The following is a 57,671-nucleotide window of genomic DNA, read 5'->3' as shown; positions in this document are numbered from 1 at the left end:
GGCGCGACGGTCACGGCGGGCGCATCCGCTGTCACAATCAACGGTGCGACGACCGCATCATTGCCTGCGCTCGGCGCGCTCGGCCCGGGTGAGTCCGTCGCAACACCGCTGACGATCGCCAACACCGGTTCGACACCGCTGACGCTCGCCGTCACCGGAACGACCATCGGGGCGGATGCCGGTTCCCTCACCCTCGCCCCCGCTCTCACGGCCACTCTCACGCAGGTGCCCGACGCACCACACTGCGTGACCGGCCTCACCGGCGGCACGACCGGCGCACTCAACGGGTTCACTACCACGGCATCTCCCGTCTCACTCGCAAAGGGCGCGAACGCCGTGCTGTGTCTGCAGTTGACGCTCGCGACTGCCGCCCCGAGCGCGACGCAAGGAAAGTCCGCCACCTTCACCATGGCCTTGACCGGAACGCAGGTGCAGCCGTGATCAAGCACAAGCTCGCGATCACGCTTGGGCTCGCCGTCGCGCTCACCCTCTGCGGGGCCGGCGCAAGCTACGCGTTCTGGAGCGTACCAGTCAGCGCCGGCGGCAGTGTCGCCGCTAAGACGATCAGCATCACCGAGACGATGCCGGCGAGTTTCGGCGGCACACTGAGTAGCAGTACTCCGATCGCCGGGGCGATCACGATCACCAACAACGGCACCGTCACGGGCACCTACGCCAGCTCGGTCACGATCTCAGGCTTGAGCTCAGGCACACTCGCTGCCGCGGTGAACGTCGTCGCCTGGACAACCACGAACCCAAGCGCCGCGAACTGCATCACACCGACCGGCACGACCGTCTCGGGAACCTGGGCGAGCTTCCCTGCACTGACCGGATCGCTCGCGCCGGGTGCGGCGGTGTCATACTGCGTCAAGTCATCGTTGGGCTCGACCAGCGGCCTCGCAACAAGTACGGTCATGCCGACGATCACGGCGACACTCACGGCCGGCACCAACTGGAACGCATCCGCAGCGGTCAACGCAACACAGTCGTACACCGCACCACCGCCATCCGCTACGTGGTACCAATTGAAGAACGTCGCAACGCAGCGCTGCGCGTACGTGAGCTCGACGACGGCGGCCACGACCATCGTCTCGGCCACCTGCAGCGCGCCGGTTGCACTCGACGGTCAAGCGTTCAAGCTCAGTCAGTCCGGCGCCACCAGCATCGTGACGTATGTCGCCCAGACTCTCGGCATCGCCAATTCGAGCGCCGGGAACAACAAACCGGCCGTCACGGCGTTGACAACCAGCGGCAGCAATCAGACGTGGACCGTCAACCAGACCGGCGCCGACTACGTGTTCACCAACGCCGGAAACAGCCGATGCCTGGCTGACGATTCAAGCTCAGCCGGCTCAGCCCTGACCCTTGACAATTGCGCAACCACCGCAACTCAGCAATTCACCCTGGAGCCGATCCAATGACGATCTCACTGCACAGTGCTAGCACCGACACCACCCAACCCGGCGCCCGCGGTTCAACGGCCGAAGAGCCCGCCGAAGAGCAGTCCGAGGCGAAGCGCCGCGGCGTTCTGCACTTCATCGGAGTCGGCCTGAGCGCCGGGGCGTTGACGCTCGTGCTCGCGTTCGCTGCGATCCTGATCGTCGTTCCGTGGGTTGCCGGCGCCACCCCGATGACGATCCTCACCAGTTCGATGGAACCGACACTGCCGCCGGGCACGCTGATCGTTGTGAAGCCTGAGCCGATCTCCGACATCCGCATCGGCGACGTCATGACCTATCAGTTCGAGTCCGGCAAGCCCGCCGTCGTGTCGCATCGAGTGATCAGCGAGTCGGTGCGCGCGGATGGTGCTCGCACCTTCATCACGAAGGGCGACAACAACGCGGTTGCGGACCCCAACCCCGTCGTGGCCGGTCAGGTGCGCGGTGTCGTGTGGTACAGCATCCCCTGGATCGGTTACGCCAGCACCGCCATCAACGGTTCCAACCGGTCCTGGATCGTGCCAGCCATCGCCGTCGTGCTGATCGGCTACGCCGGGTACATGATCCTCGGCGGTGTGCTGGAAGCGCGCAAGAAGCGGCGCGCGGCTGCGGCCTCGCTGGGCGAGTAGCCCCATCCCGCTGGTCGAGTAGCCCATCCCGCCGGTCGAGTAGCCCTTCCCGCCGGTCGAGTAGCCCTTCCCGCCGGTCGAGTAGCGAGCGAGGAACGAGCCCGCGTATCGAGACCAAGGAGCCTCTCACGTGACACAGTCGGGTCTCGATACGCGTATTCGCTGCGCTCATGCGCTACTCGACCACCGGTAGCTACTCGACCACCAGCAGTAAAAGGGGGAAGGCCCCGACCGAAGTCGGGGCCTTCCTGGGGGCGAAACGCGATCAACAGACCGAGGCGATCAGTTGTACGTTCCGGGGGTGTAGTCATCCGAACTGAAGCTGTCGAAATCAACGAAGCTCAGGTCGTTCTCGTTGAAGACGGCGTCGTCGGTGAAGATGCGGTTCGGGTAACGCTCCGCCTTCGCCTCCTCGGTCGCCTCGACGGTGACGTTGCGGTAGCGACCGAGGCCTGTACCGGCCGGGATCAGCTTTCCAATGATGACGTTCTCTTTCAGACCGATCAGCGGGTCGCTCTTGCCTTCCATGGCGGCCTGCGTGAGAACACGCGTGGTCTCCTGGAACGACGCGGCGCTCAGCCACGACTCGGTTGCCAGCGAGGCCTTGGTGATACCCATGACCTCCTGACGAGCGGATGCCGTCTTCTTGCCCTCGGTCAACGCGGCCCGGTTGAGCTCGTTGTACCGCTGACGGTCGACCAGTTCACCCGGCAGCAGGTCGGTGTCGCCGTGCTCGACGACGGTGACCTTGCGCAGCATCTGACGCACGATGACCTCGATGTGCTTGTCGTGGATCGGCACACCCTGTGACCGGTACACGCCCTGCACACCGCCGACGAGGTGCTCCTGCACGGCACGCACACCGCGAACGCGCAGGACCTCTTTCGGGTCCACCGCCCCCACGATGAACTGCTGGCCGAGTTCCACGTGGTCGCCGTCTTCGACGAGAAGCGTCGAGCGCTTCAACACCGGGTAGGCGTGCTCCTCGTCACCTGAGTCGGGTGTCAGGATCACCTTGCGGCTGCGGTCGGTGTCTTCGATCCGGATGCGTCCGGCCGCTTCCGCAATCGGGGAGGCACCCTTCGGGGTGCGCGCCTCGAACAACTCCGTCACACGGGGCAGACCCTGTGTGATGTCGTCAGCGGATGCCGACCCACCGGTGTGGAAGGTACGCATCGTCAGCTGCGTTCCCGGCTCACCGATCGACTGCGCGGCGATGATGCCGACGGCCTCGCCGATGTCCACGAGCTTGCCGGTGGCAAGCGAACGGCCGTAGCAGACCGCGCACACGCCGACCACAGACTCACAGGTCAGAACAGAACGCACCTTGATCTTCTCGACACCGGCCAGAACCAGCTTGTCGATCAGCACGTCGCCGACGTCTGAGCCGGCTTCCGCGATGACGGTGCCGGAGGCATCCACCGCGTCAGCGGCCAGCGAGCGAGCGAACACGGAGTTCTCCACGTTCGGGTCGCGCACGAGCTTGCCGGTGGAATCCGGTGCGGCGATCGGCAGTTCGAGACCGCGCGTTGTGCCACAGTCGTCTTCACGGATGATGACGTCCTGCGACACGTCGACGAGGCGCCGGGTGAGGTACCCGGAGTCCGCGGTGCGCAGAGCGGTGTCGGCCAGACCCTTGCGGGCACCGTGCGTTGCGATGAAGTACTCCGCGACGGACAGGCCCTCGCGGTAGCTCGACACGATCGGGCGCGGGATGATCTCACCCTTCGGGTTGTTCACCAGCCCACGCATACCGGCGATGTTGCGCACCTGCAGCCAGTTACCACGGGCTCCAGAAGAGACCATGCGGTAAATCGTGTTGTCCTTCGGGAAGTTGTCCTGCATCGCTTGCGCGACCTCGGCAGTGGCATCCGTCCAGATCTTGACGAGCTCCTGGCGACGCTCGGTCTCGGTGGTGAGACCCTTGTCGAACTCGCCCTGAACCTTCGCAGCCAACTTCTCGTAACGCGCGATAATCGCGGGCTTCGACGGCGGCGTCAGGATGTCTGAGAGCGCGACGGTCACACCCGAACGAGTCGCCCAGTAGAAACCGGCGTCCTTGATGTTGTCCAGCGCAGCAGCAACCTCGACCTTCGGGTAGCGCTCGGCCAGGTCGTTGACGATCCCGGAGAGCGTGCCCTTGTCGGCGACCGCCACGATGAACGGGTAGTCCGCCGGCAGCGCCTCGTTGAACAGTGCGCGACCCAGGCTGGTGGGAACCAGCACCGTGCCCGCGGCCTTGCCGCGGCCGTCCGACACGTCGGTCAGCTCGACACCCTCGGGCTGCGTGCCCTCGGTGAAGACCTGATCAGTGAGGCGGATGCGCGCCATCGCGTTCAAATCAAGCGTGCCCTGGTCTTTGGCCAAGATCGCCTCGGACACCGAGGTGAACGCGCGGCCTTCGCCGATCGCGCCCTCCTTGATGGTCGTCAGGTGGTGCAGGCCGATGATCATGTCCTGCGTGGGCAGGGTCACCGGGCGGCCGTCTGAGGGCTTCAGGATGTTGTTCGACGCGAGCATCAGGATGCGCGCCTCGGCCTGAGCCTCGACGGACAGCGGAAGGTGCACGGCCATCTGGTCGCCGTCGAAGTCCGCGTTGAACGCGGCACAGACGAGCGGGTGCAGCTGGATGGCCTTGCCCTCGACCAGTTGCGGCTCGAACGCCTGGATGCCCAGACGGTGCAGCGTGGGTGCGCGGTTCAGCAGGACGGGGCGCTCACGGATGATCTCCTCGAGCACGTCCCACACCTGCGGACGGCTGCGCTCGACCATGCGCTTTGCGGCCTTGATGTTCTGAGCGTGGCTCAGGTCGATCAGCCGCTTGATCACGAACGGCTTGAACAACTCCAGGGCCATCTGCTTGGGCAGACCGCACTGGTGCAGCTTCAGCTGCGGGCCGACGATGATGACCGAACGACCCGAGTAGTCAACGCGCTTGCCGAGCAGGTTCTGGCGGAACCGACCCTGCTTGCCCTTGAGCATGTCGCTCAGGGACTTCAGCGCGCGGTTACCTGTACCTGTGACCGGGCGACCGCGGCGACCGTTGTCGAACAGTGCGTCGACGGCCTCCTGCAGCATCCGCTTCTCGTTGTTGACGATGATCTCGGGGGCTCCGAGATCGAGCAGACGACGCAGACGGTTGTTGCGGTTGATCACACGACGGTAGAGGTCGTTCAGGTCGCTTGTTGCGAAGCGGCCACCGTCGAGCTGCACCATCGGGCGCAACTCCGGCGGGATCACCGGAACGACATCCAGCACCATGGCCGCGGGCGAGTTGCCCGTGATCAGGAACGAGTTGACGACACGCAGACGCTTGATGGCGCGGATCTTCTTCTGACCCTTGCCGTTGGCGATCTGGTCGTGCAGCAGCTCGGCCTCAGCGTTCAGGTCGAACGCCTCGAGACGCTTCTGGATCGCCTCGGCGCCCATGTGGGCCTCGAAGTACAGGCCGTAGCGGTCGATCAGCTCATTGAAGTCGGCGTCTTCAGGCTTGAGGTCGCCGACCTTGAGGGTGCGGAAACCGTCCCAGACGCGCTCGAGCCGAGCGATGTCTTCGTCGTAGCTCTTGCGAGTCTGCGTCATCTCCTTCTCGGCGCCGTCCTTGGTGCGACGCTTCTGGTCGGACTTCGCGCCCTCCTCTTCCAGGGCGGCCAGGTCGGTCTCGAGCTTGACCAGACGGTCGGCGATGCGCGCGTCCCGCTGGTCGGAGAGGGTCTTGATCTCGAGCCGCAGCTCGTTCTCAAGCCCCGGCATGTCGGCGTGGCGGCCTTCTTCGTCAACGTCGATCACCATGTAGGCGGCGAAGTAAATGACCTTCTCGAGGTCTTTCGGCGCCATGTCGAGCAGGTAGCCGAGGCGGCTCGGCACACCCTTGAAGTACCAGATGTGCGTGACGGGCGCAGCCAGCTCGATGTGCCCCATGCGCTCACGGCGCACAGAAGACTTCGTCACCTCGACACCACAGCGCTCGCACACGATGCCCTTGAAGCGCACACGCTTGTACTTGCCGCACGAGCACTCCCAGTCGCGGGAGGGTCCGAAGATCTGCTCCCCGAAGAGGCCGTCCTTTTCAGGCTTCAGCGTGCGGTAGTTGATGGTCTCCGGCTTCTTGACCTCACCGTGGGACCAGCGACGGATGTCGTCGGCCGTTGCCAGGCCGATACGCAACTCGTCAAATGTTGTTACGTCGAGCAATTTTTCTCCTATTTAGAAGGTTCGTCAGAGTGAGCATTCGCGGTGCTTCGACAAGCTCAGCAACCGGGGTCACGCTTAGATCTCGTCGATTGTCGACGACTCGAAGCGGGAGGAAATGTTGATGCCGAGCTCTTCCGCGGCACGGAAGGCTTCGTCATCCGTGTCTCGCAGGCTGACCGCGGTGCCGTCTGCCGAGAGCACTTCGACGTTCAGGCAGAGCGACTGCATTTCCTTGATGAGAACCTTGAAGGATTCCGGGATGCCCGGCTCTTGGATGTTCTCACCCTTGACGATGGCCTCATACACCTTGACGCGGCCGAGGATGTCATCCGACTTGATGGTCAGGAGCTCCTGCAGCGCATACGCGGCACCGTAGGCCTCGAGGGCCCACACCTCCATCTCACCGAAACGCTGACCGCCGAACTGCGCCTTACCACCGAGCGGCTGCTGGGTGATCATCGAGTACGGGCCGGTCGAGCGTGCGTGGATCTTGTCGTCGACCAGGTGGTGCAGCTTGAGGATGTACATGTAGCCGACCGAGATGGGCTCCGGGTACGGCTCACCGCTGCGGCCGTCGAAGAGCTGCGTTTTTCCGGATGCGCCGATCAGGCGCTCTCCATCACGCGTCAGGTTCGTCGAGTCGAGCAGACCCGCGATCTCCTGCTCTGCAGCACCGTCGAACACCGGGGTCGCGACCTTCGTGCCCGGGGCGGCGCTGTGCGCGTCCGCCGGGAGGGTCTTGGCCCAGGCAGGCTTACCCTCGACTTCCCAACCCTGCTTGGCAGCCCAGCCCAAGTGGATCTCCAGCACCTGGCCGAAGTTCATGCGGCCGGGAACGCCGAGCGGGTTCAGGATCACGTCGACCGGGGTGCCGTCGCTCAGGAACGGCATGTCCTCCACGGGAAGGATGCGCGAAATAACACCCTTGTTGCCGTGACGGCCGGCGAGCTTGTCGCCCGCGGTGATCTTGCGCTTCTGAGCGATGTAGACGACGACACGCTGGTTGACGCCCGAGCCGAGCTCGTCGTCGCCGTCCTGCGCGTCGAACACCTTGACACCGATGATCGTGCCCTCTTCACCGTGCGGCACCTTGAGGGAGGTGTCGCGAACCTCGCGGCTCTTCTCGTTGAAGATGGCGCGCAGCAGGCGCTCCTCCGCGCTCAACTCGGTCTCGCCCTTCGGGGTGACCTTGCCGACCAGGATGTCGCCGGGGTTGACCTCTGCACCGATCCGGATGATGCCGCGCTCGTCGAGGTCGGCCAACAGGTCGGGGCTGACGTTCGGCAGGTCGCGGGTGATCTCTTCCTTGCCCAGCTTCGTGTCGCGAGCGTCAACCTCGTACTCTTCGATGTGAATCGAGGAGAGCGTGTCGTCCTTCACCAGGTTCTGGCTGAGGATGATCGCGTCTTCGTAGTTGTAGCCTTCCCACGGCATGAATGCGACGAGCAGGTTCTTGCCGAGCGCGAGTTCGCCGTTCTCGGTGGCGGGGCCATCCGCGATGACTTCGCCGACCTCGATGCGGTCGCCCTCGTTCACGATTACGCGGTGGTTGTAGCTGGTGCCCTGGTTGGAGCGGTCGAACTTGCGCAGGTAGTGGGTCTGCGTGCCGCCTTCGTCGAGAAGGATGGTGACAGCATCCGCTGAGACCTCGGAGACCACACCCGGCTTGTCGTTGATCAGAACGTCGCCGGCGTCGATGGCTGCGTAGCCCTCCATGCCGGTGCCGACCAGCGGGGACTCACTGCGCACCAGCGGCACGGCCTGACGCTGCATGTTCGCACCCATCAGGGCACGGTTCGCGTCGTCGTGCTCGAGGAACGGGATAAGAGAGGTCGCGACCGACACCATCTGGCGCGGGGAGACATCCATGTAGCCGATTTGGTCGGCGGGGATCAAGTCGACCTCGCCGCCCTTCTCACGGGCCAGCACGCGCTCCTCGGCGAAGCGACTGTCCTTCGTCAGCGGGGCGTTGGCCTGCGCGACGATGAAGTCGTCCTCTTCGGATGCGGTGAGGTAGTCGATCGTGTCGGTGACGATTCCATCAACAACGCGACGGTACGGTGTCTCGATGAAACCGAACGAGTTGATCCGCGCGAACGATGCGAGCGAACCGATCAGACCGATGTTCGGGCCTTCCGGAGTCTCGATCGGGCACATGCGGCCGTAGTGGCTGGGGTGCACGTCGCGCACCTCGACGCCGGCGCGCTCACGGCTGAGACCGCCTGGGCCCAGGGCGCTCAGGCGACGCTTGTGCGTCAGACCGGCGAGCGGGTTGTTCTGGTCCATGAACTGGGAGAGCTGGCTGGTGCCGAAGAACTCCTTGATCGCGGCGACGACGGGGCGCACGTTGATCAGGGTCTGCGGGGTGATCGCCTCGATGTCCTGCGTGGTCATGCGCTCGCGAACGACGCGCTCCATGCGGGAGAGGCCGGTGCGCACCTGGTTCTGGATCAGTTCGCCGACCGCACGAATGCGGCGGTTGCCGAAGTGGTCGATGTCGTCGACGTCCAGGCGCAGGTCGATCTTCTTGCCGTCGCGCAGGCCCTCGATCGTGGTGCGGTTGTCGTGGAGGGCAGCCAGGTACTTGATCGTCTTGATCACGTCGGCTGTGGAGAGAACGGAGTCGCTGAGCGGCGCATCCATACCGAGCTTGCGGTTGATCTTGTAACGACCGACCTTCGCGAGGTCGTAACGCTTCGGGTTGAAGTAGAAGTTGTCGAGCAGCGCACGCGCGGCCTCGGCGGCAACCTGCTCGCCCGGGCGCAGCTTGCGGTAGATGTCCTTCAGCGCCTCTTCCTTGGTGAGGATGGTGTCCTTCTCCAGGGTGAGGGCGATCGACTCGAAACCGGCGAACTCCTCGAGGATCTCTTCGCTCGACAGGCCGAGCGCCTTCAGGAAGACGGTGACGGACTGCTTACGCTTACGGTCGATGCGCACACCGACCTGGTCGCGCTTGTCGATTTCGAACTCAAGCCAGGCGCCGCGGCTCGGGATGATGCGGGCGGAGTAGATGTCCTTGTCTGAGGTCTTCTCCGGGGTGCGCTCGAAGTACACGCCGGGGCTGCGAACCAGCTGCGACACGACGACACGCTCGGTGCCGTTGATCACGAACGTGCCCTTTTCGGTCATCAGCGGGAAGTCGCCCATGAAGACCGTCTGAGTCTTGATCTCACCGGTGAGGTGGTTCATGAACTCGGCCTCGACGTAGAGCGGTGCGGAGTAGGTCTTACCCTTTTCCTTGCACTCGTCGATCGTGTACTTGCGCTCCTCGAGGAACGGGTTCGTGAACGAAAGTTGCATCGTCTCACCGAGGTCCTCGATGGGCGAGATCTCTTCGAAGATCTCCTCGAGGCCGGTGTGACTTGGCAGATCTTGACGGCCCTGTGCCTCGGCTTCTGTGACACGGGCTTCCCATGCCTCGTTGCCGACGAGCCAGTCGAAGCTCTCGGTCTGCAGTGCGAGCAGATCGGGAACTGTCAGGGTGTCTGTGATCTTTGCGAACGAGAGACGAGAGTGGTTTCGTCCGTTCTTAGGGTTGGATTTGGTGGATGCGTTGCGCGCAGCAGCCAAGGAAATGACCTCCGTGGGCCCATGAGGGGCCGCTCAGTTAGAGTCGGTTGAGTGGTTGGACGAGACTCCCGCTAAAGTGGTGCCGATATCTGACTGATGTTCTACGGATTGCCGGCCGGTTGCCCGGCAAGCTGCCGCTGAACACAGCCCAGGCACGCAAAGCCGACCGCAATATGAGGGCATGAGTGTGTGGGGAGCGCAAAGATCCACTATATGACTTAAAGGCGCGCCGTGTCCACTTAATTCTTGACCTATTTCGAAATCCGCGGTATAACCCCAGCTTTTACCCCTCCGCCCCCCGCCGGTCGAGTAGCGAGCACCAGCGAGCACCCCGGTGGTCGAGTAGCGAGCGCCAGCGAGCGTATCGAGACCCCCGCCGCCCCGCCGCGCTCTGTTATCGCGCAGAATTCAGGCTGCACCCGGGGTCAAACGCGCGACACGCGCGGAAAATCCTCATCCAACCTGAATCCTGAATCACGGCGCGCGCCGCCGCCACCCCGGGGGCGCCCACACGCCAGCCGCGAGACGCCCCGGCCAGCCGCCGTCGGCTTCCGTTGCAAACATCCGCCGCAGGCATCCGCCAACCCACTCTTGCGCAGAATTCAGGCTGCACCCGGGGTCAAACGCGCGACACGCCCAGAAAACGACCGTCCAACCTGAATCCTGAACCGCGGCGCGCGCTGCCGCCACCCCGGGGGCGCCCACACGCCGGCCGCGAGACGCCCCGCCCAGCTGCCGCGGGCATCCGCCAACCCACTCGCGCCGAAATCAGGCTGCACCTGGGGTGGAGCACGCCACACGCAGCAGTGATGTCTCAGGACATCGGTGACGAAACTGTGTCAGTACGGGAGTGACAGTCGGGGTGCGGTCAGTAGTCGACCGCGGTTTTCAGGATGGTGGCGACTCGCTTTTTGTCGGCGTCATCCAGCTTGGTCAAGGCGAAGCCGACCGGCCAGAGGTTGCCGTCGTCCAATTTCGCCGGCTGCTGGAACTCGAGGGTCGCATAGCGGATCTTGAACTTCGAGCCCGGCTTGAAGGCGACAACCACTTTGCCGTCGGCGTCGGCGTATGCAGGCATCCCGTACCAGGTTTTCGCAGCCAGCGACGTGTTCTCCAAGACCAGCTGGTGGAACGCCTCTGCGAGTTCCTTGTCGGTCCCGGTCATGCCGGCGATCGCAGCATCGCACGCCGCGGCGGCATCCGCTCCTTCTTGTGCAGCCTTCTTCTCGGCGATGGCCGCCCGCATCGCAGCCTTTTCTTCTTTACTGAACGTGACAGCCATGGGTGTCCTCCCGTGTTTGATCTGCGACCAGTTTGATCTGCGACCAATAATAGGTTGGCGACTCAGCCCCGGCTTCTCGAATCGTGCTCGGTTGCAGAGTCGGCGGTCACCAGCGGTGCGCAGCCGGGTTTGATTCGCAGCCGAGTGTCAAGCCGAAGGCACCGGATACAAGTGGCGGCCGCGAGCGATAAGTCTGAGGATAACGGGCTCGATGCGCTCCCATTCGTGCACGATCTGCCGGTAGTTGAGGCGAAGCACCACATAGTCTCGGTCGATCAGAGCGATGTCGCGGTCATAGTCTCGCGCCGAAGCCACGTCGCCGTCATGGAATTCATGGCTGTCGCACTCGATCACGAGGCGGTCGCCGACCAGCAGGTCGACTCGGCCGACACTGCGAATTTGCACCTGCGTCCGCACCCGGATTCCCAGCCGCCGCAGCCGAAGTCGCACGAGCGACTCGGTTCCGGATTGACTCGTGCCGTCGCACAGATCGAGCACACGTGAATATCGCGCTGGCAACGACACCGTTGCGGCGCGCAGTTGCCGCATCGCCACCTTCTTGAGATTCAGCGCCGAGTCCAGCATGACGACCGCGCCTTCTTCGCATTGACAGTCGATGGCATGCAACAGCGTGGTAACGATCGGCGCAACTGTGACCGGCTTTGCCGGCGACGTCCAGCGCCAGTGGAGACAGATCTCACGTACGGCTGTGTCCTCGCACTCGATGCCACGAGTTGTCGCAGCGCGGGCCGCTTTCGCGCTCATCAGTGACCAGCGCACTGCAGTAGCGGGCGGCGGCGGCCGTGAATCGGTCGAGGGGCGGCGGGCATCGGTCGAGGAGCGCCGCGAATCGGCAAACGGCGCCGGCGAGTCGGCAGACCACGTCCGCGAATCGGCAGACCACGTCGGCGAGTCGGCAGACCACGTCGGCGAGTCGGCAGACCACGTCGGCGAGTCGACCGACGGCGCCGGCGAGTCTCGCGTTGCACCCGCCGCGCTTGGAGTGCGCAGGCGCGATGCGTTGCCCGGAACCGCGACATGCAGTCGGTCGTCGTCGAGCACCCAAAGCCCGAGCTGCCGCCCGGCCGATACGCCGGTCAGTGCGCCGCCGACCGCGATCGCGTCCACAATGTCGGACGAGGCATCCGGGAGCGCGTACCAGCCCTGACGTACCCTAACGACGCGGCCAGCCCGGACGGCGGCCGTCAGGCCTCGCGGCGTGCCACCGCCGGCCAAGATTGCAGCCCGCGTGGCAACCCCGCCGAGCCGTGAAAGGACTGCATCGACCGTTTGCATGCACCCAGCGTGCCGCGGATGCGGAACGCGGCCAGGCGGCATCCGCAAATCTGTGGACAACTCCGGTCGGCGGTTACCTGTGGAGAACTTCGACGGCGGCCCCGCCAAGTCATGCTCGCGCCAACGACGAGGCCGCGTATCGGGACCTGCCGCACGGGCCCTTGCCGCACCTTGCCCGCGCCAGTGCCGGGCAGTTCATCTTGCTCCCGCTCCCGCTTCGTCGTTGGCGCGAGAATCGACGATGCGCCCGACGCCGCCAGACGATCGGATGCCACCCCCCAGCGCCGGGTTCGCCGTGATTCCGGAGAACCCGTCTGACCCTCTGCAGTTCAGTGCGAGCACGAGTTCGGAGATCGGCACGTCGACGCGTTGCCGCTGTTCGGATCCCGAAGCATCGCGCGGATCCGTGCGACGCACTCCCGAACAGCGACCCGCACACCGCCCTCGCTCTGGATGTTCATCGTCGAGACCAACGCGATCGGATGCGACGTCTCCCTCCCCAGGGGCCCGGCCGGGCCTGCGCTGACCACGGTAGACAGTTCGTCTCGAACGCTCGGTGCGTTCGCCGCCGCCTCGGTACTCGATCCGGATGCGCCGCCCTCGGCGACCGTTCAAACCCGGCTGATCGTGCGCGACTCGACAGGTCCCGTCGTCTCAAGCACAGGCAATACGGGTTGAGGAGCACCCCGAGCACAGCGAGCAGCGCGTCTCGAAACCGGAGTCTTCAGCGCTGCACGGTCGTGGTTTCGAGCGTGGCAGCCGCGTAGCGGCGCCGTCGTGCCGCGAAAACATGTTGTGGCTGGTTTGGGTAGCGCGGATGATGGGTGGTGCCGCGGTCGACGCCGTTGTGTCTTAGCGCTTGCAGCCTGATTTCGAGCGTGGTGTGGAGGGCGTCCACGGGAACCGTGGATTGGCGCTTACAGCCCGACTAGGAGACTCCATATTCATCTTCAGCCCTCTCCGCGGCACGCGGTGCTGCCAGCCGGTGGCGCCGGCAGTGGAAGGACTGATCATGGAAGTGGTGCACGAGAGATGCGCCGGGATGGATATCTCCAAGAACGACGCGAAAGTGTGTGTGCGCACCCCGAGTAAACGCGCGGGTTACTACCATAACGAGGTGACCACCTATGGGGCCACCACCAACGAGGTCCTTCGGTTACGGGCCGACCTGGTCGCCGCGCAAGTCACGTTAGTGGTGATGGAGGCGACCAGCGACTACTGGAAACCGTTCTTCTTCCCGTTGCAGGAGGAACTGAACGTGCAGCTGGTCAACGCGAAACAGGCCAAGAACATCCCGGGTCGTAAGAGTGATGTCTCCGACGCCCGCTGGTTGGCCGAGTTGGCCGCGCACGGCTTGTTACGGGCCTCATTCGTGCCCGAGGAGCCACTGCGTCAGCTGCGAGACCTGACCCGCACCCGCAAACACTATGCGGAAGAGCAGAACCGGGAGTACTCACGGCTGGAGAAGTCACTGGAGGACGCCGGCATCAAACTCAGCAATGTCGTCTCCAGGCTGACCCTGGTGTCGGTGCGCAGCATCCTGGACGCACTGGTGGCCGGCCAACGCGACCCGCACGTGCTGGCCGACCTGGTACAGCCGACCTTGCGGAAGAAGAACCTGCAACTGATCGAGGCCCTCACCGGCCGGTTCACCGATCATCACGCGTTCATGGTCACCGTCCACCCGGCCACCATCGACTACCTCGGCCAGGCCATCACCGACCTGGAGGACCGCATCGAGGAGCTCATGGAACCCTTCCGGCCCGCCCGCGACGCCATCATGGGCATCCCCGGGGTCTCCACCACCGTCGCCGACGGTGTCATCGCCGAGATCGGCACCGATATGAACGTATTCGCCACCCCCGGGCAACTCGCTTCCTGGGCCGGAGTGGCTCCGGGACAGAACGAGTCCGCGGGACGGGTCAAATCCACCAGGACCACCCATGGGAACCACTACTTGCGCGCCTACCTTGGCATCGCGGTGCTGTCGATCGCGAAATCCAAACACACTTACCTCGGCCCCAAATATCGGCGCCTAGCCTCCCGCCGCGGCAAACTCAAAGCCGTCGTCGCGATCGAACACACCCTCCTGGACATCATCTGGAACATGCTCCACGACGGCGTCGCCTACACCGAACGCGGTGCCGACTACTACGAGAAACTCAACCCACAACGCACCATCGACCGAGCCCTGAAACAACTCACCAAACTTGGACTCACCGTGACAATCACACCCACAGCAGTTGCATAAGCCAACGTCATTTTCCTAGGTGCGAGGGTCAGTAGTGGTTTGGGGTTGGGAGTTGGCGGCGGTTTCCGGCCGCTGGCTGTCGTGGCGGGCAGGCGTGCCATGTGTGATCGGTGGGGTCTTCTGGTGTTGCAGAGACCGTGGAGCGACGGCGGCAGCTTGACTGGTCCTGGTGGGGCGGCCCGATCCTGACGGGTTAGGTTCCCAGTCCGTTCATTGACCGTGCGGTTGTGGCGCTGAAAAGTTTGAGTAGGTTGTGGCAGCCGGCGATCAGGTCCCACTCGTGTTTGGCTTGATCAAGCCCGCGCAGGAGCACGTGTTTGCCTTGCCTGGTGTGTATCTGTCCGAACACCGGTTCCACGATCGCTTTGCGCCTGGCATAAATATCGTGGCCGTGTTTGGATCGCAGCCTTTGCACCATTCGTAGTTTTGCGGTCGCCGCGGCCGCCTGTTGCTGACCCGTCCCCATGATCGCTTCCTCTGCAGCGTTGAGTCGGCGGGTTGCGATGAAGAACTCTGTCTTGCCCGCACTGGCTTCCTCGATGCCCTCCGCGAATTCGAGGTTCTTCACCGAGCAGAAGCCGGCATCGACCAGAACCTGACCGGGCAGTACCCCCAGAGTCGCTTCGGCTTTCTGAATCATCGGGGCCAACTGTTCGAAATCATTCGGGGTGTTCGTCATATCGTTGCTGACGATCACTTGATGGTCCTTATCCACCAGGCAGAAACCGTTATAGCAGTAGTGGAAGGACCCGTCCGCGGTCTTCATGATCCTCGAGTCCGGGTCGGTGAAGTTGCGTTGCGTCTTCGGTCCCACCACAGCTTTGGCTGCCGCGTCCTGACCCTTCTCCTTGACCGCACCGTCCTCATCGCCGTGCTCGCGTGCTTTCTGTTCGGCATCTTTACGGGCTTTGGCCGCCGCGTCGGCCTCGAGCGCAGCCCGCGCCTGGGCAAGCTTGCCCAAACGCGTTTCACGCCGGGCAAGCTCGGCCGGTAACTCGTCACCGCGTTTGTCCTTGCCGAACCGGGTGTCTTCCGCAGTGTCGATCGCCTCGGCCTCCGCGAGGAGATCGGAGACCTCCTCGGCCAGGACCTTCTGCCTTTGGGTCAGACGGGCGTAACTCATCGCCTTGCGGCGGGACGCGTTGGCCCGCACCTTCGTGCCGTCCAACGCGACCTGCCCCAGCGAGACCATCCCCGCCGCCCGACACAACTCCAACGCTTGCAAGAACACGTTGCCCAAGGCCGACAGGTGACGTTTGCGGAACCGGGCAATCGAACGAAAATCGGGTGCTTGCTGCGCGGTCAACCAACGAAAAGCGACCACATCCACACACGCACGCTCGAGTTCCCGCGAGGAACGCACGCCCACGCAATACCCGTAGAGCAGCACACGAACCATCAGGCGCGGGTCATACGGCGGCTGGCCCTTCGCCTTGGCATACGACGCATAAAACTTCGACAAGTCCAGCTGACTGTCCACGACGTCAGCAATGAACCGGGAAAGATGAACCTCCGGCAGCCACTCGTCCAACGACGGCGGCACCATCATCACCAGATCCGGATCGAACGGTTTGAACCGTTTATGGATCCCGGCGCCAGCCTGGATCACCGACAGATCAGGCATCACCCGTTCAATCAGCGACTCATCGAAAAGACCATCAGGAGTATCCGATCCCATACCAAATTATCCCACACTGGGACCCAAAATCCCTGATCAAACATCCAAACCACACCAACACCACTACTGACCCACGCACCTAGGAGACGCGGCCTCCTCCGTCGGCTGCTCCGGGGCCACCGAATCCCTCGCGTCACGCACCGAGCACGAGTGCGATCGTCTGCGCCCGGTCGCGCACGGCAAGCTTCGCGAAGATCGCGTTGATGTGCGTCTTCACGGTCGGCACGCTCACGAACAGCTCGCGCGCGATCTCCGGATTGCTCAAGCCGCTGCCGATCAACGCGAGCACCTCAGCCTCGCGCGCCGTCAACGTCGGAAACCTGCTTCGCAGTGCGGATGCGGTATCTGCCCTGCGCTGATCGTGTAGGTCGCCCTGCGACCGTATCGGGATCCCCGGCTGGCCGGTGTGGGCGTGGTCTCGATACGCGTCCTCGCTGCGCTCGGGCGCTACTCGACCGGCGGATGCGTCGTCACTGGGCTCAGGTTGCACGCGCCCCGCGGATGCGATCAGCCGGGCACCGACCTCCGCGGCGAGCGTCGTCTGTCCGCGCGCGACCGCCCGGATCGCTGCGGCGACCTCGGCCCGGCCGGCGTCCTTCGTGAGGTATCCGCGAGCGCCGGCCCGCAACGCGCCCATGATCGACGCGTCGTCGGCGAACGTCGTCAGCACGAGCACGGCCACGCCGGGGTGTTCCAGCACGATCCGCGCGGTTGCCGCCGCGCCGTCGAGCACGGGCATCCGCAAGTCCATGAGCACAACATCCGGGGTCTGCTCGCCGACGAGCGTGCAGGCCTCCTCGCCGTCCGCGGCCTCGCCGACGACGAGCATGTCCGGCAGCAGACCGAGCACCGTGACCAAGCCATCGCGGATGATCGCCTGATCATCCGCAACCAGCACCCGGATGCGTGCGCCAGCGTCTCCGGCATCGCCGACAGCCCCGCCCGCCCCCGCGTCGCGCACGCCGATGTCGTCAGCACCGATGTCGTCCCTGCCGATGTCGTCAGCACCGATGTCGTCCGTCACAGAAGGTCCGCCTCGGCCGAAATCACGAAACTATCTTCGCGCACTTGCGCGTCGATGCGACCTCCGGGCAATGCGTCGAACCGCTCGCGCATGCCGCGCAGGCCGTTGCCGCCACCACTCGCTGCCAGCTCGGCTGCCGCCGCAGCCTGATCGCCCGCACCGACCAATTCGTTGCTGACGGTCAGAGTCAGCTGGCGGGTGTGCCAGGCCAGCTCCATTGTGACAAGCGCGCCGGGCGCGTGCTTGCGCGCGTTGCTCAGCGACTCCTGGGCTGTTCGGCGGAAAGCGACCGCCGTTGCGGCCGCGACGGCGTGGACCTCACCGGTCTCCGTGTACCGGATCGGCCCACCGAGGCGCTGGTGAGCTGCCACGAGGTCGGCAATCGCGGTCGAGATGTCGGCGGTCGAGATATCGGCGCCCGCGCCCGCTGCGTCCACACCGGCCACACCGACATCCGCGCCCGCTGCGTCCAAGCCCGCGCCCGCTGTGTCCAAGCCTGCGCCCGCTGCGTCTACACCCGCCCCGACTGCGCCCACGCCGGCCCCGCCGGCCCGACCACTTGCACTCGTCGCATCCGGGTCGCGTAACGCGTCGATGGCGCGGCGGGCTTCACCGAGCCCCGACGCAGCCAGTGCCCGAGCGTCGCGCACCCGCGCGGCCGCCTCGTCGACGCGGCCGGATTCGAGAAGCGCATCCGTCGCATCCAGTTGGATTACCAGACCGCCGAGGCTGTGTGCCAACACGTCGTGGATCTCCCGGGCCAGCTCCTGTCGCGACGTCAGCACGTCGGCCCTCGTCTGCTCTTCGCGCATCAACACGGTGCGCTCAAGCAGCTCGTGCTGCTGCTGGATGGCGATGCGCGTCTGTCGCCGAGAGAACCCCGCCAGCAGCGCGACGGCAACGCCGGCCTCCATCGCCAGGATGCCCACCACGGAAACGTGCACGGTCAGCGCACCAAGGGCGATCAGGCCCGCAGCGACGAGTGCTATCACCGGGCCGATCCACGGCGGGTTCTGCACGGAGGCCATGGACGTCATGACGCACACGACCACCGGCGCGATCATCAGGCCGTTGGTCGGTGCAACGGAGATCGCACCGGTCGCCACCGCGACCAGCGTGATCGTCAGGCGCAGACCCCGCAGGTCCGGTGGCGTCAGCAACAACACCAGCCAGCCGAGCAGGGCAATCACGCTGAGCGGCACGGCAAGGCCGTTGTCGTAGCCGATCCAGACCTCGTAGCCGAAGTAGACGGAGACGATGACGAACCCAGCCAGGCCGATCCACCTGCCGAGCATGCCGTCGCCGAAGAAGCTCACGGCCCCATCATGCCGCGGATCAGCCCCATTCAGGCCACCACCGCCGACACCCGGGCCGCCCTGTATGAGATCACGGCGATCCGGGCAGCACGGTTGGCGGCGACGGCGATCAGGATCATGCCCGTCGAGGCGACAAAAGCCGATCCGGCGTACCCGGCGAGGGTGTCGATCCCGATGCGTACGGCGACGAAGACGACCCACAAGCCGAGGCCGAGCCATCCGGTGCGGGTCTCGAGCGTGACCACGCCGATCGGCCGACGATTGCGGCTGCGACCACTGTCGCGGGCCAGCTGCTGCTGCCGGTATGCCTCGATGGCCGACGAACTCATCGGACGGATCGTGGCGATCACACCCATCAGCGCGCCAATGCCGAACGAGATCACAATGTCGATCAGAATGAACGCGATGTCGGTCGGGGTGAGCAGGTGAACCTTCGTCGTGCTCGAGATCGTGACCAGCCCGATCAGCGCGAGAATCGCCGGCATCCGCCACATGCGCGCAGGGTCGATCGCGCGCCAGGTCAACTGGCGAAACGCGATGTATCCGATCAAGATGACGATCAACAGGCCGTTCACGACCAGTTGGATGCTCATGGTATTCCTCCGCAGGGATGCTTCGCCGTGATTCCGGCGTGATTCCAATCGTCGTTCGACAGCCAACGCCAACCCACCGCCCGCGGGTGGAGATCGTCGGCAAGGCGGGTGGAGATTCGCAGCGGATGCACACCCAGCCGGTGCTGAGGCCGCGGCTAGGCTGGGCGGGTGGCTGAGCATCCGTCTGTCGTGTTGAAGCACAGCGGATTCCGCGCTGTCATCGAACCGGACCGGTTTGTGCCCGGCGCCTATCAACTGATCGTCGACGGCACCCCGCAATCGCACGTCAATCTGAGTGACCCGAGCAATCTGTTCTTCGAATACATCCAGCGGATGGGCCACGTCATCGACCTGATCGGCGAGCCCGGCGAGCCGATCACTGCCGTGCACCTGGGCGCAGGTGCGCTGACCCTGCCGCGATACATCGCCGCGACCCGGCCCGGCTCACGCCAGCAAGTCGTCGAGCTCGAGAGCGAACTGGTTGACCTGGTGCGCGCCGAACTGCCCTTCCCCCGCGGTGCTCAGATCCGGGTGCGGCACGGGGATGCCCGCGAGGTGCTCGGCAAGTTTCCGCCGGGCTTGCGCGGCACGGTCGACCTGCTCGTGATCGACATTTTCAGCGGCGCGCGCACGCCTGCCCACGTGACCAGTCTTGAGTTCTACCGGGATGCTGTCGCCCTGCTGAATGCGCACGGCATCGTTCTCGTCAACGTTGCGGATGGCCCACCCCTCGCGTTCGCGCGCGGCCAGGCGGCTACGCTCGGCGCAGTCGTGGCGAATGTCGCCGCACTGGCGGAGGCGCAGGTACTGAAGGGTCGCCGTTTCGGAAACGTCGTGCTCGTCGGCTCGAACGCTGCGTTGCCGACCGATTGGCTGCCGCGCCTGATGGCGCGTGGGCCGCACCCGGCCAAGTCGGTCTCCGGCGCTGAGCTTCGGGCGTTTACTGCGGATGCTCCCCTCGTGACGGATGCGACGGCGCTCCCTTCTCCCCCGCCTGCCCGTTCGATCTTCCAGGTGAGGCCCGGCGCCTGAGCGGCACCGCTGGTCGAGTAGCCCGCCCGCACCACCGCTGGTCGAGTAGCCCGCGAGCGCCAGCGAGCAGGCGTATCGAGACCAAAGGCCACCCACAGCACACAGCCAGGTCTCGATACACGTATTCGCTGCGCTCATGCGCTACTCGACCACCCACCAGTACCCCGCTGGTCGAGTAGGCCGCCCGCGGCCGTATCGAGACCCGCACCCAGGTCTCGATACACGTATTCGCTGCGCTCATGCGTTACTCGACCACCAGTACCCCGCTGGTCGAGTAGCCCGCGAGCGCCAGCGAGCAGGCGTATCGAGACCAAAGGTCATCCGCAGCACACAGCCAGGTCTCGATACACGTATTCGCTGCGCTCATGCGTTACTCGACCACCGAGTACCGGCACCACGCTGGTCGAGTAGGCCGCCCGCGGCCGTATCGAGACCCACAGCCAGGTCTCGATACACGTATTCGCTGCGCTCATGCGTTACTCAACCACCGAGTGCCGGCACCCCGGCAACTCAGCGTGCGTGGCGGAACTCGACCCGCTGTCCGGGCCGAAGTTGCGCGAAGGTGTCGAGGGAGGCATCCGCAACGACAGCGATCACGGGGTACCCGCCGGTCACCGGGTGATCGGCAAGCAGCACGGTCGGCTGCCCGGAAGGCGGCACCTGGATCGCTCCGGGCACCATGGGCTCGCTGGGCAGCTCACGTGTGACCGCGCGTTCGAGCAGCCGAGCGCCGCCCGCGCCCCCACCACTCGCGCCCGCGCCGCCCGATGCTGCATCCAGCCGCAGGCCGACGCGGTTGCTGTCGCCTGCAACCATCCATTCGGTGTCATAGAAGCGTTCGAGCGATTCGGCGGTGAACCAGTCTGCTCGCGGCCCCGGGTGCAGGCCGATCAGCACGGTGTCGTCTGATGGCTGCGAAACGGTCATGGTGTCGACGACCGGAATCGGTGTCGCCGGATCCGCACCGATCGGCACGACATCGCCCGCCCGCAGTGGCGCCGGACCCAACCCGGTCAGAATGTCCCGCGACCGCGACCCGAGCTCGGCCGCCACCGCAACACCACCGCGCACGGCCAGATAGAACCGCATTCCGCGCATCGCCACGCCGATCCGCAGAACAGAACCAGCGGATGCCCGCACCGCCACATCCGCTTCGACCGGCACGCCGTCAAGTGTGAGGGGTCCGCCGGCGCCTGTGATCGCGAACCACAAACCGCGATCGAGCACCGCGGCGAATCCGCCTGCTGTCACCTCGAGTGCCGCCGCGCCCTCGGAGTTTCCGACCAGCCGATTGCCGAGCCGTAGCGCGCCGCGATCAAGCGCGCCCGAGCGCGCCGCGCCGATCGCTGCGTAGCCGGGCCGGCCCAGATCTTCGACCAACGTCATTGGCCCGGGCTCGAGGATTCGCAGCGTTCGCTGGGCGGACGCCGCTTCCCCGCTCGCAGCGCTCACGACCGCCGCCGGAACGTCACGGTCGTTCCCGGGCTCAGGAGCGCGGCGGGGTCGCGATTCGGATCCCAAAGCGGGGCATCAGTCGTGCCGATCAGCTGCCACCCGCCGGGTCCGCTACGCGGATACACGCCGCTGAATTCGCCGGCGAGCCCCACCGACCCCGCAGGAACAACGGCGCGTGCCTCGTCGCGTCTGGGCACGATGAGCCGATCGTGGTCGGTGACGAGATAGCCGAATCCGAGTGCGAATCCACCGAACGCGACCCGCCAAGGCGTGCCCGTGTGCAGGTCGACGACCTCGTCGACCGTCAGCCCCAGGATGCTCGCGACTTCCGGCAGATCTTCGCCGTCATAGTCGACGTCGATCGTCACTGCGCGCGCTGTGCCGTGCCTGTGTGCGCCCGTTTGTGCGGCGTGCGCCACTTGAAGTGGCGCACCGTGCACAGGGTGGCGCAGGCGATCGAACGCGGCGGCGACCCACGCGCGCGCGGATTGCAACGGCATCCGGTGCGGGTCCACGACCACGGCGAGCGACCGAGCTGCGGGCACGACGTCGAGTACGCCGTCAGGCCGGGTCGCTTCCAGCTCTTCGTGCAGCGCGAGCACCTGATCCAGTTCGTCGACCTCGGCGAGCACCGCCCGGTCTCCGTAGGAAAGTAGTCGCAGACTCATACAAACGCCTCGATTCGGATGCCCGCCTCCTCCAGCCCCGCACGCACCGCGCGGGCCATTGCAACTGCACCGGCCGTGTCGCCGTGCACGCAGAGGGACTCGACCGCGATCGGGATGGTCGCGCCGTCGTCGGCGACGACCGTCCCATCTGTCACCATGGCCACGGCTCGGCGGGCGACCTCGGCCACACCGCCTTGAGCAGCGCCGCCAAGCACAGCGCCGGGTTGCGAGCGCGGAACCAGTGAGCCATCCGCCCGATAACCCCGATCGACGAACGCTTCGCTGACGAACGGCATTCCGCGTGCGTGTGCGGCGGCCTCGATCGCGGAGCCGGCGAGCCCAAGCACGGAAAGCCCGCCACCGAAGTCGCGCACTGCGTCGGCGACGGCGGAGGCTTGCACGGCATCCGTCACGATGCGGTTGTAGAGGGCGCCGTGCGGCTTGACATAGCCGACCGACACGCCGGCGGATGCCGCAATGCCCGCCAACGCAGCCAGCTGATAGAGCACGTCGCCGTAGAGTTCGCCGGGCGGAACGTCCATCGCTCGCCGGCCAAAACCGGCCAGGTCGCGATATGCGACGTGGGCTCCGACGGCGACGCCGTTCTCGGCCGCTGTGCGACAACAGGCGAGCATCGTCAACGGGTCGCCGGCATGAAAGCCGCAGGCAATGCTGGCGCTCGACACGACGGCCAGCATTGCGGTGTCGTCGCCGAGGCTCCAGGCGCCGAACGACTCACCCGTATCGCTGTTGAGATCGATCGAACGCCCCATACCTCATTGTCTCGCTGGTGTCTCAAGTATCGCTGAATGACGCCCCGTCGGTCGAGTAGCGAGGAAAAGATGGTGGTCGAGTAGCGAGGAAAAGATGGTGGTCGAGTAGCGAGGAACGAGCGTATCGAGACCCGTATCGGGACCCCTGCTGGTCGAGTAGCGAGGAACGGGCGTATCGAGACCCTGTCACGAGGTCTCGATACACTCGCTGGCGCTCGCTACTCGACCAACGACACTCGCTGGCACTCGCTACTCGACCAACGGCACTCGCTGGCGAAAACGGGCGCGAGCCGGGCAAACTAAAGGCATGGACGCGACGAAGCCAGCGACGCGACGGATCGTAGCGGGCGCGGCATCCGCTCTCTTGGGGTTGGGCCTGATGGCCTGCACAAGCCCGTCGACCGCACCGCGGACGAACAGCGCGAGCGCGCCATCGTCGGCGTCCGCACCAACGTTTGCACCGCCAGGGACGCTGCTGCCAGCCGTGCAGCCGGTGGGAACGCCGAGCACACTCGCGTCCGGATTCAGTGCACCGTGGTCGATGGTGCGCTTGGCCAGCGGATCAACTCTGATCAGTGAGCGCGATTCGGGCAGGATCCGTGAACTGCTGCCGGACGGCGGCAGCACCCGCACTGTGGGTGTCGTGCCGGGCGTCGCCCACTCCGGCGAGGGCGGCTTGCTCGGCCTGGCCGTTGAGGGCGAGTCGGCCCCGAGGTTCTTGTACGCGTACCTCACCACGAACAAAGACAATCGAGTGATTCGGATGCCGTTGTCGGGCGTGCCGGGCAGCTACGCAATCGGGGCACCGCAGCCGGTTATCACCGGCATCCCGAAGGCGACTCTCCACAACGGCGGGCGCATCGCGTTCGGACCAGACGGATTGCTCTACATCACGACGGGTGACGCAACCGTGCACTCCAATGCCCAAAATCTCAAGTCGTTGGGGGGCAAGATCCTGCGCGTCCTGCCGAACGGCGACGTTCCGCGGGACAACCCATTCGCGGGTTCGCCCGTATTCTCATTTGGGCACCGCAATCCGCAGGGGCTCGCCTGGGATTCGCGCGGAACGCTCTGGGCGAGCGAATTCGGGCAGAACACCTGGGATGAGTTGAACATCATCAGGCCGGGAGGCAATTACGGCTGGCCGAATGTCGAGGGTATCAGCCACGATCCTGCGTACATCGACCCCGTTTACCAGTGGCCGACGGCCGACGCGAGCCCCAGCGGTCTCGCAATCGTGGGCGACACGATCTTCATGGCCGGGCTCGGCGGTCAGCGACTCTGGGTTGTGTACCCGCCGACGGGTAGTACACCGGTGCGCGCGGTGGCGCACTACGCCGGCGAGTTCGGGCGCATCCGCGACGTCCTCACGGTCGGCAGCGACACGCTCTGGCTCCTGACCAACAACACGGATGGCCGCGGCACACCGCGCGCCGGCGACGACCGCATTCTGACTGTCCCGCTCGCACCGCTCTGATGCTCAACGGCGCACTGTCCGCTACCGACGCGCGACGCGGGGCGGATTCCGGTGACGTGCGCGAGCCGAGGCGGCGGGCGGCATCCGCATGCTTACGCTGAAGGCGATGACTGTGATCCTCGGGACTGACCCCACAACGCTGCGCGACCGCGTCGACCTGCTCGAGGTCGGCCACCGACTCGACGAGCTCGGCGAGATGCGCAATCTGGATGCGCTGTGCGAGCGAGCTTGGCTGCTCACCCTGGGCGGGCGGCTCGATGAGGCGCTGGATGCTGCCAACCAGGCATTCCGACTCGCGCGGTTCACCGGGGATCGTAAGGACATCATCCGCCCGCGCATTCTGCGCGCACAGGTGTTGCAGTACTCGGCGAAGTATGCAGAAGCGACGGCCGAGCTGAATGCGTGCGTCACCGAGACGCACACGCAGGATTGGCGGGCACTCGAGGCGGTTGCATTACATCGTCGTGGCCTCGTGTCGTTCGACCAGTCGCTGTACGCGGAAGCGCTCGCGGACTTTCGCGCCGCAGTGAAGCTGCGCGAGATCCTCGGTGTGTCTGCCGATCACATGGAGAACATGCTCATCGCCGTCGCCGTCGCCGAGTCGTTCCTCGACGAGCAGAGCGCAGGCGGCGATTCGGCGACGGACGAGCCGGGCACGGTCTGATTTCGCCTGAACAGGAACTTCTGCAGAACGGGAGGCTTCGCCCGAACAGGGGCTTCTCCTGAACGGGAGGCTTCGCCCGAGCGGGGGCTTCTCCTGAACAGGGGCTTCTCCTGAGCGGGGGCCTCTCCTGAATAGAGGCTTCTCCTGAACAGGTCGCCCAGAACGGCGGATGCCCACAGCCCGGCCTCGCCACCGACCTCACGTCGGCGGCTCGCGCTATTCTCACCTCATGGCAGATCTGAATTCGGTGCGGCGGTGGGCGGATGCCCTAATTGCCTTGCACCTGGACCCCTCAACGTGGTCATTCGGGTTCGACAACGCCAAGACCCGAGCGGGGCAGTGCAATTACACGACCAAGAGAATTACGGTCTCGCGTTACCTCGCGGCGCGGTATGAGGACGACGAGATCCATCAGATCCTATTGCACGAGGTCGCCCATGCATTGGCCGGATCCAGGTCCGGGCACGGGCCGCGCTGGCGTGCAATCGCAGCGGACCTCGGTTACGAGGGCAAACGCCTGCACGGCGGCACGATCGCAGACGAACTCGCGCCATGGATCGGCCGTTGCCCGAACGGCCACCTGCACTACCGCTATCGCAAGCCCGCACGCGCCCTGTCCTGCGGCGCCTGCTCGAGACGCTTCTCCCCCGCGAACCTCATCGTCTGGCAGCACCGCGAAATCAGCCCGGCGACCCGCGCCCGGGCTGCCGCCCGCACGACCGCTCCGGCGGTCGAATAGCGAGCGCCAGTCCCTGTATCGACACGCTGGTCGAGTAGCGAGCGCCAGTCCCTGTATCGACACGCTGGTCGAGTAAGGAGCGCCAGCGACTGTATCGAGACCCCGCAAGCCGACCTACGGCGGTCTCCTACGGGGGTCTCGATACGCCCACTCGCTGCGCTCGCAGGCTACTCGACCAACAACCACCGGCGGTCGAGTAGCGAGCGCCAGCGAGCGTATCGAGACCTCGCAAGCCGACCTATCGCGGTCTCGATACGCCCGACGAGGATCAGTGGAGGCAGAACTCGTTGCCCTCAGGGTCTTGCATTGTGTAAGTGACCGGGCCGCGGTCATCCGTCACCCAGCACAGCCGCGCACCGAGCGCTTCGAGTTCGGCGACGCGCGCAAGCTTGCGATCATCCGGCGTGCGAATGTCCAGATGCACGCGGTTCTTCGCTGTCTTCGGCTCGGGCACCTTCTGGAAGTACAGCCGCGGGCCCTCACCCTTCGGGTCGACCGCCGCTGCCACGTCGACGAACACCGTGCGACCGTTGCGGATCGCCCGACCCGACTCCGGCATCCGCCCGGACGCGACCAACTCATCGATGAACGCGCCATTGTCTTCAACGTCATAACTGAGCACCTGCGCCCAGAACTCGGCGAGCGCGTTGGGATCCGCTGCGTCGAATGTGACCTGAATACCGAGCATCGTCGAACTCCGTTCCTCCCGGTCGACAGCAGCTTGGCCGTCACAGGGTGTCATCAAGGTGCGGGCGCGTCACGCCGCCCTGACACAGCGGCGAGGACGCCGAGACGTCACGTCACCTTGAGGCAGTAACCGACTATAGTGGTTACATGGTCACGCAGTCAATAGTTCCCCGGGCAACCGGCCAGTGGTTCGATTCGGCAGACGGGCAGCACTGGTGGTTCGACTCCGGCTCGCTCGCGCTCGACTTCGCATACACCGGTGCGATGGAGCCGCGCGATGCGACCACAGCAGGGCAATCGCCGCGGGAATCCCTGCACGCAGCTGCCGATTTGGACGCCTGGCTGGCGGACCGCTTCCCCGGCCTCAACGCGACGTGTTCCGAACGGGAGCTCACGGATGCGAAGGTGTTGCGACGCGCAATCGCGCGTCTGGCGGTCTCGGCGAGTGCCGGCGTCGCATCCGCACCGGGGGAGGTCGACATCATCAACCTGTTCGCTGCGACGCCGGATATTCCGCCGGCACTGGAAGGCGGTTCCCGTCAGGCCGGACGCGGGCGTGCCCGCGCCACCCAGGCGTTGTCGTCGATCGCGCGCGACGCCGTGCACGTGTTCGGCCCGGATGTCGGTGGTCGCATCCGCGAATGCTCAGCGGATGATTGCAGCATCGTCTACCTGGACACCTCACGCGGCGGCAGCCGCCGCTGGTGCTCAATGCAACGCTGCGGCAACCGCGCGAAGGTGCGCGCTCACCGCGCGCGGGAAGCGGATCGTCACTCGACGATCTGAACCTCTTTCCAGAACGCAACGTAGCTCGAGAAGTCTTTGCCGACCCGGTCGAACGCGGTCGGGTACGGCGTCGGGTAGCTCCAGGCGCGATCCTGCAGCACGGTGCCGCCGGATGGAATGCTGAAGTACTGGCACTCGCCCTTCCACGGGCAGGTGTACGGCGTTGTGCTCTTCTGCAACAACCCCTCTTGCACGCTGTCCGGCGGGAAATACCAGTTGCCCTCGATCGAGATCAATTCGTCTCTCGGCGCCTCGGCGATGACGACATCGTTCAGTACAGCTTTCATTGACACAACCTCCGTGAAGGTGAACGCTACGCACGTCAGTGGCATTCCACGGCGCGCCACTAGCCTCAAGCGGCGACGAATGCGCCGTCGCGAAGCACGGGGACGGTGTCCGAAACGTCCAGTTGCGCGGCGAGTTCGACATCCGCTCGTTGTCCGTCTTCGATCAACTGCTGCCCACTGACGGATGCGGTGAGCAGGTGGCCGGTCGCCCTGGCAAGACCGGTGTACGCGGCGCAGGCGGCCGCGGCCTCCGGTGAGCAGTAGTCAATGCCGACGCTGGCGAGCGCGTCAACGACAGCGCCTGCCGTGAGCAGGTCTTCGACCGAGAAGCGTGTCGTGCCGTCGGCCCGCACCTCACCGGCAGCGACGATGGCAACGCGCAGACGCGTGCCGCGCTCGGCTTGGAGGTCGAGGATCCATCGTGCGACGGCCGTTCGGTTGCGCAGAGTCGCCGCCAGCACCGGCACACCGAATGCCGCGGCGGCCGCGCACACTTTGGATCCGTTCAGCGACGGCATAAGCACCCGCGTGAGCGGTGCGATCGCGGCGACGGACTCCGTCGTGATACTTGACGGGGAGAGCGAGACGCCGGCTTCGCCGCGCGGTTTGCCAAGGGCTGCACCGGCGGCATCCGCGGCATCCGCTGCGCTGCCCTGGCCGGAGTACGGCAACACGGCGAGCCCGAGCCCGACAGCCAATTCGATCGTCGTCGTGAACGAGATGGCATCGACCACCACGATGACGCCGGCGTCAGGCGCGATGGAATTCATTCCTTCAACGGCCCAGTCGAACCGCACTTCGTATCTGCTCTGCGTGGGGGTTTCGACGGGGCGAGGGGCGACCATGCTGCAATGCTAGCGTCCGCGATCAGCTCTCCGGCGGCCTCATCTGCTCGCGGATCACAACGAAGTCATGCTTGCTCAGCTCGATGATGCCGTTGCGCAGCTGATAACCCCACTGCCGGTTGCGATTCGTGAACTCCAGACTGGGCAGCAGCGCACGGATCGGCACGGCCAACGCGTTCGTGCTGTATTCGACGCGGCGCAGCAACGGACGCTGGACTGGAACGGGCGCGGCGAACGGCGCTAACAGATGGCTGACCGGCCGCGCGGGCGCGGCATCCGCGGGTTGGTCGGGCGCAGCATCCGCGGGCGAGTCGGGCGCAGCATCCGCCGGCGAGTCGGGCGCAGCATCCGCAGTCCAGGCCCGCGCAGCATCCGTAATCCAGCCGATCGCCGTGAACTGCCTGAGCACCTCACCGTCCGGCGTGGCACGCGGGGAGTAGCGCACGATCCCGTCGCTTTCATTCGCTTGAGCGAGGATGGCGCGCGCATCGTAGTACGCCTGCACGATGCCGGCTTCGACCTCGCGCAGCGTCCGATCTCGAGGGGCAACGCTCAGCCAGTAACGGATCGCCATGCGCTCTTTCTACCGCATACCACCGCTGTCGGGTACGACTCCGGTCTTGAGACCTTCAGGTAAGTGGTGCGCAGGTTGCTCTTTCGACCCGTGGCACACAGCACTTGGCGCACCAGAAAATGCCGGCTCTGCAGCTTCCCTCGGTTTCGGAACAGGAAAGTAACGGATGCTCACGCCCGCACGAGCGTCAACCGTTGCGTCGGCCGCGTCATCGCCACATACAGAGCGGATGCGCCGCGCGGCGACTCCGCCACAATCGCATCCGGGTCGGTCAACACGACCGCATCGAACTCGAGGCCTTTCGCCTCACGTGCTGTCAATACCGCGATCGCACGGCCGAGCCCGGCGGCGCCTCGGCCGACGCCACCGTCGAACACGTCGTCCAGCGCATCGAACGCGGCATCGACCAGCGCAACCGGGGCAATCACGGCAAGGGTCCCGGTGTCGTTCACGGCGAGATCCGCGCGAACAGCCTCGACCGTCGCGCCGACGAGCACCGCCGCCCCATCCGCCCCATCCTCCTCAGCACCAGCACCAGCACCAGCCCGCACACCCGTCTCGACCACCCGGATCGGCCAGTCCCCCTCGCGCACGGCGCGCGTCGGCGTCACCGGCAGCCCGTGCGCGCGAGCAAACGCTTCGGCCTCGCGCGTGATCTGCGCCGGTGTGCGATAGTTCACCGTCAGCTCCTCGAGCCGCCAATTCTCGCCGAAGAGCGGTTGCAGCGCTCCCGCCCAACTCGTCGCACCCGCCGCCGAACTGGCCTGCGCGATGTCGCCGACGATGGTGAACGACCGCATCGGATCCCGCCGAACGAGCAACCGCCACTGCATCGGCGACAGCTCTTGCGCCTCATCGACGACGATGTGCCCGTATGTCCAACTGCGATCGGTCGCCGCACGCTCCGCCGTCGACGCGCGCCCCGTGCTCTCAGCGAAGTTGTCCGCGAGTTGCGCGGCCGAGACAAGCCCCTTCACCTCCATATTGCGGATCGCGTTCTTCGCGTTCTCGATGTCCCGCTTGCGTTGCTGCTTGCGGAGCTGCGCCGCGGCATCCGGGCCGTCGGGGGCATCGCCGAGCAATTCGGCGGCCTCGTCTAGCAGCGGCACATCGCTGATGGTGAACGCAGCATCGCGTGGGCGGGCGAGCAGCGAACGCTGACCGGGCGTCCAGCGCGGGGTCAGCGAAGCGAGCCATTCGGGCCGCGCGTAGAGGTCGCGAATCAGCTTCTCCGCACTCAGCGGTAGCCATGCAGTGTTCAACAGCACACGCACATCCGGGGCGGTGCGCAGGTCTTCGCGCAGGTCGGCGCGGTCCGCGTCGTCGATCGTCGATCCGGATGCGCGCAGCTGATCCGCCAGCTGCGTCGTCAGGTCGTCGAGCGCTTGCCGCACGAACGTCACGCGCGCCGTGTTGTGGGGTTTGCCGCTGCGTTGCGCACGCTGGATAGCGCGGGCGATCAACTGCGGATGCACCCGCAGCCTGTCCGCGTTCACGTTCACGGTCTGCACCTCCGCTGGCACCCGCTGACGCGAACGCACCGCCTGCGCGATCAGCCGTGCCATCGCTGGCGCTCCCTTGACCTTTGCAATCTCCGGGGCGTCGTCGTCCATTGCATCGACGCCGGGGAAGAGCCCGCCGAGCGTCTGCATCACCACGCCGGTCTCACCGAGCGACGGCAGTACGGCCTCGATGTAGCGCAGGAATGCGCTCGAAGGCCCGACCACCAGCACCCCGGACTTGCTCAGCCGCTCCCGATTCGCATACAGAAGGTACGCGGCGCGGTGCAACGCCACGGCCGTCTTGCCGGTGCCCGGCCCGCCTTGCACGACCAGCGCCCTGCGGATGTCCGCTCGGATAATGCGGTCCTGCTCGGCTTGAATCGTCGCCACGATGTCGTGCATGTGCCCTGTGCGTTGCGTCGTCAGTGCAGCCAGGAGGGCACCCTCGCCCTGAATCACGATGTCCGCTTCGCCGGCTGACGCCGCGACCTCGCCTGCTTCGGCTCGGCTTGCGGCGGACTCACCTTCGCCAGCCTCGCCTGTGTCAATGCCGGATGCGCCAGCCCCGGATGCGTCAGCTCCGGATGCGCCGACCCGTCCGGTCAGCAACGTCGGGTCGAAGACCTCGTCGTCGATTCGGACGACGTCCCGATCGTGCATGGTGAGGTGTCGCCGGGCGCGCACGCCCATCGGCGTGCCGGCGGTCGCCTGATAGAAGGCGCTGGCCTGCGGTGCGCGCCAGTCGACGAGCACGGTGTGTTGATCGTCGTCGCGAAGTCCGATCCGGCCGACATAGCGCACTGCGTCGCCCGGGCCTGCCGAGGCTGGCGGGTCGCCCGCTGGGGCGGCTCCGTTCGCGTTCTCGAGCAATAGCCGGCCGAAGACGAGCCGGGCATCCACGTCGCGCAGTTGGGTGAGGCGATCCTCGTGGAGGCGGGCGAACGCATCCCGTTCGCTGCGGGCTTGGTGGTTGCCGCCGACGTCTTGCATGCGTACTTGATCCAGGCGCTGCTCGGTGTCGAGGGTCAACGCATCCAGACGGGCATAGAGGTCCCCGACGACGCGTCGTTCGCGCTCGAGTTCGGCCTCCGCCCGGTTGATCCCAGTCACGCAGCCCCTCGGTTATCATCGGCATTGCCGCGTCAGCTACGCACCCGCGTGGGAATCGCCCGTGCCGAATTGCGGACAACCCAGTCTAGTCGCGTCGCCTGACGACGGCTCGCCGGCTACTCGACCGGCAAACCCGGTGGTCGAGTAGCGCACGAGCGTAGCGAGTACGCGTATCGAGACCCCCAACGCCGGCGCACGGGTCTCGATACGCCTGCTCGCCCTTCGGCTGCGCTCAGGGACCGAAGCTCGCGGGCTACTCGACCAGCAAACCCGTTGGTCGAGTGCGCATGAGCGCAGCGAATACGCGTATCGAGACCAAACCCTGCACGCCGGCGGACGGGTCTCGATACGCCTGCTCACTGCGCTCGCCGGCTACTCGACCAGCGGGAAGGGCCGCCCGCCGCGCACCGGACCGGTGCCGCGCGTCGCTACGACCAGGCGGTGTGAGGGCGCGCCTGCAGCTCGCCGTCGATCGCCACATCGACTCGTTCCGTGAAGAAGGCCACGCACCCGGCCACACCCGCTGCGTCGACCAGGGGATCCTCGTATGACCAGGCGAGGTCGGGCACGGCGACGCCGCCTACAACGGGTGAGTAATACGTCGCCGTCCCCTTATATGCGCACCGCGTGACGGTTTGCGACGCAGTGAGCTCCACTTGGATGTCCTCGCGAGGAAAGTAGTAGCGCGGTGGCAGTCCGGTCTCATACAGGATGCGCACATTCGTGCTCGCCGCAATCGGGTGGCCGTGCAGCGACACGTGCACCTGCCGCGACGTGTGCCGGATGTCGATGCGCGAGAACGGGTCGTGCGGGTGGCTGACGATTTCGTCGTCGTCTTCGAGCCAGGTGTCGAAGCCGTTGAAATCGAGGATCACGTAGTTCGCTAGATCAGAGTCGTCCGGCTGGAACCCGGAGGCGACGGCATCCGTTCCCGCAATGCTGATGACAACGCATCTGCCCGCAGTATCACGCACGGCGAAAGGCACTCGCGGATCCCAGACAGGCCGCCGTTTGACCTCCGGGGCGACCGCTGCCGTCACGGTCACCGCAACCCCCGGAGCCAGTGCGACGGCAGGGCTGACCGCGACAATCGGTGTCGCTTCGTCAACGCTGCCACAAACGTCGGTGACGGGCACTGCATACGATGGGACGACGCGGCGCGGCTCCCAGACCAACACGGCACGCTGGCTGTCGAGGGCGGTTACTCCGCCGAGTTGTGCCCGCACGCGTTTGCCGACGGGTTCGAGTCTCAATTCGTTCAGGTGCGCTTTCAACGCGCTACTCAGCATGAAGCCCATGAGTGTCCTTCGTTGCACCCATACGATAAACCCGCCCAAACACCCAGACAAGGGGCGCCCGCAGATTGCAGCAACGCACAACCTCGCGGCATGCGCCCGACGACGCGCCCGCCGACTCGCCCGCCGACTCGCCCGCCCGGCGGGCACCTGCCAAAGAGCCCGTCAGCCCCAGAAGCCGGCGTGCACTTCGGATGCCTCGGGCAGGTCGGCCGGGCCATCCACCGCGATCGCGCGCCCGCCATGCGCGAACACTTCACGGCACGGCAGCGCAAGGGTCGGCACGCCGGACTGCGTGCTGACCATGCCGCGCAGGGCGGCTTCGGAGAGCGCGTAGACCACCCGCGCGATTCCGGACCAGTAGATCGCACCGGCACACATCGCACAGGGCTCGGTGCTGGTGTACAGGGTGCTCGCGGCAAGGGTCGCGGCATCCAGTCGCCGGCCGGCAAGCCGCACGAGGTTCGTTTCAGCGTGCCCGATCGGGTCCGAACCCGAGTTGACCGTGTTCATGGCCTCGATCACGACGCCGTCGGCGGTGAGAAGCAGCGCACCGAACGGGTGATCGCCGCGATCGCGGGCGGTGCGCGCCAACGCGATGCAGCGCCTGAGGTGTGTAAGGTCAGGCGGGCTGAGCTCCGCCGATGCCGGCTCGGGTGCCACTTCGGGCGTCGGCTCAGCTGCCGCTTCGGATGCCGCTTCCGTCATGTTCCTCGCCCTCCTGCGTGCTGCCCTGCCTCGACGTCGAAGTGCGCCCACTGCCAAGCACGATACGCGAGTAGCGTTCAGCAGTGAAGGCCTTCCCTCGACGGCCCGTGCGAAGGAGCCCATCATGCCCTCATCCGTTGTTCTGATCACCGGCACTTCGTCCGGCATCGGTCTGGCCACCGCCGTGGCGGCCGGGGCCGCCGGGCATCGCGTCATCGCCACGATGCGCAATCTCCAGAACGACGAGCACAAAGCGGACGCTCTCCGTACCGCAGCCAGCGCGGCCGGCGTGAGTATCGACATCCGCTCGCTCGACGTGACGGACGCTGCAGCAATACAGGGCTGCGTTGACGGAATCATCGCTGACTACGGTCGACTCGACGCCGTCATCAACAACGCCGGAGCCGGGCACGTCGGCACGATCGAACTGGAATCCGTCGACGCGGTGCGCGCCGTTATGGAAACGAACTTCTTCAGCGTCGTCACCCTGACAAAGGCTGCTTTCACGCATCTGCGCGCGTCTAGGGGATGCCTGATCACGGTCTCAAGCGTCGGCGGCGCTGTCGGTCAGCCGTTCAACGAGGCGTATTGCTCCTCCAAATTCGCCGTCGAAGGGTTCATGGAGTCGCTGACACCGGTCGCCGCAACCGTCGGCGTGCGGGTCAACGTCGTCGAGCCGGGGCCGGTCAGTACAGAGTTCGTCGCCAACGTCGGCGCCGACGCGCCCGCCATGATCGCGGCCGCCGGCGACTACGCCCCGGCGATGCTCGGCTACCTGCAACGCACACAGCAACAGTTCAGCAGCGCACGGGCGCAGAGCGCGAGTGATGTCGCCGCGGTCATCGTCGACCTTCTCACAGCGGATGCCCCGCCCGCCCGTGTGCAGACCTCGCCTGCGGCATCCGCTTTCGTCGGTGTGAAGCTCGCGGACCTGAACGGCTCCGCCGTGCAGACGATGACGAGCGGGTGGGTGCACCAGAGCACACCGCAGGTGATGACGCCGACCGAGCCGGCCGCCGGCTGACCCCACACCGGCGGTCGAGTAGCGAGGAACGAGCGTATCGAGACCCGCACTCCCTACGGCCAACGCCGCGTGCAGCAGCCGCCCGGGCGCATCCGCTATGCTGAAGCTACTTGCGAGTCCACGACGGACTCCCTGCGTCGTAGAACGCCCCTCTTCATGTTGCGGCTGAATTCTCTTACGGATGATTCGGACCTCGATTTCTGACGATCTGTGCAAAGTCTTTTGCACCGTTGCTTACGGCGAACGGATGTGCCCATCGGCACCTTCGCCACCTTTCCGGATGCGCTTGGCCCAGCCACGCCCGCCGGATGATGCCCCGAAAGGCACCAACTTTTGACTGAAACAACCCTGACCAACACAACTGTGCCCAACACTGCTGTGCCCACAACTGCTGCGCCCAAAGCAGGCGCGTCCAACGCAACCACCTCCGACACAAGCTTCGCCGCACTCGGCGTGCCCGCACCGCTCCTGGCCGTGCTGACCGCCGACGGCAAGACCTCGCCGTTCCCGATCCAGGCCGACACCCTGCCCGACACGCTCGCAGGGCGCGACGTGCTCGGCCGCGGCAAAACCGGCTCGGGCAAGACCCTCGCCTTCTCGCTGCCGATTGCCGCGCGCCTCGGCACGACCCTGTCCGGTGGTGCACGTCGCCCGGGCCGCCCACTTGCGCTTGTGCTCGCTCCGACCCGTGAACTGGCGACCCAGATCGATACCGTGCTGGCACCGCTGGCCGCCGCGTACAACCTCAAGACCACCACGATCTTCGGCGGCATCAGCCAGAACCGCCAGGTCGCAGCACTCAAGGCCGGCGTCGACATCGTCGTCGCCTGCCCGGGCCGCCTCGAAGACCTGATGCACCAAGGATTCGTCACCCTCGACGCCATCGAGATCACTGTGCTCGACGAGGCCGACCACATGGCCGACCTGGGCTTCTTACCTGTTGTCACGCGCATCCTCGACAAGACGCCGATGAACGGCCAGCGGATGCTTTTCTCCGCCACCCTGGACAACGGTGTCGACAAGATCGTCAAGCGTTTCCTGCACAACCCGAAGCACCACGAGGTCGATGAGGCCAACTCCCCCGTCGCCGCGATGACGCACCACGTCTTCGAGATCGGCAGCGTCGAGGAGAAGACCGCGCTGATTCGCACGCTTGCATCGGGAACCGGCCGACGCATCCTGTTCATGCGCACCAAGCACCACGCGAAGAAGTTGGCGAAGCAGCTGACGGAGGCGGGCATCCCGTCGGTCGACCTGCACGGCAACCTGTCCCAGCCGCAGCGCGACCGCAATCTCGCGACGTTCGCCGCGGGTGACGCCCGGGTGCTCGTCGCAACGGATGTCGCCGCGCGCGGCATCGACATCGACAACGTCGAGCTGGTCATCCACGTCGACCCGCCGATGGAGCACAAGGCGTACCTGCACCGTTCCGGCCGCACCGCACGTGCGGGCAGCGCCGGTGACGTCGTGACGATCTGCCTTCCGACTCAGAAGAAGGACCTCGCCCAGTTGCTGCGCAAAGCAGCGATCAAGGTGACCCCGATCGCCGTCACGCCGACCTCCCCCGAGGTGCTCGAAATGGTCGGCGAGGTTGCGGCCTACGTGAAGCCACAGCCGAAGCAGCTTCAGCAGCAGGGCGGTGGCGGCCGCTCGAACGGCGCCAACGCGCAACGCAAGCGCGGTGGTCGTGACGGACGTGATGGACGTGAGAGTGCGGATGCCGGCACCTCGCGCCCGCGCCGTGACCGTTCGGGTCGTCCTGCGCGTTCGGGTGAAACCGCTCCGGCTGCTTCCGGCGACGGCCGCGCTCAACGCGGTCGCGGGCAGCAGGCCGGCGGCCCGCGGTCGCAGGGCTCGTCGCAGCAGCATGGCTCGTCGCAGCCCCGTTCGGGTCAGTCGGGTCGCTCTGCCGCATCCGGTCAATCGGGTCGCTCCGGCCACCTGCGCGTCGGCAGCCTGGTCGGCGGCAACTCCGGAACCGGTCGCGGTCGCGGCTCGCGGCGCGCCCAGGGCTGAGGCCCGTCGCTCCTTCGCTGGTCGAGTAGCCCGCGAGCGCAGCGAGCAGGCGTATCGAGACCCCCCTTGAGACCGGCTCACCAGGTCTCGATACAGTCGCTGGCGCTCCTTACTCGACCACCGGAACTCGCCGGTCGAGTAGCCCGCGAGCTTCGGTCCCTGAGCGCAGCCGAAGGGCGAGCAGGCGTATCGAGACCCCCACAGATCGGCTCACCGGGTCTCGATACAGTCGCTGGCGCTCCTTACTCGACCAACGAGTACCGCTGGTCGAGTAGCCCGCGAGCGCAGCGAGCAGGCGTATCGAGACCCCCTTTAGACCGGCTCACGGGGTCTCGATACAGTCGCTAGCGCTCCTTACTCGACCAACGAGTATCGCTCGAGTATCCCTGAGCGCAGCCGAAGGGCGAGCAGGCGCATCGAGACCTTCCCGAGTCTTCGGATGCGCGCTCCGATACGATCGAAGTATGACCTCGGCTGCATCTGTCCGTACCGCGCGACCGAATGACGCCGAGGGAATCGCCCACGTGCACGTTCAAGCGTGGCGCCAGACGTACTTGGGCGTCATGTCGGAAAAGGTGCTCGCGAACCTGTCTGAGGAGCGTCGCGCCACCTGGTGGCGGCACGTCATCGAGAACGAGACGACCACTCGCTGCGCGGTTGCCGAGTACGACGGCAACATCATCGGCTTCGCCAGCGCCGGCCCCACCCGCGACGATGACGGCACCCGCGATCTCGAGCTGTTCACCATTTACACGCTCGAGTCCATGTACGGAACGGGCGTCGGGTCCGCACTCCTCGAGGCCGTCATCGGCGACGCGCCCGCAACGCTCTGGGTGGCAGAAGACAACCCGCGCGCCCACGCTTTCTATGCCAAAAAGGGCTTCGAGCCGGACGGCGCGACGCGATTCGACGGCATCGCCGAGGTGCGGATGGTGCGCTGAAGCGCCCGCAGGCATCCGTCAGCGAGTAGCGGGCGAGACCAGTCGAAGCTCGCCGGCCTGAGCGCTCAGAACTTCGCGAGCGTGGGCAGACAATCCGTCGTCGCTGATGACGACGGATGCCTCAGCCAACTGCGCGAACGTGCTCATGCCGATCGTGCCCCACTTGGTGTGGTCCGCGAGCACGACAACACGTCGAGCGGCTGCGACGAATGCTCGATTCGCCTCGGCTTCCAGGAGGTTCGGTGTGGTGAAGCCGACGCTCTCGTCCATGCCGTGCACGCCGAGGAACAGCGTGTCCAGGTGCAACTGGCGCAGCGCCGAGATAGCGATCGGCCCGACCAAGGCGTCGGATGGCGTGTGCTCGCCCCCGGTGAGGATCACCTGGGGCGCGCCGCCGACATCCGCCGGGTGTTGATAGAAGACGCTTGCGATCTGCACGGAGTTGGTGACGATCGTGAGCCGCGGAATCGTCAGGAGCAGTCGGGCCAGTCGCCACGTCGTCGTGCCCGCGCTCAGGCCGATCGCCCCGCCTGGCTGCGCGAAACTCAGCGCCTCACGGGCGATCGCCTCCTTCTCACGCTCCTCGAGTTCCAACTTTGTCTCGAAGCCGGGTTCGTCTGTGCTGAGACCGCCGGGCAGTTTCGCGCCGCCGTGCACCCGGTCAAGCAAGCCGTCGCCGGCGAGCACTTCGATGTCCCGCCGGATCGTCATCTCCGACACACTGAGTAGCGACGCGAGTTCGGTCACCCGCACGGTGCCGCGTTGGCGCACCCGAGCGACGATCGCATTCTGGCGCGCGGCGGCGAGCATCATTGTCGCGTAACCCCTTATCCCTTACTCGCACCCAGCGTCAGCCCCGCGACGAACTGTCGCTGCAGAACCAGGTAGATGATCAACGTCGGAATGACGGTGATCACCGCTCCGGCCGCCAGCAGGTTGTAATCCGAGAGGAATTGGCCCTTGAGATTATTGATCGCGGTCGTGACCGGGAGCTTGTCCCCGCTCTGAATGAAAATCAACGGCCAGAAATAGTCGTTGTAGATGAAGATTACTTCGAGAGTGCCGAGCGCAGCCAGCGCCGGCCGGCACAACGGCATGATGATCGACCAATAGTGCCGCCACACGCCTGCACCGTCGACGCGGGCGGCCTCGCTCAGCTCCACCGGGATGGCCTTCATGAAGTTCGACAGCACAAAAGTGCAGAATCCGATCTGAAATGCCGTGTTCACTGCGATCACGCTGAAGAACGTATTGAGCAGGCTGCCGGAATCACTGACCCAATACGGCAGTGTGAAGTTCTTGAACACCTCGAACAGCGGCGCCGCTAGCACCTGCGGCGGCAACAGGTTGCCCGCCGTGAAAGCGATCAACAGGGTGACGTTGAACTTCCAGCTGAAACGGCTCACGGCGAACGCCATCATCGACGCGAAGAACAAGGTCAGGATCACCGCGGGCACCGTGATGATCAGCGAGTTGCCGAAGTAGTTGATGAACCCGCCCTGGTTCCAGGCCTGCGCGAAGTTGTCGAAGTTGAACGGCCCGGCAATGCTGAAGTAGCCGTACTTGTCCGTTGCCGCCTTGGGCCGCAGCGAGGTATACAGCGCCCACGCCAGTGGGATCAGCCACATCACAGCCATCACTGTGAGAAAAAGGTAGGTTCCCCAGTGGCTCTTCTTGTGTCGTTTTTCCTGTGGCAGCCGCTTTGGACGAGCGGATGCCGCGGTGTTGATCGACGTTGCGGTCATCAGAGCCGCTCCTTTCGGAAGGTGCGGGAGAGATAGAAGACGATCGGCACAAGCGAGATCACAAGCAGAACGACGGCGAGCGCCGAGCCGACGCCGATCACCTGCCCCTCGCCGACGAGGTTCTGGATGACGAGCACGCTGAGCAGTTCAAGCCCGTTCGTGCCCTTGTTGATGACGTAGACGATGTCGAAGGCGCGTAGCGACTCGATGATCGTGATGACGACGATGATGATGTTCGTCGGCTTCATGGCCGGAAAGACGATGCGGAAGAACGTCTGCGGCCCGTTAGCGCCGTCAAGGGCGGCTGCCTCGCGCAGGCTGGAATCCACACCCTTCAACCCCGCTAAGTACAGGATCATCACATAGCCGGCATGTCGCCAGGTCGCGGCGACCATCGCAGCCCACAGGTTGACGTTCGAGTCGCCGAACCAGTCGACCGCCCGCGGAGTGCCCGCCGTTCCGAGCAGATAGTTCAGCAACCCGTTGTCCTGAGAGTAGAACAGCTGCCAGATGATGCCGATCAAGGCGAGCGACAACATCACCGGGGCGAAGAAAACGCTCTGGTAGATCCGTGTGCCGCGAATATTCTGATCGAGCACGACCGCCAACAGCAACCCGAGCGGCGTGCCGATGACCCCGAGAAACAACAGCCAGAGGATGTTGTGCCCGACCGCCGGCCAGAACGGCGTGTATTCGTTGAAGATGTAGGCGTAGTTGCTGAGACCCGCCGGCTTCATATCGGTCAACGCGAGACCGTTCCATCGCACGAATGACAGGCCGATCGACAAGAGCGTCGGAATCCACACGAGCACGAGCTGGATCAGCGTTGGCACGCCGATCATGATGCCGAGGATAATCCGATCTCTGGTGCCGAGTTCGCGGAGACGACGGCGCCGGGCCGGGGGTGTGACCCCCGGCCGCGCCGTGTCGGTCTCCCGTGTGATCGGGGTAGCAGACACGATGGGTCCGATCTGCTACTGCGCCGCGTACAGCGTCTTCGCCTGCGACTCGATGTTCTTCAAGTCGACGGTGCCGTCCTTGATGAACGACTGCATCGCGGGCTCCAGCACGTTCGTCGCCATCGCGGGCAGCGCATCGCGATCGAAGAACTGGCTGATCGACTTCGCATCGGCGATCACACCGGCGAGCTTCTTCGTGAAGGCACTGTAGCCAGACGTGTCAGCATCCTTAGCGGTCATGATGTTGGACTTGTCGATCGAGTAGTACGCCTCTTGACCTGCGCCCGTGCCCATGAACGCGAGCATGTCCTTCGCAGCCTGGTTCTGTCCGCCTCGCTTGGAGAGCATCAAACCATCGATTGGCGCCTCAACGGCATCCTGCCCCTCGACCTTGACGGACGGGAACGGGAAGAAGTCGATGTCGGCGAGCACGGTGGCATCCGTGAACTGCTGGGTGACGAACGAACCGAGCAGGTACATCCCGGTCTGCTTGTTGCCGAGCTTCTGGGCGGCTTCCTGCCAGGTCATGCCGAGCGAGTCCGGGTCTTGATACGGCAGCAGCATCTTCCAGGTGTCGAAGACCTCGGTGACCTGCGGCGTGTCCCAACCCTGCTTGTGAGCACACAGGTCGACGTGGAACTGGTAACCGTTGATGCGCATGTTCAGGTAGTCGAACGTGCCACAGGCGGGCCAGGCGTCCTTGTCTGCGAAGCCGATCGGGATGATGCCGTCGGCCTTCATCTTCTTGGCCAGTGTCTCGAAGTCGTCCATGGTGGTCGGAACCGTGTAGCCCTTCTCCGCCCAGAACGACTTGCGGTAGAAGAATCCCCATGGGTAGTTGTAGTTCGGCACGAAATACTGCTTGCCGTCACTGGCGGTGGATGCCTTCTTCAACGCGGGCGAGAAGTTGTCGCCGATCTTCGCCCAGACGTCGTCGATCGGAGCGACCAGGCCCTTGTCTGCGTAGTAGCGCATGCGGTACCCGGCGAACCAGGTGAACGCATCATCCGGACTCCCCTGCAGATAGTTGTTGATCTTGTCTTGGAAGCCGTTGTGGTCGACCGTGTTGGTCTTGACCGTGTCCTTCGACTTCTTTTCGAACGCCGAGACGAAGGCCGCATATGCGTTCTTCGGAACGGCATCCGATGCGTTCGATCCAAACGTCAAGCTACCGCCGCCGCCGGTCGAACCGCCCGACGGAGTGCTCGAACAGGAAGCGAGCGCCGGCACGGCCATGATGCCGAGAGCGCTGAGCCCGATTCCCTTGAGAACACTGCGCCTGCCCAGGTCAATCCGCCGTGAGGCGTCACCGATGTCCTGCATGTCAACTCCTTCGTCACGTGCGCTGAGGATGTGTGCATCACACAGAAACGATCATATTCGATCAAAACCGAACGTCAAGTTGTTCGGTCAAGGGGATACCAAACCGTGACCTCACACGGCGAGAGGGCAGTGCGAGTGGCTACGGGAGCACGCCGACCGAGGCGAGCGCAGCCCGGAGAAGCGTGCCGCGGCCGCCTTCCATTTCAGCAGACACCTCTGCGGACGCCGCTTCGCTCGGTGTCATCCAGGTGAGTTCGAGCGCGTCCTGGCGGGGTTCGCAGGTGCCGGTGACGGGAACGACGTAGGCCAACGCGACTGCGTGCTGGCGGTCATCCGTGAAGGGGGAAACGCCGGGCAGAGGAAAATACTCGGCGACAGAGAACGGCACGGGGCTCGCCGGCAGTTGCGGGAAGGCCATCGGACCCAGGTCTTTCTCGAGATGCCGGAACAGCGCCTCGCGCAGCGTCTCGCCGTACATCACGCGGCCGGAAACGAGCGTTCGTGTCATCTCGCCGACCGAATTGGCCCGCAGCAGCACACCGATTTCGATCACCTGACCGACACCGTCGACCCGCACCGGCACCGCCTCGATGTAGAGAATCGGCAGTCGGCCGCGCACCTGCGCCAGCTCGAAGTCGCTGAGCCAGCCCGGACCGGCCGTCGGCCGCTGGTCGCCCGGTCGGGCCGGATCTGAGTCCTGCCGGTCATTCGGGTCGGGGTCCGGAGTTCGCACACTCATGCCTCGATCTTACGGATGCTGCTCTTACAGGCGCTGTGCTTACGGATGCGGCACTGACAGGTGCTGTGCTTACGCTGTGCCGCCCGACCGGACGCACCGCATTGCGCCGCTGCGTGCGGCACGAGACGATGGGCAGATGCCAGACACTCTTTTGACCATCGATCCGGATGCCGTGCGCTTCAGCGCGCCGAAAAGCGACCGTGCGGGTCGGCCGATGCTCGTGCTGATGCACGGTTACGGCTCGAACGAAGACGATTTGATCTCGCTCGCCCCACACCTCCCGCAGAGTGTGGTCATCGCCTCGCTGCGTGCACCGATCGCCGAGTCAGGCGGCTACGCGTGGTTCTCGCGGGCAGTGTTCGGTGGTGACGGACCGTCGCAACAGCATGCGGATGCCGCCGCCCACGCCGTTCTCGCCTGGCTCGACACGCAACCGGCCACTCCTGCTGTCGCACTGCTGGGCTTCTCGCAGGGCGGGGCCATGGTGCTGCAGCTCATGCGAGCCGCGCCGCAGCGGTTCGCCTTCGGGGTTCAACTGTCCGGCTATGTCGTCGCAGGCGAAGCCCCCGGCGATGCCGAATTGGCCGCGCTGCGGCCACCCGTGTTCTGGGGACGCGGCACGAACGACACGATGATCGGGCCAGAGGCGATCGCGCGAACCAACGCGTGGCTGCCCGAGCACGCGAGTGCGGACATCCGCCTCTATAAGGGGCTCGCCCACTCGATCTCCGCCGACGAGCTCGTGGACGTCTCCGCCTTCATCGCCGCGCACCTGTAACGGTCACACGTCGGGCATCCGGCGCTGGTGCGCCACGTCGTGCGGCCTGCGCCAGTTCAACTGGCGCACGACGCGCAAAGTGGCGCACAAGGCGGCCGGCTTGAGTGCCGCCGAGGACATTCTGCGCGAGTGTCGGCGGTCTGTGTTGAGATAGAGCCATGGCCCGCGTCTCGGAGCGTTTCTCGCCAGCCACGCGCGCGTGGTTCGACGGGGCGTTCACCGCGCCGACCGAAGCGCAAGTCGGGGCGTGGGATGCCATCTCCCGCGGTTCGCACACGCTCGTCGTCGCCCCGACGGGGTCAGGCAAGACCCTCGCCGCGTTCCTCTGGGCGATCGACCGCCTCGCCACGACTCCGCCCCCACTCGCTGGTCGAGAAACGCCAACCACAACCACCCCACCCCTCGCTGGTCGAGTAACGCCCACCGCAGACACCCCCGCTGGTCGAGTAGCGTCCAGGGCTGACACCCCCGCTGGTCGAGTAGCCCGCGAGCGCAGCGAGCAGGCGTATCGAGACCCCCGCCCCCCGCTCCCCTCTGCACCCACCACCCGTGTCCTCTATATCTCGCCCTTGAAGGCGCTCGGCGTCGACGTCGAGCGCAACCTGCGCGCGCCGCTCGTCGGCATCACACAGACGGCGAAGCGGCTCGGCGCTGATCCGCCGCAGGTCACAGTCGGTGTGCGGTCGGGAGACACCCCCGCGAACGAGCGACGAGCACTCGTGAAGACGCCGCCGGACATCCTGATCACGACGCCGGAGTCGCTGTTTCTCATGCTCACCTCCGCCGCGCGTGAGTCGTTGCGCGGTGTCGAGACGGTGATCGTCGACGAGATCCACGCCGTGGCTGCGACCAAACGCGGTGCACACCTGGCGGTCTCGCTCGAGCGGCTTGATGCCCTGCTTGCGCGCCCCGCGCAACGGATCGGGCTCTCCGCGACCGTGCGACCGCCCGAAGAAGTCGCACGTTTTCTCGGTGGTCGTGCCACCGTGACCATCGTCGCGCCGACCTCACACAAACGCTTCGACCTGAGCGTGGTCGTGCCGCTCGACGACATGAGCGAGCTCGGCTCGGCGTCGCAAGACGGCGCATCCGCTGCCGGTGCACCGCAGAACGGGTCGATCTGGCCACATGTCGAATCGGCGATCGTCGACCGCATTCTGGAGCACACGTCGACGATCGTGTTCGCGAACTCGCGCCGCCTGGCCGAGCGCTTGACGGCACGCCTGAACGAGATCTACGACGAGCGACTCTCTGAAGCGCGTGACGAGCCATCGCCCGGTGGTCGAGTAGCGAGCGCCAGTTACGGTGGTCTAGTAGCGAGCGCCAGTTACGGTGGTCGAGTAGCGAGCGCCAGCGAGCGTATCGAGACCCGTATCGAGACCCGTATCGACACCCCCGCCGGTACCGGACCCGAGACCGCACTCCTCGGGAAGCGCCCGCCGGCCGAGATGATGGGCGGCTCCGGCCAAACCCGGGGCCTGCGCGCGGCATCCGCACCGACGGCAACGCTCGACGCGCTGGGCGGTGAGCCGCTTCCGGCCGACCGAGTCCTCGCCCGCGCACATCACGGCTCCGTCTCAAAGGAGCAGCGGGCCGGCATCGAGGACGACCTCAAGACCGGCCGGCTGCGCTGCGTCGTCGCCACCAGCAGTCTCGAGCTGGGCATCGACATGGGCGAGGTCGATCTGGTGATCCAGGTCGAAGCGCCGCCGTCGGTCGCGGGCGGGCTGCAGCGCGTCGGCCGCGCGGGCCATCAGGTGGGCGAAGTTTCTCGCGGCATCGTCTTCCCGAAACACCGTGCGGACCTGATCCATTGTGCGGTGACCAGCGAACGGATGGTCGCCGGGCTGATCGAGCAGCTGTCCGTGCCGACCAATCCGCTCGATATCCTCGCCCAACAAACCGTCGCCGCGTGCGCACTCGAGCCGATCGACATCGACGAATGGTTCGACACCGTGCGCCGCAGCGCTCCGTTCGCCGCGCTGCCCCGCAGTGCCTACGAGGCAACACTCGATCTGCTCGCGGGCCGCTACCCGTCAGACGAGTTCGCCGAACTGCGACCGCGCATCGTTTGGGACCGCGATCGCGGCACCCTGACCGGGCGACCCGGAGCGCAGCGTCTCGCCGTCACCAGCGGCGGCACCATCCCCGATCGCGGGCTGTTCGGCGTCTACATGATGACCGGCGAGTCGAATGGCTCGAGGCCCGGCTCAGGCTCGAGCACCGGCGGCCCTTCGGCAAGCTCAGGGGACAGTCGCCGCGTAGCGACGGGTCGCCGGGTCGGCGAACTCGATGAGGAGATGGTCTACGAGTCGCGGGTCGGCGACGTGTTCGCTCTCGGGGCGACGAGCTGGCGCATCCAGGAGATAACTCACGACCGAGTGCTCGTCACGCCCGCGTTCGGCGAGCCCGGCCGCCTACCCTTCTGGAAGGGTGATGGAATCGGCAGGCCCGCTGAGTTGGGGCGCGCGATCGGGGCGTTTGTGCGGGAGTTGAGCGGGGCATCCCCGACGGATGCGACGGCGCGCTGCACCGACGCCGGTCTCGACGAGCGCGCCACCCGCAATCTGCTCGCATACTTAGCCGAGCAGAGAGCTGCGACCGCACACATACCGACCGACCGCACGCTTGTTGCCGAGCGCTTTCGAGACGAGCTCGGGGACTGGCGACTTGTACTGCATTCCCCGTACGGCATGCAAGTGCACGCACCGTGGGCGCTCGCGGTCGGCACTCGCGTGCGCGAACGATTCGGCATCGACGGGGCGGTCATCGCCAGCGACGACGGAATCATCGTGCGCATCCCGGACACCGAGTCCGAGCCGCCGAGCGCGGAACTCTTCGTGTTCGAGGCCGATGAACTCGACGCGTTGGTCACCGAGGAGGTCGGTGGGTCCGCCCTGTTCGCAGCCCGCTTCCGCGAGTGCGCTGCTCGTGCGCTGCTGCTGCCGAAATACAACCCCGGCAAGCGGTCACCACTGTGGCAGCAGCGCCAGAAAGCATCACAACTGCTGGATGTCGCGCGCAAGTTCCCGACCTTCCCCATCATCCTCGAGACAGTGCGCGAGTGCCTGCAAGATGTCTACGATCTGCCGGCCCTCACGAAGCTAGCGCGCCGGATCGCGAGCCGCGACATCCGCATCGTCGAAACGGCAACCGACTCCGCGAGTCCGTTCGCACGTTCTTTATTGTTCGGATATGTCGCATCGTTCATGTATGAGGGTGACAGCCCGCTCGCCGAGCGCAGGGCTGCCGCACTGTCGGTAGATGCTTCGCTTCTGGCCGAACTGCTCGGTCGCGCCGAGCTGCGCGAACTGCTCGATCCCGCTGTCATCGAACGCGTCGAGCTGGAGCTGCAACGCCTCGCGCCGGATCGTCGCGTGCATGGTGTGGAGGGCGTCGCCGACCTGCTGCGCCTGCTCGGGCCGCTGACCGCTGCAGAGATCGCCGCGCGTCTGGAACCCCCCGCTGGTCGAGCAGCCCGCGAACTTTCGGTCCCTGAGCGCAAGCCGAAGGGCGAGCAGGCGTATCGAGACCCCGACACGACACCGGCCGCACCCGGCCTCGATACGGTCGCTAGCGCTCCCTACTCGACCAACGAATCCAACCCACTCGGTCTCGATACGGTCGCTAGCGCTCCCTACTCGACCAACGAATCCAACCCACCCGGTCTCGATACGGTCGCTAGCGCTCCCTACTCGACCACCGACACGGCCGATGCCGACGCCCTCGTCAACGCGAAGCGCGCGTTACGCGTCAGCTTCGCCGGCCACGACTGGTACACGGCGATCGAAGACGCGGGCCGACTGCGCGATGCGCTCGGCGTGCCACTACCCATCGGCGTTCCGATCGCCTTCGTCGAACCGGTGCCCGACCCGCTCGGCGACCTGATTGGCCGCTACGCGCGCACCCACGGCCCGTTCACCGCTGCGGAGGCTGCCGCCCGTTTCGGTCTCGGCACCGCGGTTGTCCAGGACACACTGCGCCGCCTCGAGCACGACCGCCGTGTGACAGAGGGCGAGTTCCGGCCGAACGCGACGGGAACCGAGTGGTGCGACAGCGACGTGCTGCGTCGCATCCGTCGTCTGTCGCTGGCCGCACTGCGGCACGAGGTCGAGCCGGTCGACCAGCACACGTTCGGGCGTTTTCTGCCGGCCTGGCAACACGTCGGCGGCACGCTGCGGGGAGTGGATGCCGTCGCATCCGTCATCGAGCAGCTCTCCGGGGTGCGCATTCCCGCGTCAGCGTGGGAGTCGCTCGTGCTCCCGGCCCGCGTCAGCGACTACAGCCCAGCCATGCTCGACGAACTCACGGCAACCGGCGAAGTGATCTGGTCCGGTTCCGGATCGCTCCCCGGCAACGACGGCTGGGTGAGCCTCCATCTGGCGGATGCCGCTCCACTCACGCTGCCGCCACCCACCGACCACGAGACGGACGAACTGCAGCGCGATGTGCTCACCACACTCGGCACCGGCGGCGGCTTCTTCTTCCGGCAGCTTGCTGACGCGGTGGGCTCGCCCGGCAACGACGCGCTGGCTGACGACGCACTCGTCACCGCCCTGTGGGATCTCGTCTGGGCGGGTCTGGTCACCAACGACACGCTCGCGCCGCTGCGCATCCTCACCGGCGGTGCGGGCGCCCACAAACGCCCGCGCACCCCGCCGCGCTCTCGGTTGGCCCGAGGCCGCGGCTACGCGCGCCCGCTCGGGCAGCAACGCCAGGCTCCGCCACTAGCCAGCGGGCGCTGGTCGATCCTCCCCCTCGCCGAAACGGATGCCACGGTGCGCGCCCACGCCACCGCCGAGACTCTGCTGGAGCGTTACGGTGTCGTGACCCGAGGCTCCGTGATGGCCGAGGGCGCTCCGGGCGGCTTCGCGCTCGCCTACCGCGTGCTGAGCCGATTCGAGGAGTCCGCGCGCGCCCGCCGCGGCTACTTCATCGAGGGGCTCGGCGCAGCACAGTTCGCCACCGGTGGCACGGTCGACCGCCTGCGCTCGTTCGTGCGGGATGAAACGCGAGAGCCGGAGTACGAGGCGGTAACGCTCGCTGCAACCGATCCGGCCAATCCGTACGGCGCGGCACTGGCCTGGCCGACGATCGCCGGCAGCGGACCGAACGGCACATCTGACCCGGCCACCGGTCATCGCCCCGGCCGCAAAGCGGGTGCACTCGTCACCCTCGTCGACGGAGCCCTCGTGCTCTATCTCGAGCGCGGCGGCAAGACGGCCCTCACGTTCGGCGACGGGGCCGGCCTCGACGCGGCGGGTCGCTCGATCGGCGCTCTGGTGCGCCGCGGCGGCGTCGACAAGCTCAACGTTGAAACGGTGAACGGCGCATCCGTTCTCAATACGCCGCTGGCCGAGGCACTCGCCAGGGGCGGCTTCACCGAAACGCCGCGCGGCCTCCGAATGCGATCACGCCCATGAGCGCGCGGCCACCACTGCTGATTGAGGAGCGAGGAACGCCCGTCTCGAAGCCACACGCGCGCCGACCGCAGGGCATCCGTCATGCCAGAGGGTGACTCGGTCTACCGTCTGGCCCGCCGCCTCGACGCCGCGCTTGCCGGCGCCATGCTGACCGGATGCGATATCCGGGTTCCTGAGTACGCCACCGTCGACCTGACCGGCGAGCGCATCGACGAAGTGGTCAGCCGGGGCAAGCACATCCTGATCCGCGTCGGAGATCACACGGTTCACAGCCATCTGAAGATGGAGGGGATGTGGCAGCTCTACCGGCCGGGCGAACGCTGGAAACGGCCCGCATTTCAAGCCAGGATCGTGCTGACCACCACCGGGTGGCAGGCTGTCGGCTTCGAGCTCGGCATGCTCGGCGTGCTGCCTCGCGACCGCGAGGTCGCCGTCGTCGGCCATCTGGGTCCTGATCTGCTCGGCCCGGATTGGGATGCCGGTGAGGCGACTCGGCGACTCGCCGCCCACCCGAGTGAATCGATCTCCGTCGCACTGCTCGACCAGCGCAATCTCGCCGGGCTCGGAAATGAATACGTAGCTGAACTCTGCTTTCTCCGCGGGATGCTGCCGACCCGGCTCGTGCGCGACGCAGACCTGCTCAAGACGGTCGCCCTCGCCCATCGCCTGATCGTCGCGAACAAGGACCGGGCCGTTCGCACGACGACCGGCGACCTGCGGCCTGGCAGCACGAGCTGGGTCTATCGCCGCGAGAACCAACCGTGCCGGCGTTGCGGCGCGCGCATCCGCAGAGGCCAGCTGGGCAGCGGCGAGGGCGAGGCCGCGAACCTCACACCGGAGATGGGCCTGCCGGAGACAGTCACCCCCGGGACAGACACCCCCGGGACTGGCACCTCCGGCATGCGCATCGGCGACCGGCAAATTCGCGCGATCTATGTCTGCCCGTTCTGCCAGAGTTAGTCTGCAGACAGCAACGATCACGGCGGCTGCACGGCACGGGTGACCGCGGCGCGCGCAACAGTTTGGTTCCGAGCAGCAGCCTGGTCCGCCATACTGTGCTCAGAAGACCAGGGACGGAGCAATTGATGTCGACACACGTGAATGCGGACAATTTCGTTCGAGCGGAAAACGATCGAATGATGGCCGACTTGAGTCGGGATGCCGGCGGAGTGAACACATTTCTGCATAACCGTCAGCCTGCGGCGATCGATCGGCAGACGGTGATCCGGCTCAATCGTGACACTCTGTACAGTTTCGCTGTAGTAGACATCAGCGCCGGGGCGACGCTTACGCTTCCCGAACACGGTGAACGCTACCTCTCCGCAATGGTGGTGAATCAAGACCATTTCGTCAACGCTACCTATCACGACGCGGGCAAATATGAGTTGACAGTTGCCGAGTTCGGCACGCCCTATGTGGTGGTCGCAATCCGCACGCTAGTTGACCCGGCCGACGCATCAGATATTGCGGCGGTCGCCGTACTTCAGGACCAAATCGCGTTGACCGCTGGATCGTCTGTGCCCTTCGCATATCCGGATTACGACACGAAGAGCTTCGACGCGACACGCAACGCGCTCCTGGCCCTCGCCGCTGAGCTGAGCGGATTCGACAAGATGTTCGGGTCGAGAGACGAAGTCGATCCCGTTCGCCACCTGATCGGAACCGCGGCGGGATGGGGTGGCCTGCCCAGCGCTGAAGCATCCTATGTCGGGGTCAACCCGCAGGTGCCCGAAGGGCGTTACGAATTGACCCTCGCCAATGTTCCCGTCGACGGATTCTGGTCCGTGTCGGTTTACAACCAGGCGGGTTACTTCGAGCCCAATGCGGCCGATTCCTACACGGTAAACGACATCACGGCCGAATCGAATTCCGACGGATCGGTCACTGTGCACTTCGGCGACTTCCCCGACGGCACCCCCAACGCAATCCCGACTCCGGCGGGCTGGAACTTCCTCATTCGCCTTTACCGGCCACGGGAGGAGATCCTCGACGGAAGCTGGCAGGTGCCCGAGCTGACACCGATAGAGTAGCGACCAGCGCACCCGTGCGCGCACACAACTGAGAACCGGAGAACATCATGACCCTGGGCCCCGTCGAGATTCTGACCCTCGTTTTCCCCGGCAACAAGTTCTCCGGCGAGATCATCCCGGAACTGTCCCGGTTGGTGGATACCGAGACAATCACGATCATCGACGGTCTGTTCGTGACCTCAAACGACCGGGGTGAAACGACGTACCTCGAGTTCGACGAGCTAGGCGCCAACAATGACGCCACCGTGCTGAACAGTGTCATCGACCACATCGAGGGTCTCATCTCGGACGAGGACGTCGAGGCGCTCACTTCGGGCCTGCAGCCAGGAGACTCCGCCGCCATCCTGGTGTTCGAGCACACCTGGGCGAAGGGGCTGCGCGAAGCCGTGGTCAATTCCGGAGGCATCCAACGGGACAGCGTTCGGGTGCCAGCATCGGTCGTTGCAGAAGTCACTGCGGCGATTGCCGCCGCCGAATAGCAGTACCACGAACATCACCGCCACGAAGGAGAAACGAATGCTACGACGTATGGGGCGCCCAGGACTCATCGGTACGATGGCTCGCACCGCCGTGATAGCAGGCACCGCGACCGCAGTATCGGGAGGCATCCGGGACAAGCAGCAGGCGGGTGCTCAGCAACACGCAGCAGCAGCCGAGCAGGCAGCAGCAGCGCAACAGGCCGAGATCCAGGCGCAGGTGCAACTTGCCACCGATCAGGCACAGCAAGCGGCGGCACAAGCGGCGGCGGCCGCGGCTGCACCGATTCAGGATGACATGCTGACGCAGCTGGCGAAGCTGGGCCAGATGCACCAGGCCGGCCTGATCAACGACGCGGAATTTACCGCGGCAAAGGCCAAGCTTCTGGGCATTTGAGTCGATAAAGCTGCAGAGTCAGTAGAGCCGCAGCCGCAGCAGCGCGCCGACGGCGGAATGTGGCGCAACGCACGCCTCGCTCATTTTTCAGCCGACGGGAAGTGGTGAAGCGTAAATTAGCAGCGTGAGCAGCAGAGTCGGGCGGATCGCCCTCGTCACCGTCGGGGTACTCGCCGTGATCATTGGTGGAGTATTCGCCGGGCAGGGACTGAACCTGATCCCGGGGAGTTTCATGACCGGCAACCGAATGTGGCTCCTCATCGGGCTGATCGTCGTGGTCGTCGGAATCGTACTCGTGGTGCTCGGCCTTCGCCGACCGAGGAGCGGCCGCGGGAGCAAGTGAGGCTCAGCCCCGGCCGCGCGTCACACCCGGCTGCCCCATTGTCAGACTGACGCCGCGGATTGGCTACGATCGAAGCGGCTGCACGCGCTGCGCGGCATCCGTCGATCGAAAGTTCCCACCGTGACACCACTCCCCCGCGAACTCGCGCTCGCCGTCGACATCGGCGGCACGAAGGTCGACGCCGCCCTCGTCTCAGCGGATGGCGCGCTCCGCACCGCGAGCCGCCACCGCGTCGCGACCGGACCGACGGCCACCCGCGAGCAACTGACGGCCGCCGTCGGTACCGTCGTGACCGCCGCACTCGCGTCGCTGACTCCGGCTGACGCACTGATCGGCGTCGGAATCGGCTCTGCCGGTCCAATCTCGCTGACCGACAATTCGATCTCCCCGCTGAATTTGCCGCAACTGGCCGGATTCCGCGTCAGTGAGTTCGTGCAACGGCTGGTCGGAGATGCCCGGGTGACGCTGCGACTGGACGGCACCTGCATCGCGCTTGCCGAACACTGGCTCGGAGCAACGCGCGGCATCGACAACTCAATGGCGATGGTCGTGTCGACCGGAGTGGGCGGCGGCATCATCCTGGGCGGGCACGTGCTCGCAGGCGACTCCGGCAACGCCGGCCACATCGGCCAGCTGCAGCTGGCAGCGCGGAAAGCGGGCCAGACCAGCGCCGCATCGTCGCTGGAAAACCTCGCTGCGGGCCCGCACACCGTCACGTGGGCGCAGAGCCAAGGCTGGACCGGCGCCACCGGCGAAGATCTCGCCGCGGATTACGCGGCCTGCGTGCCTGTCGCCATCAAGGCGGTGCGCCGGTCGACCACGGCCGTCGGCGAGGCCATCGCCAGCGCGGCAAGTCTGCTCGACCTGCGGCATGTAGCCATCGGTGGCGGCTTCGCCAACGTCGCACCGGACTACATCGAACTTGTGCTCGCCACAATCCACGAGTGTGCCATCCTGGACTATGCGCGCGCCGTAGCCGTCACCCGCTCGGGCCTTTCCGGAGAAGGCCCGCTGATCGGCGCCGGGGCACTGGTCCACCGGCGCGACCTGCTCTGATCTGACCCACTCCGCCGCGACGGGGCCCGGCTCAGCGTGCGCGATCCCGTCCGCGCAACGACACCCTGGGAATAGACTGAGGATTTGAGCGCCTCGCGCGCCCGCCCAAGTATTAAGACGACTGAGCTGCCCCGCTCACTGTGGCGGAACTCAGCCTCAGAAACGAGGTCACATTGAGCATCACTGAGAACGCCCGCGCCGAGTCCGGAATCGCGCAGCGCAACACCGAATACGATCCGAGCGCGCTGCAGTCTGTGTTCGAGAGCCACTTCACCTATGCGGCGGCGTTCGAACGCAACACTCATCGCTACGGCAAACGCACCGCGATCACCGATCCGCCGACCGGCCGCTCCTGGACCTACGCCGAACTCGGTCAGGTGACCGGCAACCTGGTCGCCGGCCTCGCAGCCCGCGGCGTCGGGGTGGGCGACATCATCGCGTATCAGCTCATGAACACGCCCGAGTTCGCGTTCCTGTACGTGGCCGCACAAGGGCTGCGAGCCGTCAGCTCACCGATGAACTTCAGGCTCGCCCCCGCCGAGACCGCGCACATCCTCAACGACTCGAAGCCCGTCGTGTTCGTCTACGACACCGCTGCGCGAGCGGATGTCTCCGCCGCCCTCGGCCTCGCAACTCACGCCCCGCGCATCCTCGCCGGTGTCGGCGCAGGCGAGCTGATCCCCGGATCGATCCACTTCGACGAGTTGCTCGCCGACGACGCGCCGAGCTTCCGCGCACCGGAAGGCGCCAGCGTCTGGGATGAGACGAGCCGCCTGTACACCTCCGGCACGACCGGCATGCCGAAGGCGGTGCCGCTGACAAGCCTGAACGAGGTGCTCACAGCACACGATGTGATCATGCACTTCCCGCTCGCCCCGACCGATAAAACCATGAACATGTCACCGTGGTTCCACCGCGGCGGCAACTACTGCGCGGGGCCGAACACCGCCTTCTTCGTCGGCGCAGAAGTGGTCACGCTGCCGCAGTTCGACGCGGGGCTCGTGCTGGACAGCATCCAGAAGTACAAGTTGACCTACGTCATCGGCGCGCCGACCAACCTGGAGCGGCTTGCGGATGAGCAGGAGGCGCGCCCGCGTGACCTCAGCTCGCTGCGCGGCATGGTCACAATGGGGGCGCCGCTCGATCGGGCCGCCGCGTTGCGCTACCAGAACACGCTGACCAAACGCATCGCGAACGGCTACGGAACCACTGAGGCGTTCTGGAACACCTACCTGCGCCCCGACGACCTTCCGGATGCCGCCGGTGCAGCCGGCCGCGCCTGTCTCGACGACGACGTGGCCGTCGTCAAGGTCTACAAAGACCGCATCGCGGGGCCGGATGACCACGCGGAGAAGAACGGGCACGAGATCGGCGAGGTCATCATGCGCTCGGTGAAGAGCGGGTACGCCTACATGCACAATCCGGATGAGGAGGCGGAGAAGTTCCGCGACGGCTGGGTGTATCCGGGAGATCTCGCCAGCTGGGACGAGAACGAGATTGTCACGATCATCGGCCGCAAAGACGACATGATCATTTCGGGCGGCGAGAACGTGCATCCGGTGCAGGTTGAGGAAGTACTGGCCGGGCATTCGGGGGTTGCCGACAGCATCGTCGTCGGACTTCCGGACGAGGAGTGGGGCGAGGTCGTCGTCGCGTACGTGCAGCCCCGCGCCGGGGCGTTGACGGATGCCGCTGCCGCCGCAATCGAACTTGACGCGTTCTGCAAGTCCAGCGTTTCGCTCGCGCACTACAAGCGGCCGCGGCGGTACACCTTCGTCGAAAGCCTGCCGTACACGGCGACCGGCAAGAAACAGCACTTCGTACTCAAGCAGCAGGCGCCGGCCGATGCTGCTGCCGGAGCCTTCGTCACGCCGTAGCTCGGCAGGTCTCGATACGCGTGCTCGCTGCGCTCACGCGCTACTCGACCACCACACCCCCCGTACCGCTGGTCGAGTAGCGAGGAACGAGCGTATCGAGACCCCCCACCGCTGGTCGAGTAGCGAGGAACGAGCGTATCGAGACCCCCGCAAGCTGACTCACGGGGGTCTCGATTGGCGTGCTCGCTGCGCTCGCGCGCTACTCGACCAACGGGGTGGCGATGCGCCTCACGCAGCCGGGCCGGTTGCCAGGGTGAGGCTCGCACTGTGCGAGGCGCCCGAGGCATCCGTCCAGGTGACTGTCACACTCTGACCGGGCTTGTAACCGCTCAGAGCCTGGGTCAGATCGCTCGCTGAACCGATCGTCGCACCGTTGAGCGCCGTGATCGTGTCGCCGGCCACAATGCCCGCACCCGCGGCAGGCCCTCCGTTGATGACACCGGCAACGGGTGCGCCCGCGACGCTCTGGTCGCTATTCCCGCCGAGCGAATCGGAGCCGCTCTGCGATCCGAAGCCGCCCTGCGACCCAAAGCCGCCTTGCGATCCGAAACCGCCCTGGCCGCTACCGCTGCTTGCACTGGACCCGACCTCGATCCCCAGGAACGCCGGGTATCCGATCGAAACGGTGTCCGAAGCGTTTCCAGACTCGATCTGCTTAGCGATCGTCAATGCACTCGAGATCGGAATCGCGTACCCTTCCGTCTGCGCGGTGCCCGACGATGCCGCCGTGTCGATTCCGACGATTGAACCAGACGCGTTATACAGCGGCCCGCCTGAGTCGCCTGCCTGAATGTCGGCATCCGTCTGAATCAGACCGTTCAGCGTTTCGGATGCCGCGGCCCCCTCCGCCTGCGTCGTGATCGTCTGATCGAGCGCGGTCACTGAGCCCGCAGCCGCGGTCAGCGTCCCCGTTCCGCCCGCGTTGCCGACACCAGTGACCGAGTCACCGGTCTGTACGTTCCCCGAGCTGTCGAGCTTCGCGGTCGTGAGGCCTGAGGCGCCGGACAGTTGCAGCACGGCGACGTCGTCCGTCGCATCCGTGCCGACGACGTTGGCGGTGTAGGTCTTTCCGCTCGAGGCGACCGTGACCGAGATAGACGTGGCACCGGCAACGACGTGGTTGTTGGTCAGGATCTCACCGTTGCTGGTGAGGACCATGCCGGTTCCTGCCGCCTCGGCCTGCTGATACGACAACACCGTGTTGATCAGAACAATGCCGGAGGACTGCGCGGTCGTTGCCGCAACGCCGGAACTCCCGGTCGAGCCGCTGCCGCCGGAGTATCCGAACCCGCTGCCGTTGCCGCCGGATGACAAACCGGAACCCGAACCGCTGCCGGAGGAACCGTTCTGCCCGCCGTAAAGCGCCTGTTCGAATTGGTTGTGATCCTTTTGCGCCTGGCTGGCTGCCGACGCCCTCGCAACCAGCGAGGTGAAGGTCAAGACGCCACCGACCGCGCTGATTCCAACGAGTGCGGCAGTGCACGCACCCAGCGCGACGATCGCACCCCTGCTCAGGTGCTTCTTGGGTGCCATTGCGGCAGCGACCGGCGTGGGCGTAGGCGCACGCCAAGGCTGCTGTGGTGTCGGACCCTGAGGGGTTTCGTTTGAGTCCATGATTGCGTTTCCTTTCCGGACTTCCAAGAGGTGTTGCCAAGTACTGTGATGAAGAAAGCTAACCTCGCGATCCCCCGGAATCGGTGTGCAATATCCATGAACAACCTATGAATCGTGGGCGTTTGCTGAGTGTTTTCTGTATGTAATTCGTCGTATTCGGTCCCGGACGCCGCAGCTGCCCTCACCGACGCAGACGCCCATTGTCAACCGCGAAGGATTCCAGCCATGGACACCCCAGAAGCAGACATCGCCGTGGATGCCCAACTGGTCGCGCGCTTGATTCAGGCACAGCATCCCGACCTGACCGGGCCACTGCGCCTCGTCGCGAACGGCTGGGACAACGCACTCTTCCGTCTCGGCGACACCCTGTGCGTGCGCATTCCCCGGCGCAGCGTGGCAGCCGGACTCGCTCTGAACGAACAGCGTTGGCTGCCTGAATTCGCCCGGCGCGTGAGCGTGCCGATCCCGGTGCCCGTTCGCATCGGGCTGCCCAGTGATCTCTACCCGTGGCCGTGGAGCATCTGTCCGTGGTTCGACGGCATCCCGGCATCGGATGCGTCCGCCAGCGACCGCGCAGCGCTCGCCGACGATCTGGCCGAGTTCATCACGCAACTTCACACGCCCGCGCCGGAAGGGGTGGCGCCGTTCAATCGCGTGCGCGGCGTACCGCTTCCGACTCGATCTCCTGCCGTACTCGACCGTCTAAAAAGTGGGGCGATCCCGCATTCCACCGAATTGCGCGCACTGTGGAACATGCTCTCTGCAGCACCGGCGTGGATCGGACCGACCCTGTGGCTGCACGGCGACCTGCACCCGGCGAATCTGTTGCTCGACGACAACCTGCCCCACAGAGCTGCCACCCGGCAGCACTCATACGCCGCGCAGCCCGCGCAGCCCGCGCAGCCCGAGCGTGGTGGACGCCCCCTGCGCGCCGTGCTTGATTTCGGCGATTTGACGGCCGGAGACCCGGCGACGGATCTCGCTGCAGCGTGGCTCGTCTTCGACGAAGAAGGTCGGGCGGCATTCCGCGCCGGCCTAGCCGAACGCGCAGGTGGC

48 protein-coding genes (2 of these 48 running past the window's edge) are annotated in these 57,671 nt (G+C 65.8%); 23 read left to right on the top strand and 25 right to left on the bottom strand.

Annotated features, from left to right (window positions below):
- The 3 genes in view from QU604_RS03740 to QU604_RS03730 are tightly spaced (each overlapping or abutting the next) and all read left to right on the top strand, a layout consistent with a single transcriptional unit that may run on beyond the window.
- Positions 1-441, top strand: the 3' portion of a protein-coding gene (locus tag QU604_RS03740) for a hypothetical protein (protein WP_308467455.1). It extends 213 nt beyond the left edge of the window; 441 of the gene's 654 nt are visible here — the last part of the coding sequence; the start codon falls outside the window, past its left edge; it ends in the stop codon at positions 439-441.
- Positions 438-1,421, top strand: coding sequence for a ricin-type beta-trefoil lectin domain protein (locus QU604_RS03735; protein ID WP_308467454.1), 984 nt, complete (start codon positions 438-440; stop codon positions 1,419-1,421). Before QU604_RS03740 ends, QU604_RS03735 begins: the two co-directional genes overlap by 4 nt.
- Entirely contained in the window at positions 1,418-2,068 is a 651-nt protein-coding gene (locus tag QU604_RS03730) for a signal peptidase I (protein ID WP_308467453.1), read from the top strand. The genes QU604_RS03735 and QU604_RS03730 overlap by 4 nt, the downstream gene beginning before the upstream one ends.
- 282 nt (positions 2,069-2,350) lie before the next feature.
- Here QU604_RS03730 and QU604_RS03725 read toward each other — a convergent pair whose 3' ends face one another.
- From QU604_RS03725 to QU604_RS03705, 5 genes are all read right to left on the bottom strand, one after another.
- Positions 2,351-6,262, bottom strand: a complete 3,912-nt coding sequence (locus QU604_RS03725; RefSeq protein ID WP_308467452.1) for a DNA-directed RNA polymerase subunit beta' — start codon at positions 6,260-6,262, stop codon at positions 2,351-2,353.
- A 75-nt stretch (positions 6,263-6,337) separates the two neighbouring features.
- Positions 6,338-9,832 (bottom strand): DNA-directed RNA polymerase subunit beta, encoded by a 3,495-nt coding sequence (gene rpoB / locus QU604_RS03720; protein ID WP_308467451.1) that lies wholly within the window; start codon positions 9,830-9,832, stop codon positions 6,338-6,340.
- 868 nt (positions 9,833-10,700) lie between these two features.
- A complete protein-coding gene (locus QU604_RS03715; RefSeq protein ID WP_308467450.1) occupies positions 10,701-11,114 on the bottom strand; it encodes a hypothetical protein in 414 nt (137 codons plus the stop codon).
- Positions 11,115-11,261: 147 nt separating this feature from the next.
- Positions 11,262-12,410, bottom strand: a complete 1,149-nt coding sequence (locus tag QU604_RS03710) for a putative endonuclease domain-containing protein (RefSeq protein WP_308467449.1) — start codon at positions 12,408-12,410, stop codon at positions 11,262-11,264.
- A 195-nt stretch (positions 12,411-12,605) separates the two neighbouring features.
- Positions 12,606-12,770, bottom strand: coding sequence for a UxaA family hydrolase (locus QU604_RS03705; protein WP_308467448.1), 165 nt, complete (start codon positions 12,768-12,770; stop codon positions 12,606-12,608).
- Between the two features lie 93 nt (positions 12,771-12,863).
- Here QU604_RS03705 and QU604_RS03700 point away from each other — a divergent pair, with 93 nt between their 5' ends.
- The gene (locus QU604_RS03700) at positions 12,864-13,088 is read left to right on the top strand and encodes a hypothetical protein (protein ID WP_308467447.1); all 225 of its coding nucleotides are present in this window, start codon (positions 12,864-12,866) and stop codon (positions 13,086-13,088) included.
- A 334-nt stretch (positions 13,089-13,422) separates the two neighbouring features.
- Positions 13,423-14,661, top strand: a complete 1,239-nt coding sequence (locus QU604_RS03695) for an IS110 family RNA-guided transposase (protein WP_308467446.1) — start codon at positions 13,423-13,425, stop codon at positions 14,659-14,661.
- A 193-nt stretch (positions 14,662-14,854) separates the two neighbouring features.
- On the opposite strand, the gene QU604_RS03690 is transcribed toward QU604_RS03695, so the two are convergent.
- The 4 genes from QU604_RS03690 to QU604_RS03675 all read right to left on the bottom strand — a co-directional run bounded on the left by QU604_RS03690 (position 14,855) and on the right by QU604_RS03675 (position 19,272).
- On the bottom strand, positions 14,855-16,249 hold the full coding sequence (locus QU604_RS03690; RefSeq protein WP_457852546.1) for an IS1182 family transposase: 1,395 nt from the start codon (positions 16,247-16,249) through the stop codon (positions 14,855-14,857).
- 223 nt (positions 16,250-16,472) lie between these two features.
- The gene (locus QU604_RS03685; RefSeq protein WP_308468836.1) at positions 16,473-17,300 is read right to left on the bottom strand and encodes a response regulator; all 828 of its coding nucleotides are present in this window, start codon (positions 17,298-17,300) and stop codon (positions 16,473-16,475) included.
- Positions 17,301-17,359: 59 nt separating this feature from the next.
- Positions 17,360-18,679, bottom strand: a complete 1,320-nt coding sequence (locus QU604_RS03680; RefSeq protein WP_308467445.1) for a sensor histidine kinase — start codon at positions 18,677-18,679, stop codon at positions 17,360-17,362.
- Between the two features lie 29 nt (positions 18,680-18,708).
- A complete protein-coding gene (locus tag QU604_RS03675; RefSeq protein WP_308467444.1) occupies positions 18,709-19,272 on the bottom strand; it encodes a hypothetical protein in 564 nt (187 codons plus the stop codon).
- Between the two features lie 168 nt (positions 19,273-19,440).
- Between QU604_RS03675 and QU604_RS03670 the strand changes: the two genes are divergently transcribed.
- Positions 19,441-20,304, top strand: coding sequence for a spermidine synthase (locus QU604_RS03670; RefSeq protein WP_308467443.1), 864 nt, complete (start codon positions 19,441-19,443; stop codon positions 20,302-20,304).
- 510 nt (positions 20,305-20,814) lie between these two features.
- On the opposite strand, the gene QU604_RS03665 is transcribed toward QU604_RS03670, so the two are convergent.
- The 3 genes from QU604_RS03665 to QU604_RS03655 all read right to left on the bottom strand — a co-directional run bounded on the left by QU604_RS03665 (position 20,815) and on the right by QU604_RS03655 (position 23,200).
- Entirely contained in the window at positions 20,815-21,690 is an 876-nt protein-coding gene (locus tag QU604_RS03665; protein WP_308467442.1) for a 5-oxoprolinase subunit C family protein, read from the bottom strand.
- A 62-nt stretch (positions 21,691-21,752) separates the two neighbouring features.
- Complete coding sequence (locus tag QU604_RS03660) at positions 21,753-22,427, bottom strand: 5-oxoprolinase subunit B family protein (protein ID WP_308467441.1); 675 nt, start codon at positions 22,425-22,427, stop codon at positions 21,753-21,755.
- Complete coding sequence (locus tag QU604_RS03655; protein ID WP_308467440.1) at positions 22,424-23,200, bottom strand: LamB/YcsF family protein; 777 nt, start codon at positions 23,198-23,200, stop codon at positions 22,424-22,426. Before QU604_RS03655 ends, QU604_RS03660 begins: the two co-directional genes overlap by 4 nt.
- 307 nt (positions 23,201-23,507) lie before the next feature.
- Between QU604_RS03655 and QU604_RS03650 the strand changes: the two genes are divergently transcribed.
- From QU604_RS03650 to QU604_RS03640, 3 genes are all read left to right on the top strand, one after another.
- Complete coding sequence (locus QU604_RS03650; protein WP_308467439.1) at positions 23,508-24,677, top strand: PQQ-dependent sugar dehydrogenase; 1,170 nt, start codon at positions 23,508-23,510, stop codon at positions 24,675-24,677.
- Between the two features lie 106 nt (positions 24,678-24,783).
- Entirely contained in the window at positions 24,784-25,341 is a 558-nt protein-coding gene (locus QU604_RS03645) for a hypothetical protein (protein ID WP_308467438.1), read from the top strand.
- A gap of 229 nt (positions 25,342-25,570) precedes the next feature.
- The gene (locus QU604_RS03640; protein WP_308467437.1) at positions 25,571-26,080 is read left to right on the top strand and encodes a SprT-like domain-containing protein; all 510 of its coding nucleotides are present in this window, start codon (positions 25,571-25,573) and stop codon (positions 26,078-26,080) included.
- 268 nt (positions 26,081-26,348) lie between these two features.
- Here the strand turns inward: QU604_RS03640 and QU604_RS03635 are convergent, their stop codons facing one another.
- Entirely contained in the window at positions 26,349-26,768 is a 420-nt protein-coding gene (locus QU604_RS03635) for a VOC family protein (protein ID WP_308467436.1), read from the bottom strand.
- 146 nt (positions 26,769-26,914) lie between these two features.
- Between QU604_RS03635 and QU604_RS03630 the strand changes: the two genes are divergently transcribed.
- Entirely contained in the window at positions 26,915-27,553 is a 639-nt protein-coding gene (locus QU604_RS03630; RefSeq protein WP_308467435.1) for a CGNR zinc finger domain-containing protein, read from the top strand.
- Here QU604_RS03630 and QU604_RS03625 read toward each other — a convergent pair.
- From QU604_RS03625 to QU604_RS03600, 6 genes are all read right to left on the bottom strand, one after another.
- Positions 27,538-27,840 carry a DUF427 domain-containing protein gene (locus QU604_RS03625; protein ID WP_308467434.1) on the bottom strand — a complete coding sequence of 101 codons (303 nt, stop codon included), beginning with the start codon at positions 27,838-27,840 and terminating at the stop codon, positions 27,538-27,540. The two genes, QU604_RS03630 and QU604_RS03625, sit on opposite strands and share 16 nt — an antisense overlap.
- A gap of 65 nt (positions 27,841-27,905) precedes the next feature.
- Positions 27,906-28,685 (bottom strand): 2-phosphosulfolactate phosphatase, encoded by a 780-nt coding sequence (locus tag QU604_RS03620; RefSeq protein ID WP_308467433.1) that lies wholly within the window; start codon positions 28,683-28,685, stop codon positions 27,906-27,908.
- A 22-nt stretch (positions 28,686-28,707) separates the two neighbouring features.
- Positions 28,708-29,259 (bottom strand): EVE domain-containing protein, encoded by a 552-nt coding sequence (locus QU604_RS03615; RefSeq protein ID WP_308467432.1) that lies wholly within the window; start codon positions 29,257-29,259, stop codon positions 28,708-28,710.
- A gap of 170 nt (positions 29,260-29,429) precedes the next feature.
- Positions 29,430-31,871 (bottom strand): HelD family protein, encoded by a 2,442-nt coding sequence (locus tag QU604_RS03610; protein ID WP_308467431.1) that lies wholly within the window; start codon positions 31,869-31,871, stop codon positions 29,430-29,432.
- A gap of 428 nt (positions 31,872-32,299) precedes the next feature.
- Positions 32,300-33,169 carry a DUF427 domain-containing protein gene (locus tag QU604_RS03605; protein ID WP_308467430.1) on the bottom strand — a complete coding sequence of 290 codons (870 nt, stop codon included), beginning with the start codon at positions 33,167-33,169 and terminating at the stop codon, positions 32,300-32,302.
- Between the two features lie 162 nt (positions 33,170-33,331).
- A complete protein-coding gene (locus QU604_RS03600; protein WP_308467429.1) occupies positions 33,332-33,874 on the bottom strand; it encodes a nucleoside deaminase in 543 nt (180 codons plus the stop codon).
- Between the two features lie 124 nt (positions 33,875-33,998).
- Here QU604_RS03600 and QU604_RS03595 point away from each other — a divergent pair, with 124 nt between their 5' ends.
- The 3 genes from QU604_RS03595 to QU604_RS03585 all read left to right on the top strand — a co-directional run bounded on the left by QU604_RS03595 (position 33,999) and on the right by QU604_RS03585 (position 37,855).
- A complete protein-coding gene (locus QU604_RS03595; protein WP_308467428.1) occupies positions 33,999-34,898 on the top strand; it encodes an SDR family NAD(P)-dependent oxidoreductase in 900 nt (299 codons plus the stop codon).
- Between the two features lie 378 nt (positions 34,899-35,276).
- Positions 35,277-36,914 carry a DEAD/DEAH box helicase gene (locus QU604_RS03590; protein WP_308468835.1) on the top strand — a complete coding sequence of 546 codons (1,638 nt, stop codon included), beginning with the start codon at positions 35,277-35,279 and terminating at the stop codon, positions 36,912-36,914.
- Positions 36,915-37,378: 464 nt separating this feature from the next.
- Positions 37,379-37,855 (top strand): GNAT family N-acetyltransferase, encoded by a 477-nt coding sequence (locus QU604_RS03585; RefSeq protein ID WP_308467427.1) that lies wholly within the window; start codon positions 37,379-37,381, stop codon positions 37,853-37,855.
- 18 nt (positions 37,856-37,873) lie between these two features.
- Here the strand turns inward: QU604_RS03585 and QU604_RS03580 are convergent, their stop codons facing one another.
- From QU604_RS03580 to QU604_RS03560, 5 genes are all read right to left on the bottom strand, one after another.
- Entirely contained in the window at positions 37,874-38,665 is a 792-nt protein-coding gene (locus QU604_RS03580) for a DeoR/GlpR family DNA-binding transcription regulator (RefSeq protein WP_308468834.1), read from the bottom strand.
- 17 nt (positions 38,666-38,682) lie between these two features.
- Complete coding sequence (locus tag QU604_RS03575; protein WP_308467426.1) at positions 38,683-39,600, bottom strand: carbohydrate ABC transporter permease; 918 nt, start codon at positions 39,598-39,600, stop codon at positions 38,683-38,685.
- Positions 39,600-40,559 (bottom strand): carbohydrate ABC transporter permease, encoded by a 960-nt coding sequence (locus QU604_RS03570; protein ID WP_308467425.1) that lies wholly within the window; start codon positions 40,557-40,559, stop codon positions 39,600-39,602. The genes QU604_RS03575 and QU604_RS03570 overlap by 1 nt, the downstream gene beginning before the upstream one ends.
- A 15-nt stretch (positions 40,560-40,574) precedes the next feature.
- Positions 40,575-41,882 carry an ABC transporter substrate-binding protein gene (locus tag QU604_RS03565; RefSeq protein WP_308467424.1) on the bottom strand — a complete coding sequence of 436 codons (1,308 nt, stop codon included), beginning with the start codon at positions 41,880-41,882 and terminating at the stop codon, positions 40,575-40,577.
- 139 nt (positions 41,883-42,021) lie between these two features.
- Positions 42,022-42,621, bottom strand: a complete 600-nt coding sequence (locus QU604_RS03560) for an NUDIX hydrolase family protein (RefSeq protein WP_308467423.1) — start codon at positions 42,619-42,621, stop codon at positions 42,022-42,024.
- Positions 42,622-42,757: 136 nt separating this feature from the next.
- On the opposite strand from QU604_RS03560, the gene QU604_RS03555 reads away from it, so the two are divergent.
- From QU604_RS03555 to QU604_RS03515, 9 genes are all read left to right on the top strand, one after another.
- Positions 42,758-43,399, top strand: coding sequence for an alpha/beta hydrolase (locus QU604_RS03555; RefSeq protein ID WP_308467422.1), 642 nt, complete (start codon positions 42,758-42,760; stop codon positions 43,397-43,399).
- A gap of 158 nt (positions 43,400-43,557) precedes the next feature.
- Complete coding sequence (locus tag QU604_RS03550; protein ID WP_308467421.1) at positions 43,558-48,822, top strand: Lhr family ATP-dependent helicase; 5,265 nt, start codon at positions 43,558-43,560, stop codon at positions 48,820-48,822.
- Positions 48,823-48,903: 81 nt separating this feature from the next.
- Positions 48,904-49,782 carry a DNA-formamidopyrimidine glycosylase family protein gene (locus QU604_RS03545; RefSeq protein ID WP_308467420.1) on the top strand — a complete coding sequence of 293 codons (879 nt, stop codon included), beginning with the start codon at positions 48,904-48,906 and terminating at the stop codon, positions 49,780-49,782.
- Between the two features lie 125 nt (positions 49,783-49,907).
- On the top strand, positions 49,908-50,852 hold the full coding sequence (locus tag QU604_RS03540; protein WP_308467419.1) for a DUF1214 domain-containing protein: 945 nt from the start codon (positions 49,908-49,910) through the stop codon (positions 50,850-50,852).
- Positions 50,853-50,899: 47 nt separating this feature from the next.
- Entirely contained in the window at positions 50,900-51,331 is a 432-nt protein-coding gene (locus QU604_RS03535; RefSeq protein ID WP_308467418.1) for a DUF6325 family protein, read from the top strand.
- A 37-nt stretch (positions 51,332-51,368) separates the two neighbouring features.
- Positions 51,369-51,725 (top strand): SHOCT domain-containing protein, encoded by a 357-nt coding sequence (locus QU604_RS03530; RefSeq protein WP_308467417.1) that lies wholly within the window; start codon positions 51,369-51,371, stop codon positions 51,723-51,725.
- A gap of 124 nt (positions 51,726-51,849) precedes the next feature.
- Complete coding sequence (locus tag QU604_RS03525) at positions 51,850-52,068, top strand: hypothetical protein (protein ID WP_308467416.1); 219 nt, start codon at positions 51,850-51,852, stop codon at positions 52,066-52,068.
- Between the two features lie 120 nt (positions 52,069-52,188).
- Positions 52,189-53,124: an ROK family protein gene (locus QU604_RS03520; protein WP_308467415.1), complete on the top strand. Its 936-nt coding sequence runs from the start codon at positions 52,189-52,191 to the stop codon at positions 53,122-53,124.
- 173 nt (positions 53,125-53,297) lie between these two features.
- Positions 53,298-55,001: a class I adenylate-forming enzyme family protein gene (locus QU604_RS03515; RefSeq protein WP_308467414.1), complete on the top strand. Its 1,704-nt coding sequence runs from the start codon at positions 53,298-53,300 to the stop codon at positions 54,999-55,001.
- Between the two features lie 228 nt (positions 55,002-55,229).
- Here QU604_RS03515 and QU604_RS03510 read toward each other — a convergent pair whose 3' ends face one another.
- Positions 55,230-56,615, bottom strand: coding sequence for a S1C family serine protease (locus tag QU604_RS03510; RefSeq protein ID WP_308467413.1), 1,386 nt, complete (start codon positions 56,613-56,615; stop codon positions 55,230-55,232).
- 225 nt (positions 56,616-56,840) lie between these two features.
- Between QU604_RS03510 and QU604_RS03505 the strand changes: the two genes are divergently transcribed.
- Positions 56,841-57,671 carry the 5' portion of an aminoglycoside phosphotransferase family protein gene (locus QU604_RS03505; RefSeq protein ID WP_308467412.1) on the top strand. Its footprint extends 159 nt past the window's final position, so only the first 831 of its 990 coding nucleotides appear in the window; its start codon is at positions 56,841-56,843; its stop codon lies beyond the right edge, outside the window.

The sequence above is a fragment of the Rathayibacter sp. SW19 genome, assembly GCF_030866825.1.
Classification (GTDB): Bacteria; Actinomycetota; Actinomycetes; order Actinomycetales; family Microbacteriaceae; genus Rathayibacter_A; species Rathayibacter_A soli.
The sequence above is the reverse complement of the archived record's forward strand: the minus strand, read 5'-3'. Positions and strand labels throughout refer to the sequence as shown.

Bases quoted from the DNA above. Each gene is read 5' to 3' on its own strand.
- QU604_RS03730 (WP_308467453.1), top strand. From the start codon at position 1,418: ATGACGATCTCACTGCACAGTGCTAGCACCGACACCACCCAACCCGGC.
- QU604_RS03715 (WP_308467450.1), bottom strand. From the start codon at position 11,114: ATGGCTGTCACGTTCAGTAAAGAAGAAAAGGCTGCGATGCGGGCGGCC.
- QU604_RS03710 (WP_308467449.1), bottom strand. From the start codon at position 12,410: ATGCAAACGGTCGATGCAGTCCTTTCACGGCTCGGCGGGGTTGCCACG.
- QU604_RS03700 (WP_308467447.1), top strand. From the start codon at position 12,864: ATGTTCATCGTCGAGACCAACGCGATCGGATGCGACGTCTCCCTCCCC.
- QU604_RS03695 (WP_308467446.1), top strand. From the start codon at position 13,423: ATGGAAGTGGTGCACGAGAGATGCGCCGGGATGGATATCTCCAAGAAC.
- QU604_RS03675 (WP_308467444.1), bottom strand. From the start codon at position 19,272: ATGAGCATCCAACTGGTCGTGAACGGCCTGTTGATCGTCATCTTGATC.
- QU604_RS03665 (WP_308467442.1), bottom strand. From the start codon at position 21,690: ATGACGTTGGTCGAAGATCTGGGCCGGCCCGGCTACGCAGCGATCGGC.
- QU604_RS03660 (WP_308467441.1), bottom strand. From the start codon at position 22,427: ATGAGTCTGCGACTACTTTCCTACGGAGACCGGGCGGTGCTCGCCGAG.
- QU604_RS03655 (WP_308467440.1), bottom strand. From the start codon at position 23,200: ATGGGGCGTTCGATCGATCTCAACAGCGATACGGGTGAGTCGTTCGGC.
- QU604_RS03650 (WP_308467439.1), top strand. From the start codon at position 23,508: ATGGACGCGACGAAGCCAGCGACGCGACGGATCGTAGCGGGCGCGGCA.
- QU604_RS03645 (WP_308467438.1), top strand. From the start codon at position 24,784: ATGACTGTGATCCTCGGGACTGACCCCACAACGCTGCGCGACCGCGTC.
- QU604_RS03640 (WP_308467437.1), top strand. From the start codon at position 25,571: ATGGCAGATCTGAATTCGGTGCGGCGGTGGGCGGATGCCCTAATTGCC.
- QU604_RS03635 (WP_308467436.1), bottom strand. From the start codon at position 26,768: ATGCTCGGTATTCAGGTCACATTCGACGCAGCGGATCCCAACGCGCTC.
- QU604_RS03630 (WP_308467435.1), top strand. From the start codon at position 26,915: ATGGTCACGCAGTCAATAGTTCCCCGGGCAACCGGCCAGTGGTTCGAT.
- QU604_RS03625 (WP_308467434.1), bottom strand. From the start codon at position 27,840: ATGAAAGCTGTACTGAACGATGTCGTCATCGCCGAGGCGCCGAGAGAC.
- QU604_RS03620 (WP_308467433.1), bottom strand. From the start codon at position 28,685: ATGGTCGCCCCTCGCCCCGTCGAAACCCCCACGCAGAGCAGATACGAA.
- QU604_RS03615 (WP_308467432.1), bottom strand. From the start codon at position 29,259: ATGGCGATCCGTTACTGGCTGAGCGTTGCCCCTCGAGATCGGACGCTG.
- QU604_RS03605 (WP_308467430.1), bottom strand. From the start codon at position 33,169: ATGGGCTTCATGCTGAGTAGCGCGTTGAAAGCGCACCTGAACGAATTG.
- QU604_RS03600 (WP_308467429.1), bottom strand. From the start codon at position 33,874: ATGACGGAAGCGGCATCCGAAGCGGCAGCTGAGCCGACGCCCGAAGTG.
- QU604_RS03595 (WP_308467428.1), top strand. From the start codon at position 33,999: ATGCCCTCATCCGTTGTTCTGATCACCGGCACTTCGTCCGGCATCGGT.
- QU604_RS03585 (WP_308467427.1), top strand. From the start codon at position 37,379: ATGACCTCGGCTGCATCTGTCCGTACCGCGCGACCGAATGACGCCGAG.
- QU604_RS03580 (WP_308468834.1), bottom strand. From the start codon at position 38,665: ATGCTCGCCGCCGCGCGCCAGAATGCGATCGTCGCTCGGGTGCGCCAA.
- QU604_RS03575 (WP_308467426.1), bottom strand. From the start codon at position 39,600: ATGACCGCAACGTCGATCAACACCGCGGCATCCGCTCGTCCAAAGCGG.
- QU604_RS03565 (WP_308467424.1), bottom strand. From the start codon at position 41,882: ATGCAGGACATCGGTGACGCCTCACGGCGGATTGACCTGGGCAGGCGC.
- QU604_RS03560 (WP_308467423.1), bottom strand. From the start codon at position 42,621: ATGAGTGTGCGAACTCCGGACCCCGACCCGAATGACCGGCAGGACTCA.
- QU604_RS03555 (WP_308467422.1), top strand. From the start codon at position 42,758: ATGCCAGACACTCTTTTGACCATCGATCCGGATGCCGTGCGCTTCAGC.
- QU604_RS03550 (WP_308467421.1), top strand. From the start codon at position 43,558: ATGGCCCGCGTCTCGGAGCGTTTCTCGCCAGCCACGCGCGCGTGGTTC.
- QU604_RS03545 (WP_308467420.1), top strand. From the start codon at position 48,904: ATGCCAGAGGGTGACTCGGTCTACCGTCTGGCCCGCCGCCTCGACGCC.
- QU604_RS03540 (WP_308467419.1), top strand. From the start codon at position 49,908: ATGTCGACACACGTGAATGCGGACAATTTCGTTCGAGCGGAAAACGAT.
- QU604_RS03535 (WP_308467418.1), top strand. From the start codon at position 50,900: ATGACCCTGGGCCCCGTCGAGATTCTGACCCTCGTTTTCCCCGGCAAC.
- QU604_RS03530 (WP_308467417.1), top strand. From the start codon at position 51,369: ATGCTACGACGTATGGGGCGCCCAGGACTCATCGGTACGATGGCTCGC.
- QU604_RS03510 (WP_308467413.1), bottom strand. From the start codon at position 56,615: ATGGACTCAAACGAAACCCCTCAGGGTCCGACACCACAGCAGCCTTGG.